Annotated in this window: 52 protein-coding genes (2 of these 52 running past the window's edge); 26 read left to right on the top strand and 26 right to left on the bottom strand. The window is 69.3% G+C overall.

Translation table 11 applies throughout. From position 1 onward, the window contains the following. From MMB17_RS12250 to MMB17_RS12235, 4 genes are all read right to left on the bottom strand, one after another. A protein-coding gene (locus tag MMB17_RS12250) for a thioredoxin family protein (RefSeq protein ID WP_241098940.1) crosses the window boundary here: on the bottom strand, positions 1 to 328 show its 5' end (the start). It extends 584 nt beyond the left edge of the window; 328 of the gene's 912 nt are visible here — the first part of the coding sequence; the start codon lies at positions 326 to 328; the stop codon falls past the left edge of the window. A 134-nt stretch (positions 329 to 462) separates the two neighbouring features. Continuing rightward, a complete protein-coding gene (locus MMB17_RS12245; protein ID WP_241098939.1) occupies positions 463 to 954 on the bottom strand; it encodes a hypothetical protein in 492 nt (163 codons plus the stop codon). Between the two features lie 33 nt (positions 955 to 987). Next, entirely contained in the window at positions 988 to 1980 is a 993-nt protein-coding gene (locus tag MMB17_RS12240) for a glutathione S-transferase family protein (protein WP_241098938.1), read from the bottom strand. A gap of 80 nt (positions 1981 to 2060) precedes the next feature. Next, entirely contained in the window at positions 2061 to 3020 is a 960-nt protein-coding gene (locus MMB17_RS12235) for an alginate O-acetyltransferase AlgX-related protein (RefSeq protein ID WP_241098937.1), read from the bottom strand. Between the two features lie 101 nt (positions 3021 to 3121). Here MMB17_RS12235 and MMB17_RS12230 point away from each other — a divergent pair, with 101 nt between their 5' ends. Both MMB17_RS12230 and MMB17_RS12225 read left to right on the top strand, forming a co-directional pair. Beyond that, entirely contained in the window at positions 3122 to 3640 is a 519-nt protein-coding gene (locus MMB17_RS12230) for a 2'-5' RNA ligase family protein (protein ID WP_241098936.1), read from the top strand. Next, positions 3637 to 4395 carry a phosphatase PAP2 family protein gene (locus tag MMB17_RS12225; protein ID WP_241098935.1) on the top strand — a complete coding sequence of 253 codons (759 nt, stop codon included), beginning with the start codon at positions 3637 to 3639 and terminating at the stop codon, positions 4393 to 4395. Before MMB17_RS12230 ends, MMB17_RS12225 begins: the two co-directional genes overlap by 4 nt. On the opposite strand, the gene MMB17_RS12220 is transcribed toward MMB17_RS12225, so the two are convergent. Further along, a complete protein-coding gene (locus tag MMB17_RS12220) occupies positions 4396 to 6531 on the bottom strand; it encodes a protein-disulfide reductase DsbD family protein (RefSeq protein ID WP_241098934.1) in 2136 nt (711 codons plus the stop codon). Between the two features lie 216 nt (positions 6532 to 6747). On the opposite strand from MMB17_RS12220, the gene MMB17_RS12215 reads away from it, so the two are divergent. Further along, on the top strand, positions 6748 to 7155 hold the full coding sequence (locus MMB17_RS12215; RefSeq protein ID WP_238311551.1) for a response regulator: 408 nt from the start codon (positions 6748 to 6750) through the stop codon (positions 7153 to 7155). Positions 7156 to 7184: 29 nt separating this feature from the next. Here the strand turns inward: MMB17_RS12215 and MMB17_RS12210 are convergent, their stop codons facing one another. From MMB17_RS12210 to MMB17_RS12200, 3 genes are all read right to left on the bottom strand, one after another. Beyond that, entirely contained in the window at positions 7185 to 7448 is a 264-nt protein-coding gene (locus MMB17_RS12210) for a hypothetical protein (protein ID WP_241098933.1), read from the bottom strand. A gap of 285 nt (positions 7449 to 7733) precedes the next feature. Beyond that, positions 7734 to 10217 (bottom strand): PAS domain-containing protein, encoded by a 2484-nt coding sequence (locus MMB17_RS12205; RefSeq protein ID WP_241098932.1) that lies wholly within the window; start codon positions 10215 to 10217, stop codon positions 7734 to 7736. A 182-nt stretch (positions 10218 to 10399) separates the two neighbouring features. Continuing rightward, entirely contained in the window at positions 10400 to 11857 is a 1458-nt protein-coding gene (locus tag MMB17_RS12200; protein ID WP_241098931.1) for a sensor histidine kinase, read from the bottom strand. A 222-nt stretch (positions 11858 to 12079) separates the two neighbouring features. On the opposite strand from MMB17_RS12200, the gene MMB17_RS12195 reads away from it, so the two are divergent. From MMB17_RS12195 to MMB17_RS12185, 3 genes are all read left to right on the top strand, one after another. Next, positions 12080 to 13711, top strand: a complete 1632-nt coding sequence (locus tag MMB17_RS12195) for an alpha-D-glucose phosphate-specific phosphoglucomutase (protein ID WP_241098930.1) — start codon at positions 12080 to 12082, stop codon at positions 13709 to 13711. An 88-nt stretch (positions 13712 to 13799) separates the two neighbouring features. Then, the gene (locus MMB17_RS12190) at positions 13800 to 15023 is read left to right on the top strand and encodes a GNAT family N-acetyltransferase (protein WP_241098929.1); all 1224 of its coding nucleotides are present in this window, start codon (positions 13800 to 13802) and stop codon (positions 15021 to 15023) included. Then, on the top strand, positions 15020 to 16177 hold the full coding sequence (locus MMB17_RS12185; RefSeq protein ID WP_241098928.1) for a M20 aminoacylase family protein: 1158 nt from the start codon (positions 15020 to 15022) through the stop codon (positions 16175 to 16177). Before MMB17_RS12190 ends, MMB17_RS12185 begins: the two co-directional genes overlap by 4 nt. 18 nt (positions 16178 to 16195) lie before the next feature. Here the strand turns inward: MMB17_RS12185 and MMB17_RS12180 are convergent, their stop codons facing one another. Together MMB17_RS12180 and MMB17_RS12175 are read right to left on the bottom strand one after the other, a co-directional pair. Further along, on the bottom strand, positions 16196 to 17152 hold the full coding sequence (locus MMB17_RS12180) for a cation diffusion facilitator family transporter (protein ID WP_238311558.1): 957 nt from the start codon (positions 17150 to 17152) through the stop codon (positions 16196 to 16198). Between the two features lie 94 nt (positions 17153 to 17246). Then, complete coding sequence (locus MMB17_RS12175; RefSeq protein WP_241098927.1) at positions 17247 to 18230, bottom strand: asparaginase; 984 nt, start codon at positions 18228 to 18230, stop codon at positions 17247 to 17249. A 192-nt stretch (positions 18231 to 18422) separates the two neighbouring features. Here MMB17_RS12175 and MMB17_RS12170 point away from each other — a divergent pair, with 192 nt between their 5' ends. Beyond that, entirely contained in the window at positions 18423 to 18851 is a 429-nt protein-coding gene (locus MMB17_RS12170; RefSeq protein ID WP_238311560.1) for an HIT family protein, read from the top strand. Positions 18852 to 18867: 16 nt separating this feature from the next. On the opposite strand, the gene MMB17_RS12165 is transcribed toward MMB17_RS12170, so the two are convergent. The 3 genes from MMB17_RS12165 to MMB17_RS12155 all read right to left on the bottom strand — a co-directional run bounded on the left by MMB17_RS12165 (position 18868) and on the right by MMB17_RS12155 (position 21752). Further along, complete coding sequence (locus MMB17_RS12165) at positions 18868 to 19275, bottom strand: PilZ domain-containing protein (protein ID WP_241098926.1); 408 nt, start codon at positions 19273 to 19275, stop codon at positions 18868 to 18870. A gap of 74 nt (positions 19276 to 19349) precedes the next feature. After that, positions 19350 to 19577: a hypothetical protein gene (locus MMB17_RS12160; RefSeq protein ID WP_241098925.1), complete on the bottom strand. Its 228-nt coding sequence runs from the start codon at positions 19575 to 19577 to the stop codon at positions 19350 to 19352. 117 nt (positions 19578 to 19694) lie between these two features. Beyond that, positions 19695 to 21752, bottom strand: coding sequence for an NAD(+) synthase (locus tag MMB17_RS12155; RefSeq protein WP_241098924.1), 2058 nt, complete (start codon positions 21750 to 21752; stop codon positions 19695 to 19697). Between the two features lie 348 nt (positions 21753 to 22100). Here MMB17_RS12155 and MMB17_RS12150 point away from each other — a divergent pair, with 348 nt between their 5' ends. Both MMB17_RS12150 and MMB17_RS12145 read left to right on the top strand, forming a co-directional pair. Beyond that, on the top strand, positions 22101 to 25244 hold the full coding sequence (locus MMB17_RS12150) for a DNA translocase FtsK (RefSeq protein WP_241102180.1): 3144 nt from the start codon (positions 22101 to 22103) through the stop codon (positions 25242 to 25244). Positions 25245 to 25389: 145 nt separating this feature from the next. Next, a complete protein-coding gene (locus tag MMB17_RS12145; protein ID WP_241102090.1) occupies positions 25390 to 26331 on the top strand; it encodes a LolA family protein in 942 nt (313 codons plus the stop codon). Between the two features lie 16 nt (positions 26332 to 26347). On the opposite strand, the gene MMB17_RS12140 is transcribed toward MMB17_RS12145, so the two are convergent. After that, the gene (locus MMB17_RS12140) at positions 26348 to 27007 is read right to left on the bottom strand and encodes a PAS domain-containing protein (RefSeq protein WP_241102089.1); all 660 of its coding nucleotides are present in this window, start codon (positions 27005 to 27007) and stop codon (positions 26348 to 26350) included. A 262-nt stretch (positions 27008 to 27269) separates the two neighbouring features. Here MMB17_RS12140 and xth point away from each other — a divergent pair, with 262 nt between their 5' ends. After that, on the top strand, positions 27270 to 28079 hold the full coding sequence (xth, locus tag MMB17_RS12135) for an exodeoxyribonuclease III (RefSeq protein ID WP_241102088.1): 810 nt from the start codon (positions 27270 to 27272) through the stop codon (positions 28077 to 28079). Between the two features lie 205 nt (positions 28080 to 28284). Here the strand turns inward: xth and MMB17_RS12130 are convergent, their stop codons facing one another. Beyond that, positions 28285 to 29727: an amino acid permease gene (locus MMB17_RS12130; protein WP_241102087.1), complete on the bottom strand. Its 1443-nt coding sequence runs from the start codon at positions 29725 to 29727 to the stop codon at positions 28285 to 28287. Positions 29728 to 30387: 660 nt separating this feature from the next. On the opposite strand from MMB17_RS12130, the gene rpsO reads away from it, so the two are divergent. Then, positions 30388 to 30657, top strand: a complete 270-nt coding sequence (gene rpsO / locus MMB17_RS12125) for a 30S ribosomal protein S15 (protein WP_238311570.1) — start codon at positions 30388 to 30390, stop codon at positions 30655 to 30657. A 209-nt stretch (positions 30658 to 30866) separates the two neighbouring features. Then, positions 30867 to 33095: a polyribonucleotide nucleotidyltransferase gene (gene pnp / locus MMB17_RS12120; protein ID WP_241102086.1), complete on the top strand. Its 2229-nt coding sequence runs from the start codon at positions 30867 to 30869 to the stop codon at positions 33093 to 33095. A 209-nt stretch (positions 33096 to 33304) separates the two neighbouring features. Here the strand turns inward: pnp and MMB17_RS12115 are convergent, their stop codons facing one another. Next, the gene (locus tag MMB17_RS12115; RefSeq protein WP_241102085.1) at positions 33305 to 33805 is read right to left on the bottom strand and encodes a hypothetical protein; all 501 of its coding nucleotides are present in this window, start codon (positions 33803 to 33805) and stop codon (positions 33305 to 33307) included. Between the two features lie 264 nt (positions 33806 to 34069). On the opposite strand from MMB17_RS12115, the gene MMB17_RS12110 reads away from it, so the two are divergent. The 4 genes from MMB17_RS12110 to MMB17_RS12095 all read left to right on the top strand — a co-directional run bounded on the left by MMB17_RS12110 (position 34070) and on the right by MMB17_RS12095 (position 37132). Further along, positions 34070 to 35575 (top strand): winged helix-turn-helix domain-containing protein, encoded by a 1506-nt coding sequence (locus MMB17_RS12110; protein WP_241102084.1) that lies wholly within the window; start codon positions 34070 to 34072, stop codon positions 35573 to 35575. A gap of 32 nt (positions 35576 to 35607) precedes the next feature. Continuing rightward, positions 35608 to 36258, top strand: a complete 651-nt coding sequence (locus MMB17_RS12105; RefSeq protein WP_241102083.1) for a glutathione S-transferase family protein — start codon at positions 35608 to 35610, stop codon at positions 36256 to 36258. A 107-nt stretch (positions 36259 to 36365) separates the two neighbouring features. Further along, positions 36366 to 36551, top strand: coding sequence for a YgaP-like transmembrane domain (locus MMB17_RS12100; RefSeq protein WP_373325015.1), 186 nt, complete (start codon positions 36366 to 36368; stop codon positions 36549 to 36551). A 107-nt stretch (positions 36552 to 36658) separates the two neighbouring features. Continuing rightward, complete coding sequence (locus tag MMB17_RS12095; protein ID WP_241102082.1) at positions 36659 to 37132, top strand: SRPBCC family protein; 474 nt, start codon at positions 36659 to 36661, stop codon at positions 37130 to 37132. Positions 37133 to 37198: 66 nt separating this feature from the next. Here the strand turns inward: MMB17_RS12095 and MMB17_RS12090 are convergent, their stop codons facing one another. Beyond that, the gene (locus MMB17_RS12090) at positions 37199 to 37468 is read right to left on the bottom strand and encodes a GlsB/YeaQ/YmgE family stress response membrane protein (RefSeq protein WP_241102081.1); all 270 of its coding nucleotides are present in this window, start codon (positions 37466 to 37468) and stop codon (positions 37199 to 37201) included. 235 nt (positions 37469 to 37703) lie between these two features. Here MMB17_RS12090 and MMB17_RS12085 point away from each other — a divergent pair, with 235 nt between their 5' ends. Next, a complete protein-coding gene (locus tag MMB17_RS12085) occupies positions 37704 to 38063 on the top strand; it encodes a RidA family protein (protein ID WP_238311578.1) in 360 nt (119 codons plus the stop codon). Then, positions 38060 to 39157, top strand: coding sequence for a polyamine ABC transporter substrate-binding protein (locus MMB17_RS12080; protein ID WP_241102080.1), 1098 nt, complete (start codon positions 38060 to 38062; stop codon positions 39155 to 39157). The genes MMB17_RS12085 and MMB17_RS12080 overlap by 4 nt, the downstream gene beginning before the upstream one ends. Positions 39158 to 39263: 106 nt before the next feature. Here MMB17_RS12080 and MMB17_RS12075 read toward each other — a convergent pair whose 3' ends face one another. The 3 genes from MMB17_RS12075 to fliI form a co-directional block, all read right to left on the bottom strand. Further along, the gene (locus MMB17_RS12075) at positions 39264 to 40316 is read right to left on the bottom strand and encodes a lysylphosphatidylglycerol synthase domain-containing protein (RefSeq protein ID WP_241102079.1); all 1053 of its coding nucleotides are present in this window, start codon (positions 40314 to 40316) and stop codon (positions 39264 to 39266) included. Positions 40317 to 40472: 156 nt separating this feature from the next. Next, the gene (gene fliJ / locus MMB17_RS12070) at positions 40473 to 40880 is read right to left on the bottom strand and encodes a flagellar export protein FliJ (RefSeq protein ID WP_238311581.1); all 408 of its coding nucleotides are present in this window, start codon (positions 40878 to 40880) and stop codon (positions 40473 to 40475) included. 88 nt (positions 40881 to 40968) lie between these two features. Continuing rightward, positions 40969 to 42333: a flagellar protein export ATPase FliI gene (fliI, locus tag MMB17_RS12065; RefSeq protein ID WP_241102078.1), complete on the bottom strand. Its 1365-nt coding sequence runs from the start codon at positions 42331 to 42333 to the stop codon at positions 40969 to 40971. Positions 42334 to 42790: 457 nt separating this feature from the next. Between fliI and ctrA the strand changes: the two genes are divergently transcribed. Next, positions 42791 to 43492: a response regulator transcription factor CtrA gene (ctrA, locus tag MMB17_RS12060; RefSeq protein ID WP_238311583.1), complete on the top strand. Its 702-nt coding sequence runs from the start codon at positions 42791 to 42793 to the stop codon at positions 43490 to 43492. A gap of 176 nt (positions 43493 to 43668) precedes the next feature. Here the strand turns inward: ctrA and MMB17_RS12055 are convergent, their stop codons facing one another. The 6 genes from MMB17_RS12055 to chpT form a co-directional block, all read right to left on the bottom strand. Next, a complete protein-coding gene (locus MMB17_RS12055) occupies positions 43669 to 44541 on the bottom strand; it encodes a CheR family methyltransferase (protein WP_238311584.1) in 873 nt (290 codons plus the stop codon). Continuing rightward, positions 44538 to 45704: a protein-glutamate methylesterase/protein-glutamine glutaminase gene (locus tag MMB17_RS12050; RefSeq protein WP_238311585.1), complete on the bottom strand. Its 1167-nt coding sequence runs from the start codon at positions 45702 to 45704 to the stop codon at positions 44538 to 44540. The genes MMB17_RS12055 and MMB17_RS12050 overlap by 4 nt, the downstream gene beginning before the upstream one ends. Positions 45705 to 45768: 64 nt before the next feature. Next, positions 45769 to 46152 carry a response regulator gene (locus MMB17_RS12045; RefSeq protein ID WP_238311759.1) on the bottom strand — a complete coding sequence of 128 codons (384 nt, stop codon included), beginning with the start codon at positions 46150 to 46152 and terminating at the stop codon, positions 45769 to 45771. A gap of 26 nt (positions 46153 to 46178) precedes the next feature. Beyond that, the gene (locus tag MMB17_RS12040) at positions 46179 to 46655 is read right to left on the bottom strand and encodes a chemotaxis protein CheW (protein WP_238311760.1); all 477 of its coding nucleotides are present in this window, start codon (positions 46653 to 46655) and stop codon (positions 46179 to 46181) included. A 34-nt stretch (positions 46656 to 46689) separates the two neighbouring features. Continuing rightward, positions 46690 to 49401 carry a hybrid sensor histidine kinase/response regulator gene (locus MMB17_RS12035; protein WP_241102077.1) on the bottom strand — a complete coding sequence of 904 codons (2712 nt, stop codon included), beginning with the start codon at positions 49399 to 49401 and terminating at the stop codon, positions 46690 to 46692. Between the two features lie 132 nt (positions 49402 to 49533). Continuing rightward, complete coding sequence (gene chpT / locus MMB17_RS12030) at positions 49534 to 50271, bottom strand: histidine phosphotransferase ChpT (protein WP_241102076.1); 738 nt, start codon at positions 50269 to 50271, stop codon at positions 49534 to 49536. Between the two features lie 183 nt (positions 50272 to 50454). On the opposite strand from chpT, the gene MMB17_RS12025 reads away from it, so the two are divergent. From MMB17_RS12025 to MMB17_RS11995, 7 genes are all read left to right on the top strand, one after another. Further along, positions 50455 to 51402: a 3'(2'),5'-bisphosphate nucleotidase CysQ family protein gene (locus MMB17_RS12025; RefSeq protein WP_241102075.1), complete on the top strand. Its 948-nt coding sequence runs from the start codon at positions 50455 to 50457 to the stop codon at positions 51400 to 51402. A 110-nt stretch (positions 51403 to 51512) separates the two neighbouring features. Continuing rightward, complete coding sequence (locus tag MMB17_RS12020; RefSeq protein WP_238311589.1) at positions 51513 to 52112, top strand: DUF1134 domain-containing protein; 600 nt, start codon at positions 51513 to 51515, stop codon at positions 52110 to 52112. Positions 52113 to 52256: 144 nt separating this feature from the next. Beyond that, a complete protein-coding gene (locus tag MMB17_RS12015; RefSeq protein ID WP_241102074.1) occupies positions 52257 to 52991 on the top strand; it encodes an Atg14 domain-containing protein in 735 nt (244 codons plus the stop codon). A gap of 178 nt (positions 52992 to 53169) precedes the next feature. Continuing rightward, on the top strand, positions 53170 to 53448 hold the full coding sequence (locus tag MMB17_RS12010; protein WP_238311591.1) for a 3',5'-cyclic-nucleotide phosphodiesterase: 279 nt from the start codon (positions 53170 to 53172) through the stop codon (positions 53446 to 53448). A gap of 81 nt (positions 53449 to 53529) precedes the next feature. Beyond that, positions 53530 to 53880, top strand: a complete 351-nt coding sequence (locus MMB17_RS12005) for a hypothetical protein (RefSeq protein WP_241102073.1) — start codon at positions 53530 to 53532, stop codon at positions 53878 to 53880. Between the two features lie 104 nt (positions 53881 to 53984). Then, on the top strand, positions 53985 to 55253 hold the full coding sequence (lysA, locus tag MMB17_RS12000) for a diaminopimelate decarboxylase (protein ID WP_241102072.1): 1269 nt from the start codon (positions 53985 to 53987) through the stop codon (positions 55251 to 55253). Between the two features lie 117 nt (positions 55254 to 55370). Beyond that, positions 55371 to 55495 carry the 5' portion of a TIGR02302 family protein gene (locus tag MMB17_RS11995; RefSeq protein WP_241102071.1) on the top strand. It continues 2560 nt past the right edge of the window, so the window shows 125 of its 2685 coding nt (coding positions 1-125); the start codon lies at positions 55371 to 55373; the stop codon falls past the right edge of the window.

The raw sequence follows: 55495 nt of genomic DNA, 5'->3' as shown, positions 1-55495 counted from the left end.
TGAAGGCGTCGACCGGACGGCCGCGGTCGATCGCGATCACGGCGGGGATCGATTGCAGGCCGAGCTGCTGGCCGATCTGCTGCCAGACCGCGGGATGCTCGTCGATGTTCAGCTTGACGAGCTTCACCTTGCCGCCGGCCGCCGTCACCACCTTCTCGAGGATGGGGGTGAGCTGCTTGCAGGGGCCGCACCAGGGCGCCCAGAAATCGACGAGCACCGGCTGATTCATCGATTCCGCGATCACGTCCTGGCGGAAGCCGGCGGTGCTGGTCTCCTTGATCAGGCCGGCAGCCGGCGTCGGGCCGGTCGCGGAGGCGTCGGTGAGCATGGAACCCTCAAGTCTCGTCGTCGGTTGGGCTCGCGCTGTGCGCGACGCCGCATAGATGGTGCCATCCGCCCAGGAAGGCTAGGGTTTTCGCGCAGGCCCCGGCCGCTTCTCCCCGGATCGGTTCAGCGATCGTTTCAGCGCTTGGGCGCATCCTCGGGCTTCTTGGCGTCCGAAGCCTTGGCCTCCGTCACGAACACGCCCTCGTAGGTCTTGCCGGCGGAATTGGCCGTGCAGGCGATCATGGTCTTGCCGGGCTCCGGCGTCGAGAACGTGCAGGAGCCGACCGCCGGGGCCGGGTTGCGCACGATGGTGTTGGCGTCCTTCTTGCCCGGGATGACGAGGCTGATCGGCTGGAGCGGATCGGTCTCCTCGGTCCGCTCCTGCTGGGCGCCGACCCCGCTGAAGCTCAGCGTCTGCCCGTCCCAGGCCGCGAAGTCGAAGCTCGTGCGCGTCCCGGAGACGGTGTTGACGAGCTTCTCCTTGCAATTCTGGGTGATGTCCTGGCCACCGATCACCAGCTTCTCGCAGCGGCCTTCCATGGTCACGCTGGCGGTCTGCTGCGCGAGGGCCGGGCCGGCCACCAGCACGGGAGCGACGAAGAGGAGCGTCTTCAAACCGATCTTCATGGCGTCGGGTCGTTTCCTCGAAGGGACCGGCTCTCAGGCGGAGAAGCGCAGGGCGCGGTCGTTGGGGGCATCGAAATGCAGGGCCGGCCCCGCGGGCACGATGCCCGTCGGGTTGATGTTGGCGTGGCTGCCGTAATAGTGCCGCTTGATGTGGTCGAGATCGACCGTGCCGGCCACGCCCGGCAGGGCGTAGAGGTCACGCAGGTAGTTCGACAGGTTTGGGTAATCGGCAATCCGCTGCCGGTTGCACTTGAAGTGCCCGACATAGACCGCGTCGAACCGCACCAGGGTCGTGAACAGGCGGATATCCGCTTCCGTCAGGTCCGAACCGCAGAGATAGCGGCTCCGGTCGAGGCGAGCCTCGAGGGCGTCGAGCTCGTCGAACAGGGCAGTGAAGGCCTCCTCGTAGGCCGCCTGCGTCGTGGCGAAACCGGCCTTGTAGACCCCGTTATTGACGCGGTCGTAGACGCGCTCGTTCACCGCATCGATCTCGGCCCGCAGGGCTTCCGGATAGAGATCGGGGCCGGAGGCGCCGAAGGCGCCGTTCAGCATGCGGAGGATCTCGGCGGATTCGTTCGAGACGATGGTGGCGCGCTGCCTGTCCCAGAGGGCCGGCACGGTGACGCGGCCGGTGTAGCGGGGTTCGGCCCTGAGATAGACCTCGTAGAGCCTGTCCGCGCCGTTGACGGCATCCGCGGTGGCGCCGGGGACGCCGCCCGTCTCCGCCGGCTGGAACACCCAGCCCTCCTCGCGCATGTAGGGCGAGACCACGGAGACCGAGATCGCCTCCTCCAGACCCTTCAGGGCGCGCGCGATCAGGGTGCGATGCGCCCAGGGGCAGGCGAGGGAGACGTAGAGGTGGTAGCGCCCCGCCTCGGCCTTGAAGCCGCCCTCGCCCGAAGGGCCGGGCGCTCCATCCACCGTCACCCAGTTGCGGAAGGCCGAGGCCTTCCGCTCGAAGCGGCCGCCCGTGCTCTTCGTGTCGTACCACTGGTCCTGCCAGACACCGTCGACGAGCAGCCCCACCGGACCCTCCTGTTCCCGCGTTTCACACATGGAGGCGGGGGCGCGCTTGGGAAGAGCGCCGCCATCCCCGAGCCGCCCCGTCAGACCACCGGCGCCAGGGCCGCCTGCCGCCGGGCGGCCGGCATGTCCGGCTTCTCGAAGGCGGCGACGTCGAAATCGTCTTCCGGCACCCGCACGAGGAAGCGCTCGGCGATCTCGAACATCAGCACGTCCGGGCGCACCTTTTCGACATAGCCCCAGTCGATGCTCGACGACCAGACGAAGTGCATCTCGCGGAAGCTCTCGGAGAGGAAGCCGGTGAGCAGGATCGGCGCGTAGTGGGAATAGGAATCCCCGAACAGCACCAGAATCCGGGGATCGGCATGAGGGGAGTCGTTCCGGTAGATCACATGCGCCCCGACATGCAGGTCGCCGGCCCGGCCCGCCTCCTCGTAAGCGAGGACCAGGGGACTCGCGTAGTCGCGCCGCGCATCCCGCTCCACCGCCCAGTTGGTCACCGTCTCCCGCGGCAGGTTCGGCAGCTTGTCGCCGAGGTCCCACAGCCCCTCGGTCTCGAAGCGGGGGCGCTCGCCGATCCCGGGCGGCGGCACGGCACCGCAGGCCCGCATCATCAGCCGGTAGCCGATCAGGCAGCCATCGTAGGTCCAGTGGGAATCCGTGCGCCGGAACAGCTCGACCGGGCCGTCGCGCATGGCCCGCAGGGGCGCGACCAGATCGACGACGCCCGGGATCTTCTCGAGCTTGCGGGCGAGGCGCCGGGCCGGGGACAGGGCGGGATCGTAGGCGAGCCCGTCGACCCGGTCGTCGTAGACGGAGAGCTTTTCCGGCACGATGGCATGGACGTAGCGGATGCCGAGCCGTTCCGCCCGCCGGGCGCGGGCCTCGACCAGCCGCTTCCAGCGTCGCAGGCACCACCACATCGCCAGCGAGCGCCGGTATTGCCGCAGGACGCCGTTGGTGCCGCCGATCAGGAAGAGCCAGCCGTCACGTCCGACATGGATGATCGCGCGGCGGGCCGCTCTCCGGGCAGGGTCAGACATCGCCGCCCTCTTAAACCAGCCCGGCCCGGCGTGAACAGACGGATGCTGGACGGAAGGGCCGACCGCGCCATGTCCGCCTCTCCCGCATCATGCCGAGCCCGATGCCCGCGCCCGATCCCCTGATCCTGACCCTGGCCTTCGACGAAGCGACCTTCGTGCACTTCGACGGCCTGCGCCGCCGGCACTTCCCGGAGGCGCTCAATTTCATCCCGGCGCATGCCACTCTGTTCCACCACCTGCCCGGCGAGGTAGAGGCCGGCATCGAGGAGACCCTCGCCGCGCTCGCGCGCACGCAGCCGCCTCCCGAGGTGTCGGTGACCGGCCTGCGCCTGCTCGGCCGCGGGGTCGCCTATGTCCTGGAAAGCCCCGCGCTGGAGGCCTTCCGGGCGCGCCTCGCCGCCGCCTTCTCGGAGCGGCTCACCGCCCAGGACCGGCAGGGCTGGCGGCCCCACGTCACAATCCAGAACAAGGTCACCCCCGAAGCCGCCAAGGCCCTGCATGCGGCGCTCGCGGAGGATTTCGTGCCCTTCCGCTTCAGGGCACCGGGCCTGCGGCTCTGGCGCTATCGCGGCGGGCCCTGGGAGCGTATTGCGGCGATCGGTTTCGGAGGCGTCCCGTGAAGTTTCCCGATCTGGCCCGGCGCGGACAGCCCCTGGTGCGTCCGGTCTCGGCCGTGTGGCTGCGCCTGCACCTCAACGAGGTCGGCCCTCTCCTCTCCCTGCTGACCCTGAGCGTGCTCGGCTACGGCTTCTTCGCCCTGGCCCACGAGGTGGGCGAGGGCTCGACCGAAGCGCTCGACCGCAAGATCCTGCTCGCCCTGCGCAATCCGGCCGACCTCGCCGACCCGATCGGGCCGCCCTGGCTCGAGGAGACCATGCGCGACATCACCGGCTGGGGGAGCGTCGTCACCATCGTCTTCCTGACCCTGAGCGTCGCCGCCTATCTGGCGCTGGCCCAGAAGCAGCGCGCCTCGGTCTTCGTCCTCGCCGCGGTGGTGGGGGGCGAGGCCGTCTCGACGCTCCTGAAGCTGTTCTACCACCGGCCGCGGCCGGACCTCGTGCCCCACGGTATGGAGACCTTCACGGCGAGCTTCCCGAGCGGGCACGCGATGATGTCGGCCATCGCCTACCTGACGCTCGCCACCCTGCTCGCCCGGATCGAGCCGCGGCGGCGGGTGAAGGTGCTGGCCCTGACGCTCGGCGTCACGATGACCGTGCTGGTGGGGATCAGCCGGCTCTATCTCGGGGTGCATTGGCCGAGCGACGTGCTCGCCGGCTGGTGCGTCGGCGCCGCCTGGGCGGCCCTGTGCTGGTTCGTCGCCCTGCAGCTGCAGCGCCGCGGCGAGGTGGAGGCTCCGGATCCGCCGCCGGCGTGATCAGCGCCCCGCCAGATCCGCCCGCTTGCCGATCTCCGCGAGCACGATGCCCTCGGTAAGGATCTGCGGCAGCACCCGGGCCTCGGATCTCCCGCGATAGACGAGGTAGAGCGGCACGCCGCTGCGGCCGTGGCGCTCCAGGAGAGCGGTGATCTCGGGATTCCGGTTGGTCCAGTCGCCGCGCAGATAGGCGACGTCGCCGGCCTTGAAGGCGGCGCGGACCCGCTGGCCGGCCAGCGCCGTGCGCTCGTTGACCTGGCAGGTGATGCACCAGGCCGCGGTCATGTCGACGAAGACGGTGCGGCCTTCCGCCCGCAGGGCGTCGAGACGGGCCTGGGTGAAGGGCTCGATCCCCTCCGCCGAGACGGTGGAGGCGGCGCGCGCCCGGTCGCCGTCGAGGACGGCGACGAGGCCGAGGGTGGCGGCCAGAGCCGCCAAGGCCGCCGCTCGGGCGAGGCCGGCGCCGGTGCGGCCCGAATGCCGCGCCCGCTCCCAGACCCAGGCGGAAAAGCCCACGAGCACCAGCCCGCACAAACCGGCCAGGAGCCCATTCGGGCCGACCTGCTGCGCCAGCACCCAGACGAGCCAGGCGACGGTGGCGTAGACCGGGAAGGCGAGCACGCCCTTGAGCGTATCCATCCAGGCGCCGGGCCGCGGCAGCACCCGCAGGGCGCCGGGGAACAGGGTGAGCAACAGGAACGGCAGGGCGAGGCCGAGACCGAGACTCGCGAAGACGGCGAGGCTCACCGCCGGGCTCTGGGTCAGCGCGAAACCGACCGCAGTGCCCATGAAGGGGGCGGTGCAGGGGGTCGCCACCAGGGTGGCGAGCACCCCGGTGAAGAACGAGCCCTGATAGCCCGCCCGCCGGGTCAGCCCGTCGCCGAGCCCGGCAATGCCGGCGCCGACATGGACGACGCCGGACAAGCTCAGGCCCATGGCGAAGAGCCCATAGGCGAGCAAAGCCACCACGATGGGGGACTGGAGCTGAAAGCCCCAGCCGATCCCCGCCCCGCCGGCCTTCAGCGCCAGCAGCAGGCCGGCCAGGCCCAGGAAGCTGACGAGCACGCCCGCGGTGTAGACAAGGCCGTGCCGACGCACGCGAGCGGCCGAGGCGCCGGACTGCTTCACCAAGCTCAGCACCTTGATCGACAGGACCGGGAAGACGCAGGGCATCAGGTTGAGGATGAGCCCACCGAAGAAGGCAAAGGCGACGGCGCTCCAGAACGTCAGCGCCTCGCCGTCGTCGCGCGGGAGCTCCGCGGAAGGGGCCGCGGGAGAGGCGGGCGCAGCCGGGACAGGCGCGGACTCCGGCTCCTTGCCGAGCGCATAAGCCTGGCGCTCGCCGTTCTCGGTGAAGACGAGCACCCCCGGCAGATCCTGCGGCGGATTGGCGGCGTCGGTCGGCTTCAAGGTCAGGTGAAGACCGGTTCCGTCGACGGAGAAATCCTGGGGCGCGGCATTGTCGAGGGCGGTCTCGGCATAGGGGAAGAAGGCCACCCCGGTCACGGTGCCCGCGGCGATCCCGGTCCGGTCGAGATCGAGCACCAGCCTCTCGCCCGTACGGGCCAGGCGGTAGGGCCAGGGCGAGGGCTCCGGCAAGGCGGCGCGGGCCTGGGCGAACAGGCCGGCCTGGGCGGGATCCTTCTCGGCCTCGGCGGCCACGGGCAGGTCGAGGCTCAGGTCGGCCTCGCCGGGAATGCAGATCTCCTCGCAGACGAGGTAGGTCAGATGGCCGCCGAGACGCACGCTGCCGCCTAAGGCGAGGGTTGCGGGCGCCGTCACGGGCACGAGCAGCACCACCTCGCCCTCGTAGCCGTAATTCATCAGCGTCTGGACCGGGATCCGCTCGGGCACCGGCCAGGCGGTCGGGCCCACGGAAAAACCCGCCGGATTGGCCCAGGCCATGTCCGGCGGCAGGCCGGAATCGCCCGGGTTGCGCCAGTAGACGTGCCAGCCCGGCTTCATCACCAGGCGCAGGCCGAGGGTGAGGCGGCGGCCCGGCACCAGCGCCGTCTCTTCCGAAACGAGGCTCGCCCGCACGAGGTCCTTCGGTTTCACGCTCTGCCCCGCCGCCCGCGCCGGCCCGAGGCCGAGGGCGGAGAGGAGCAGGCAGAGAACGAGGAGGAGGCGGATCATCGCGGAGGGTTGGCGGTGCAAGATGGCAGGCGAGAGGCGCCGTCCGTCGTTCTTAACAGGGGTGATCGGCCCGTGACAGCGGGAGCCCCTGGATCCCGAGCGCGTTCATGGGCTAGACGAAGTGGCGTCGTGCCCTTCGTAAGGATCGGGCCGGCGGTCCGGGATGCGGCATCGTCGCGCCTGATCCGCGGCCCCGGCTTTCAGGGAGAGCAAGGTGTGAGCGCACGGATCCTGATCGTCGAGGACGAGATGCTGGTCGCCGCCGACATGGAGGCGACGATCGAGGATCTCGGGCATGTCTGCACGGGCATCGCCCCCGATCTCCAGGCCGCCACGGCGCTCGCCGCCGCCGATCCCGACATCGCCCTCGTCGACCTGAACCTGCGCGACGGCGCCACCGGCGCCGAGATCGGCGCCATGCTGAGCCGGCGCGGCATCGCCGTGATCTTCGTCACCGCCAATCCGCGCATGTTGGGCAACGGCGTGCCGGGCACCCTCGGCGTCATCACCAAGCCCTGCGACGAGGCCGCGGTCGACCAGGTGATCGCCTATGCGATCGGCTGCCGGAAGGGCGAGCGCCTGGTTCCACCGGAGGGGTTCCGGACGTTCAGCCCGTCGGCCTGAGCAGTCCGTCCGGCTCTAAAGGCAGGCCCTCACGCCACCCGGCGGGTCGTCTTCTTGCTGATGCCCGAACCGGCATGCACGTCGCGGCGGCGCTTGCCCGCGACCTTGCGCTTGAAGGCGGCCCCCCAAATCAGCAGGCGGGTCGCCATCCTGTCGAGAAACCACATCACGGCGCTGATGATGATGGCGAGGGCGCAGACCGTCCCGATCAACAGGCCGAGCACGCCGGGTGCCGGGATGATGAGGAGGCAGAGCAGCCCGATGGAGGCCACGGCCGGAACCCACTTCCCCATCGAGGTGCCTTTCCAACAATGTCACCACCAAAATTAGACCGGCACCCGTGAGCGAATCCTTAAGTTCCGAGTTCTGATCGTTCGCAATGAAATTGAAAAAAATACAATTTCTCATCTAGCCCGCACCATGTGCAGAATATTTCTTCGACGCGCCGGGCGCTAAAAACAGACGGAGAATGATCCGAAAGTTTCCACCTCGCCTGAACGGGCCTCGTCTGCCCGCCTGGAGGCGACCGGGAATGTCCCTGGTCAGACCTGGTGATCCCGCCCGCCGAATGAGGCGGCTCAGAGGGCGTTCTCGGGGAGCGGCAGATCGATGGTGCAGAGCAGAGCGGTCTCGCCGAGCTCGTAGGTCGTGCGCGCCTGAAGCGCGTAGGGCAGCGCACGCTCGATCAGCTCGCGGCCGTATCCGCCCTGCTTGGTCACCGGGCTCCGTTCCTCGGGCCGGCGGTCGAGTCCCGTCTCCCGCCATTCGAGCGCGAGCCGCCGGCCCGTCCGGTCCGCATAGGTCCGCCACGTCACCTGCAGGGTCCCGCCCTCGCAGACGAGGGCGCCGTATTTGCGGGCATTCGTGGCCAGCTCGTGCAGCGCGAGCGCCAGCGTCTGCACCGTGCTCTTGCGCAGCCGGACTTCCGGCCCGCTGGCCTTGACGCGGTGCGACCGGTCCGAGACGCCCAGGGCGTCCAGCTCCGAGCGGATCAGGGCGCCCATGGTGATGGGCTCGTCCTCCGAGCGCGACAGCAGGCCCTGAACCCGGGAGAGCGCGTTCAGGCGATTGTTGAAGGCCCCTTCGAACGCCGACAGGGTCTCGCTCGCGCGCATGGTCTGCCCGGCGATCGAGCGGACTACGCCGAGGAGATTGCGGGTCCGGTGCTGCAACTCGGCGACGAGCACCTGCTGGCGTTCCTGCATCTGGCGCAGATCGTCCACATCCGTCGACGTGCCGAGCCATTCGACGATCCGCCCGGTCTCGTCGCGCACGGGGGTGGCGCGGCTCTGGAACCAGCGGTAGCGCTGCTCGGCCGCGTGCCGGATGCGCCCGTTCATCTCCAGCCGGCCGGAACCTTCGGCCGATTGCCAGAGGGCCATGGCCGCGTCGCGATCGTCGGCATGGAGGGCGGCGAGCCAGCCCCAGCCGCAGCTTTCCGCTTCGGAGAGACCGGTATAGGCGCTCCATTGCGGACTCGACCACGTCCATTCACCGCCGTCGACCGCCCTCCAGACCAGTTGCGGCACGCCCTCGACCAGGGTGCGGAAGCGCGCCTCGCTCTCGCGGAGCTTGGCCTCCGCCACCTCGTCGCGCAGACGGAGCACCTCGGCCTGGGCATCCTTCCAGGCCGTAATGTCCTTGGTGGTCGTCGCCACGCCGTCGCCGAGCCGCACGGCGGACTGGAAATACCAGCCGTCGAACTGCTCGTGGACGTAGTGCCGCTCCGCGATCGACGGCTCGCCCGTCACCGTGACGCGCTTGAAGGCGTCGAAGATTCCCTCCTGCACCACGCCGGGATTGCGTTCGAGCAGGCGCTGCCCGAGCACCTGGCCATAGAGGCGCTCGGAGGTGTGGTTGTTCAGGAGCCAGCGGAAATCGACGATCGCGCCCGCCCCGTCGCGCACGGCCTCGAACACCTGGATCATGTCCATGGAGCAGTCCATGGTGGCCTGGAGCAGATCGCGGCTGGACCTGAGTTCCGCCGTCCGGTCCTGCACCTGGCGCTCCAGCTCGTCGCGATGCGCCTCCGCGGCGAGCCGCACCTTCTCCTGGGCCTCCCGCCGCTCGGTCACGTCGCTGCCGACGCCGAACCACTCGCGGATCTCGCCAGCGTCGTCGAGGAGGGGCACGGCGCGCGAGAGCACCCAGCCGATGCCGCCACTTGCCTTGCGGACGCGGAGTTCAAGCTCGAAGAGGGATTTCGCGCGGATCGCATCCTCGATGGCGGCGAAGATCGTCGGCCGGTCTTCGGGGAGCAGGTAGATCTCCGCCCAATTGTCGATCGGCTCCGAGATGTTCGTGAGGAGGTCGCCTCCGGAGAGCTGACGCAGCTCCCGCCAATCGGGACTCATGCGGTACAGCATCTGGGCGCTAGCCATGGCGACGGCCCGGAAGCGCGCCTCGCTCTCCCGCAGGGCCATCTCCGCCCGGACACGCTCCGCGGCCTCCTGATGACGGGAGATGAGGATGGCGGCACTGGTCGTGAGTTCGTCCGCGAGGATGAAGTCGCTCTGTGCGGGCTCGCGCGGCTCGTCGAAATACATGGCGAAGGAGCCGACGAGCTTCCCGGATGCCGCCTCCACGGGAAAGGACCAGCAGGCGCGATAGCCATGTTCCCGGGCGAGCCACATCCAGGGCCGCCAGCGGGGGTCCTCGAGCACGTCCGACGTGATCACCGGCGCTCCCTTCGCCGCGGCCAATCCGCAGGCCACGGATTCCGGAGAAATCTTGAAACCGTCGACCTGCCGCGCATAGGTCTCGGACATGCCCACGACATGGTGCAGGCCGCCCTTGCCGTCGCTGATGTAGAAGGCGCACCGGCGGCCGTCGCCCATCTGCCTCACGACGGCGTCGGCCAGGAGGCCGAGGGACGCCTTCAGCGGAGCGTCGTTCATGGCCGCCTGGAACGCTTCCTTCTGGACGGCGAGCCAGGCCTCGTTGCCGAGGGAAGCCGATCCGTTCTTCCTTGAGGCTGCGCCTGCTCTGGGGCGGGCGCGCAAAGCAGCTTCGGCCGCGCTCAGGCGGCGCTGAAGCTCTTCGATGGTCGCGCGTTCGTTCATGGGTCACTAACCCACAGACGGGAATGATATCGAAGCAGAAATGTCAATTCGCGGACATTGTCGCGAAGAGCAGCTGATCGAGCGACCGTGCAGGAAACGATCGCGGAAAGTTTCCTGATCGCACGCCAAAGCTGGGCCGCGCTTGCTCGCACGCGGCCGCTCCCGTTCCGGCCAGGGACGTCTCAAGACCGGACCAACCGCGAGCATCGCAGGGCGACGCTCGCCCGCAATCCCTCCCGCCGCCACTCCCGCACCAGGAGGCCGCCGAGCTGCTGCTCGACGCTCATCGTGGCGAGCTGCGTACCGAAGCCCCGGCGGCTCGGCGGCCCCTCGATCGCGGGGCCGCCCTGTTCTTCCCAGACCAGAGTGAGGTCGTCGCCGGTGCGGGCCACCGAGACGCGGACCCGGCCGTCGGGCACGGAGAGTGCGCCGTATTTCGCCGCGTTGGTGGCGAGCTCGTGGAACAGGAGCGCGAGAGGGGTCGCCCCCTTGTCGTCGACGGGCACATCGTCCCCCTCCACCGCGACCCGCGGCACGCCGTCGATCCCGTAGGGCTCGAAGAGATCGCGCAGCATGCCCTGCAGCATCATCTCCGGCATCTCGGGCCGGGATTCCTCGCTGTGGGGACGCGCGAATTCATGCGCCCGGCCCAGGGCGGCGATGCGGTTCATCAGGTCGCGGGCGAAGTCCTTCACGGCGGGATCGCGCCGCGCCGAGAGGCGGATCAGCCCGGAGATGATCGCGAAGATGTTCTTGATGCGGTGGCTGAGTTCCCGGTTCAGGAGCTCGTTCTGCTCGGCCACGCGCTTGGCCGCGTCGATATCGGTGCAGGTGCCGATCCAGCGGATGATCCGCCCCTCCTCGTCACGCACGGGCAGAGCGCGGCCGAGCGTCCAGCGGTACTCGCCGCTGCGGTGGCGCAGGCGGTACTCGACCTCGTAGGGCTCTCCCGTCGCGAGGGAATGGCGCCAGCGCTTCCAGGCCCGCTCCTGATCCTCGGGGTGGAACATCCCGTTCCAGGCCTCGCCGTCGGTGGAGCCCACGGGCACGCCGGTGAACTCGTACCAGCGGTCGTTGTAGTAGTCGTGGTAGCCATCCGGCAGGGTCGACCAGACCATCTGCGGCATCGCGTCGGTCAGGACGTCGTACTGCGCCTGCGTCGCGTCCCGCGCCGCCTCGGCCCGCCTCTGCGCCCCGATCTCCATGTTGACGCCGAACCAGCGGATCACCCGGCCGGTGCCGTCGCGCAAGGGTACGATGCGGGTCAGGAAGGGGCGGAAGATGCCGTCCGCCCCGCGCAGGGGGCACACCATCTCGACGGGCTCGCCCGTGGCGATCGAGGTGGTCCAGGCCTTCATCACCCGGTCGAGCTCGGCCGGATCGTGGACCGCCTGCCAGCCCCAGCCCTCCATCGCCTCGGGGGTGGTGCCGCAGTACTCGTGCCAGCGCCGATTGTACCAGACGATGCAGCCGTCGCCCCGGGCCATCCAGCACAGGGTCGGGATGTTGTCCGCGAGCAGGCGAAGCTCGGAATCCGCGATCTGGGATCCCACGCCGGGCAGGATCGCATCGATATGCGCCTCTGCCCGCCAGAAATCGCGGTCGAAGGCGTGGCCGTCCGGCTTAGGCTCGGTCGTCACGCGGCGTCTGGTTCCGTGGTGATGAGCCGACACATCGCTCTTCAACTCCCACGGCCGCGATCCGATGCATCACAGTTAAGTTTTTCATCCAGACAGGCCCGGCCTGCGCCGATTTTCCGGAAGCCGGAGCGGCATGCGCGGTTTTTCGCAGCGCACAACCTTGCGGATCGGGCGGGATGGCTTACCGAGTCGGACGAAGTCAGCTCGAGAGGGTCCCGCCCCATGGCGTCGAAGCGCGTACCAACCACACCCTTCGCGGACCAGAAGCCGGGCACGTCGGGATTGCGGAAGAAGGTGCCGGTGTTCCGGCAACCGCACTACGTCGCGAATTTCGTGCAGTCGATCTTCGACACCATCGAGGACCGGGAGGGCGCCACCCTCGTCCTCGGCGGCGACGGGCGCTTCCTCAACCGCGAGGTGGTGCAGACCACCCTGAAGATCGCCGCGGCCAACGGCTTCGGCCGGGTCCTGGTCGGCCAAGGCGGGCTGCTCTCCACCCCCGCCGCCTCCTGCGTGATCCGCAAGCACGGCGCCATCGGCGGCATCGTCCTCTCGGCGAGCCACAATCCCGGCGGCCCGGAGGGCGATTTCGGCATCAAGTTCAACACCGCCAATGGCGGCCCTGCACCGGAGGCGGTCACCGCGGCAATCTACGAGCGCACGAAGGCGATCGAGGCCTACCGCATCGCCGAGGTGCCCGACATCGACCTCGACCGGATCGGGACGAGCCGGATCGAGGACATGCGCGTCGAGGTGATCGACCCCGTCGCCGACTACGCCGCGCTGATGCGCGAACTCGTCGATTTCGACGCGATCGCCGGGCTCTTCGCCTCGGGCTTCCGCATGCGCTTCGACGCGATGAGCGCGGTGACGGGCCCCTACGCCAAGGCGATCCTCGAAGGGGCGTTGGGCGCACCCGCCGGGACGGTAGTGAACGGCACACCGCAGGAGGATTTCGGCGGCCACCACCCGGACCCGAACCCGGTCCATTGCCATGACCTCGTCGCACTGATGAGCGGGCCGGAGGCACCGGATTTCGGCGCGGCCTCGGACGGCGACGGCGACCGCAACATGATCGTGGCCCCGGGCCTGTTCGTGACGCCGAGCGACAGCCTCGCGATCCTCGCCGCACAGGCGCATCGCGCGCCGGGCTATGCGGCGGGGCTTGCCGGAATCGCGCGGTCCATGCCGACGAGCCGGGCCGCCGACCGCGTCGCCGCCGCCCTCGGCATCCCCGCCTACGAGACGCCGACGGGCTGGAAGTTCTTCGGCAACCTGCTCGATGCCGGCAAGATCACCCTCTGCGGCGAGGAGAGTGCCGGCACCGGCTCCAACCACGTCCGCGAGAAGGACGGGCTCTGGGCCGTGCTGCTCTGGCTGAACGTGCTGGCCGCCACCGGCGAGCGTGCGGACGCGCTGGTGCGCGCGCATTGGGCGCGCTTCGGCCGCGACTACTACACCCGCCACGACTACGAGGAGATCGAGTCCGAGGCGGCCGCCAAGGTGATGGACCATTTGCGGGCGCAGTTGCCGGAGCTGCCCGGCCGCCGCGTCGGCGACTTCACCGTGAAGAGCGCCGACGAGTTCCGCTACGTCGACCCGGTGGACGGCTCCGTCTCGGACAAGCAGGGCATCCGCATCACCTTCGAGGAGGATGCCCGCATCGTCTACCGCCTGTCCGGGACGGGCACGGCAGGGGCGACGATCCGGGTCTATATCGAGCGCTACGTGAACGACCCGACCCGGCTCGAACGCCCGACCGCGGAGATTCTGGCCCCGGCGATCGCCGTCGCGGGGGCGCTGTCAGACATGGCGGCGCTGACCGGACGCGCCGAGCCGAGCGTCGTGACCTGAGAAAGAACTCCCCGTCCGTCACCCCTGCGACGGCGGATCCGGCCCGGCCCGCTTGCCGCGCCCGGCGGGCCGGCTAGAGTCGGGCGCCATGGAGACATCCGGACCTTCCGAGACCGGCAGCGCGCCCGAGCTTCAGGTGCGCGCCGTGCCGGGCCTCGCGCGCATTCCGGCAGCGGAATGGGATCGCTGCGCCACCTCGCCCGAGACGCTCTCGGCGGGGGACGAGACCTTCAACCCCTTCGTCTGCCACGCCTTCCTCTCGGCGCTGGAGGAGTCGGGCTGCGTCTCCCGGCGTACAGGCTGGCTGCCGCTCCATGTCTCGGTGGAGCGCGGCGACACCCTCGTCGCGGTGGCGCCCTGCTATCTGAAATCCCACAGCCAGGGCGAGTACGTGTTCGACCACGGCTGGGCCGACGCCTACGAGCGGGCCGGCGGCAGCTACTACCCGAAGCTCCAGGTCAGCGTGCCCTTCACCCCGGTGACCGGCCCGCGTTTCCTGATCGCCCCCGGCGAGGACGTGGACGCCGCCGCCGCCGCCCTCGTCGCCGGCCTGCGGGCGTTGCGGGCGGAAACGGAGGCCTCCTCGATCCACGTCACCTTCATGCGCGAGCGGGAATGGGCGCAGGCCGGCGCCCTCGGCCTGCTGCAGCGCACCGATCAGCAGTTCCATTTCGAGAACCCGGGCTACGGCCGCTTCGAGGACTTCCTGGAGGCGCTCAACGCCCGCAAGCGGAAGGCGATCCGCCGGGAGCGCCGCGAGGCGATGGCCGAGGGCATCGAGATCGACCGTCTCACCGGAGACGCGATCACGGAGGCGCATTGGGACGCCTTCTACGCGTTCTACATGGACACGGGCGCCCGCAAATGGGGCCGCCCCTATCTCAACCGGCGCTTCTTCTCGCTGATCGGCGAGCGGATGAAGGACCGGATCCTGCTGGTGATGGCCCGGCACGGGGAGCGCTACATCGCCGGCGCGATCAACTTCATCGGCGACGTCGCGCTCTACGGGCGCAACTGGGGCTGCATCGAGGACCGCCCCTTCCTGCATTTCGAGGTCTGCTACTATCAGGCGATCGAGTTCGCGATCGAGCGCGGCCTGAAGCGCGTGGAGGCCGGCGCCCAGGGGGAGCACAAGCTCGCCCGCGGCTACCGGCCGGTGGCCATGCGCTCCGCCCACGACATCGCCGACCCGTCCCTGCGCCGTGCCGTGGCGGAATACCTCACGCGCGAGCGCAGCTATGTGAACCAGGCGCTGGCCGAGTACGAGCGCATGACGCCGTTCCGGCAAGCTTGCGAGGGAATCCGAGAATGAGCCCGATCGACCGTATCCGCGGCTATGCGGAAGAGCTCACCGCGCTCCGGCGGGACCTCCACGCCCATCCCGAACTCGGCTTCGAGGAGGTCCGCACCTCCGGCATCGTGGCCGAGCATCTGGAGCGCTTCGGCATCGAGGTGCATCGGGGCATCGGCAAGACGGGCGTGGTCGGCGTGCTGCGGGGACGGCCCGGCTCGCGCCGCATCGGCCTGCGCGCGGACATGGACGCCCTGCCGATCGAGGAGGAGACCAACCTCCCCTATCGCTCCACCGTGCCGGGGAAGATGCATGCCTGCGGGCATGACGGGCACACCACCATGCTGATCGGCGCCGCGCGCTACCTGGCCGAGACCCGGGACTTCGACGGCACCGCCGTGTTCGTGTTCCAGCCGGCGGAGGAGGGACTGGGCGGCGCCCGGGCCATGATCGCCGACGGCTTGTTCGAGAAGTTCCCGGTCGACGAGATCTACGCGGTCCACAACGCCCCGCACGGGCCGCAGGGCCGCTTCTTCCTCAAGCCCGGCCCGGCCATGGCCGCGGCCGACTTCTTCGACATCCGCATCACCGGCCGCGGCGCCCATGCCGCCCAGCCGAACCAGGGGATCGACCCGATCGTGGTGGCGACCGCCCTCGCCCAGGCCATGCAGTCGATCGTCAGCCGCAACGCCGATCCGCTGAAGGCGGCCGTCGTCTCGATCACCCAGATCCATGCGGGTGCGGCCTACAACGTCATCCCGGAGAGCGCGCATCTGGCCGGGACGGTGCGGACCTTCGACGCCGAGCTGCGCAAGCTCGTCGCCGCCCGCATCCGCGAGGTCGCCGCCGGCATCGCCGCCGCCTTCGGGGCGACGATCGACGTCGAGATCCGCGACGTCTTCTCGGTGCTCGAGAATAGCGCGGCGCCGTCCGCCGCCGCGCTCGAGATTGCCCGGGAGGTGTTCGGAACGGAGAACGTGGAGCCGGAGGCCAAGCCCCGCATGGGCAGCGAGGATTTCGCGGACATGGTCGCCGCCGTGCCGGGCGCCTATGCCTGGATCGGCGCGGCCCCCGGCCCCGGCCTGCACAATGCGAAGTTCAACTTCGACGACGCGATCATCCCGCTCGGCGCGGCCTATCTCGCGCGGATCATCGAGCGGCGCTGCGCAGCCTGATCCGCGGCGGGCGGCGCCTCAGGCCATCGTGGTCCGATGGGTCGCCCGCGACTGGATCTCCACGAAGACCCGGGTGACGTCGGGCGCCTCGGCCTTGATGCGGGCCTCCAGGCGGCTGACCGCCTGCTCGATCTCGCCCGCCGGCACGGAATCCTCCACGTCCAGGCTCACATTCACCAGGATGTCGGAGGGGCCGAGATGCTGGGTGAGCACCTCGTTGACATGGCGCACCGCCCGCTCGCCCCGCACGGCGGAGCGGATCGCGGCGACCACCTCCGGGTCGGCGCCCTCGCCGATCAGGAGGCCGTGCGTCTCGATCATCAGGAAGATCGACATGCCGACGAGCACGAGCCCGATGCCGATCGAGGACCAGCCGTCGAGGACGGGCATGTCGAGGAGATGGCCCGCCACCACGCCGGCCATGGCGATGACGAGGCCGATCAGCGCCGCCACGTCCTCGACCAGGATCGTGTAGAGGGCCGGGTCCTTGCTGCGCCGGATCGCGGTGATGGCCGAACGCTGGCCCTTCTCCGCCCAGAACTGGCGGATCGCGACGAGGCAGGAATAGCCTTCCGCCAGGATCGCGAATCCGAGGATCGCGACGTTCACCCAGAAGCCGGAGAGATGGAAGCCGAGCAGCGTCGCATCGGCCGGCGGCTCGGGATGCTGGATCTTGTGGGCCCCCTCGTAGATCGCGAAGATGCCGCCGCCGAGGAAGATGAACAGCGCCACCACGAAGGCGTAGAAATAGACCTCCCGCCCGTAGCCGAACGGGTGCTTCGCATCCGCCGGCTTCTCGGCCCGCTTCAGCCCGACGAGGAGCAGGATCTGGTTGGCGGTATCGACCAGCGAATGCGCCCCCTCGGCCAGCATGGCCGTGGAGCCCGTGAGGAAAGCGCCGACGAACTTCGCGGCGGCGATCGCGAGGTTGGCGCCTGCCGCCGTGTAGATCGCAGCGGTGCTCTCATGCGCCATGCGCGTTCGTCCTTGTCGGTCGGTGGAGATGGAGAGGCCAAGCGTGGCCTTTTCGTGCGGGCCTAACGCGCGCACTGGCCAGGGGATCCTTGCGTCAGCCGGCGAGGCTCGCGAAGGCCTCGGCGAGATCTGCCCCCTCGGTGCCGAGCACGACCGCCGCCAGGATGCGGGCCTTCTGACCGGAGAGATCGCCGGCGAAGATCGCGCCCGCCCGCTCCAGATCCTTGCCGCCGCCATTGCCGTAGATCGGCTTCACGCGCCCCTCCGGACAGCGAGAGGCGACGATGACCGCCGTGCCGGCGGCCACGATCTCCGCCACGGCCGCGGCGACGGCGGGCGGCGCGTTTCCGCGGCCGAAGCATTCGAGGACGATCGCCTTCGCCCCGCTCCGGGCCGCAAAGCGGATGAGACGGTCGGAGGCGCCCAGCGCGAGGCGCAGGAGCTCGACCTCCGTCTCGATCCGGGTCGCCGGAAACTGGCGCCGCAGGATCGGGCGCCGATGGAGCGTCACCAGGGTCCCGTCGACCTCGCCGAGCTTGCCGTGCTCGCCGGAGCGGAAGGTGTCCGTGCGGGAGGCATGGGTCTTCGTCACGTCCCGCGCCGCGTGGAAATCGCCTTCGAAGCAGATCACCGCACCGAGGCCGCGGGCCAAGGGCGACGCGGCGAGGCGCACCGACTCGGCGATGTTGCGCGGGCCGTCCGTATCCGGCGCATCCGCGCTCCTCTGCGCCCCGGTGAAGACCACCGGCTTCTCGCCGGCCACGACGAGATCGGCGAGGAAGGCGCTCTCTTCCATCGTATCGGTGCCGTGCGTGACCACGACCCCGTCGCAGGCGGGATCGGCGAGGCGCTCGGCCACGCGCCGGGCGAGGGCGAAGGACAGGGGCAGATCCATCGCCGAGCTGCCGATACGGCAGAAATCGTCGATGACGAGATCGATCCCCGCGAGCCGGTCGTGCAGGCTCTCCCGCAGGGCGGCCCCGCTCACCGAAGCGACGACATCGGCCGGGGCGCCCTCCGTCTCCCGTGCCGTCGAGGCGATGGTGCCGCCGGTGGTGACGAGATCGATGCGGGGCATGATTCTCCTCGGCATGCGCGCGCGGCCTCATAGCCGAGACCACCGTTCGGCCGAAAGCCCGGGCGCGAGGGCCGGCGCGGATGTGGACGCGGGGCGGTCGCCTGTGCATCGTGCCGGCCCTTGAGAGCGCCCCCGGCGACCGCGAGACCGGTTCGACCCGGGAGGAGCCGGACAGAAGGCTTGGAGCCGCCGATGAGTACCGCCTACGACCCGAGCAACATCTTCGGAAAGATCCTGCGCGGCGAGATCCCGGCCCACAAGGTCTACGAGGACGAGCAGACCCTCGCCTTCATGGACGTGATGCCACAGGGCGAAGGCCACACCCTGGTGGTCCCGAAGGCGCCCGCGCGCGGGCTGCTCGACGCGGATCCGGAATCCCTCGCGGCGCTGATTCGCGTCGTCCAGAAGGTCGGCCGGGCGGTGAAGCAGGCCTTCCAGGCCGACGGCCTCACGCTGTTCCAGTACAACGAGCCGGCCGGCGGCCAGACGGTGTTCCATCTGCATTTCCACCTCGTGCCGCGGCACGAGGGCGTTCCGCTGAAGCGGCACGAGGGCGGCATGGCCGATCAGGCGGTGCTCGCCGAGCACGCGGCGCGCATCCGGGCCGCGCTGGAGGCCTGAGCGGCCGCAGCTCCGCTCAGGCCGGGCTGCGGGCCTGAGCGGGAGCGCCGAGCTTCGTCAGGAGCGTGCGCAGCGTCGCGTTCTCCGCTTCGAGTTCCGCCACACGCTTGAGCAGGGCGGTCACGGACGGGTCGACCGCTGCCGCGGCAGGTTCGACCCGTTTCTCGTTCTGGGCCGAACGAAAAGCCACACCGACGGCCTCGTTGCTCCGCCAGCACAGGGTCGCGCGATAGTTCTCGTCCCTGGCGGGGATGTGAATGTCGAAGACCTCGGGCAGGGTCGTGGTCTCGCTCAGCTCCAGGCGGGCACCGCGATCTGATATGTCGCGGATGAGGCAATCCATACTGGACGACCCATAATTGAAGCTGATCAGCCCCTTGAGAAAGGTCTTCTTGCGCGCGACTGCGCGCTGCTCCGCGCTCATCCCCTGTCTCCGCTGCGGGTCAACCTGATGGAGATCCAGCGTTGCGCTTCACCCCTTAAGGAATGCTCAGCGCATTATCCGAAACGTCGATCGACCGCCTGAAAAAGGTAGAAACCATTGAAGCGCACCCCGGTGGCGGCGGCCTTTCCGTCGAAGCCGCGGGGCACGCCCGCCGCCTCCTCCACACGGCCCTCGAAGGTCCAGCGGCCGCCGGTGACGAAACGGGGCACGGCGTGGCTCTCGGGAACGGCGCAGCAGAGGGACTCGCCGCCCTTGCGGCGGAACAGATTGTAGCTGCGCATCGGTGGTCCTCCGCTTCGCCGCACCCTCGCGGCCGGAGATAGGCCGACAATCAGACGGGTTTGTGTCTGGATGAGGCGGGCGACCCCGCCGCGTGCGTCACCGCACGAGGCGCCCGGTCACGATTCCGGGATGTTCCGCGCCCACTCGTCGAGCCAGGCTTTCGCGGACGCGTCGGAGGGTGCGCGCCAGTCGCCGCGGGGCGACAGCGAGCCGCCGGCGGAGACCTTCGGCCCGTTGGGCAGGGCCGAGCGCTTGAACTGGCTGAAGCGGAAGAAGCGGTCGAGGAACACGCCGAGCCAGCGACGGATCACCGGCAGGTCGTAGGCGACCCGCTTCGCCGGCGGGAAATCCGCCGGCCAGGATCCGGCCTCGACGTCACCCCAGGCATGGAGGGCAAGGAAGGCGATCTTCGAGGGCCGGAAGCCGTGCCGCAGCGTGAACCAAAGATTGAAGTCCTGAAGGGCGTAGGGGCCGATCTTGGCCTCCGTGCTCTGCGGGCCTTCCCCTTCCGCTGCCGGCACCAGCTCCGGCGAGATCTCGGTGTCGAGGATCGCCCGGAGGGTGCGGTTCTCCTCCGGCCCGAACTGGCCCGTGGCGATCACCCAGCGGATCAGGTGCTGGATCAGGGTCTTGGGCACGCCGGCATTGACGCCGTAATGGCTCATCTGATCGCCGACGCCGTAGGTGCTCCAGCCGAGCGCCAGCTCCGACAGATCGCCCGTGCCGATGACGATGCCGCCATTCTGGTTGGCGAGGCGGAACAGGTAGTCCGTGCGCAGGCCCGCCTGCACGTTCTCGAAGGTGACGTCGTAGACCGCCTCGCCCCGTCCGTAGGGGTGGCCCATGTCGGTGAGCATCTGCCGAGCGGCCGGGCGGATGTCGATCTCGGCCGCGCTGATGCCGAGCGCCTTCATCAGGGCGAGGGCGTTGGTCTTGGTCTCGTCCGAGGTGGCGAAGCCCGGCATGGTGTAGCCGAGGATGTCGGAGCGCGGGCGGCCGAGGCGGTCGAAGGCCTTGGCGAGCACGATCAGGGCATGGGTCGAATCGAGGCCGCCCGAGACGCCGATCACGGCCCTTTTGGTGCCTGTCGCCTCCAGCCGCTGCACGAGCCCGGCGACCTGGATGTTGTAGGCCTCGTAGCAATCCTGGGCGAGGCGGGCCGGATCGGACGGGACGAAGGGGAAGCGCTCCACGTTGCGGCGCAGGCCGAGATCGCCCGCCGGCGGATCGAGCCGGAAGCCGATCCGCCGGAACGGGCGGCCCCGATGGCGGGCATTGTCGTCGAAGCTGCCGTTGGAGAAGCGCTCCTGGGCGATCAGGTCGAGGTCGATATCCGCGATGGTGACGAGGGGCTGGGCGGGAAACCGCTCGCCTTCGGCAAGGCGCACGCCGTTCTCGTCGATACTGGTCTGGCCATCCCAGGACAGGTCGGTGGTGGATTCGCCCAAGCCCGCCGCGGCGTAGACATAGGCGCACAAGCCCCGCATCGAGGCCGCCCGCGAGAGCATGGCCCGCGACTCCGCCCGGCCGACCGTAATGGGGCTGCCCGACAGGTTGGCGAGCACGCTCGCCCCCGCCAACGCCGCCTCCATGCCGGGGGCCTGGGGCACCCACAGATCCTCGCAGACCTCGATGCCGAGGACGAAGCCCCGCAAGTCCTCGGCGGCAAACAGCAGGTCGATGCCGAAGGGCACCTCGCAGCCTGCGACCCGGATGGTCTCCCCGGCGATCCCGGCGCCAGAGGCGAAGTGCCTTTTCTCGTAGAATTCCCGGTAGTTCGGCAGGTAGCTCTTGGGCACCACGCCGAGCAGGCGGCCCCGGTGCAGGGCGAGGCCGCAATTGTAGATCCGGTTGCGCCAGCGCAGGGGCGCGCCGACCACGAGAACCGGCGTCAGCGCTTCGGAGGCCAGGCGGATCCGCTCCAGAGCGGCCTCGACGCCATCGAGCAGCGTGGCCTGGAGGAAGAGATCCTCGCTCGCATAGGCCGAGAGGTTCAATTCGGGAAAGACCGCCAGGGCGGCCCCCTCCGCGTGGCAGCTTTGCGCGAGCGCCACCGTCTGCTCGGCATTGGCGGCCGGATCGCCCGGATGGCTGCGGCCCGTGCAGGCGGCGACCCGGGCGAAGCCGTGGCGGTAGAGCGAGCGGAAGTCTTTCGCGGCCTCGGGTGTCGTCACGGCGCTCGGGCGCTCCCTGCCATCGCCGCTAGAACGCGGCACCGAGATGATTCTGGGGTCGGCAACGGCCTCTGTCGAGCGCCCGATCCGACAGGGCCGCCGTCGCGGCGGGCGCATGGCCGAGACGGGTTCAGAACAGCCCCGGCGGCAAGCCGGGCAAGCGTTCGTTAACGACGATCCTCCTAACTGGGGGAGAACCGCTCCAGGGGGAGCAGGACCTTGTTTCGAGTACTTTCACAGCTCATGCGCGCATCGGGACGGCCTCCGTATTCCCATCGTGATCCATCGCGTCCGGGCCGTGGCGGCGACCGCCTCGACCTCTCCATCGGGGCCATCGCCAACCGGCTGATGACCCTGCGCTCGAATTTCGGTCGCCGCGCCGGCGGGCCACAGGTCCCGGCCGGGCGCCGGCATGATCCCCATCTCGCGCCGCAGCCGCAGAGCTGGCTGACGCCGCCGCGGGCCATGCTCGGAGCGGAAGGGGGCTTCGAACCGCTGCCGCACGACGCCTATGCGCTCGTACCGCACCCTGCCGACGGGCTGTCGACCCAGGTGCCGGATCCCGCGCCCTGGAACGATCCGAGCCTGGCGCCCCAGGGCCGCCGGCCGATGCCGGAGATGCCCTACGAGAGCCGCATCGACACGCAGGCATCGAGCCCCGGCGTGCTGATCCGGACGCCCCGGCGCCCGGAAGCCATCGCCCCCGAGCACGGGCAGGCCATGCCGATGCCGCCCCAGCGCGCCACCGCGCCGGCCCTGAGCCCGGAGGCGGTGCGTTTCGTGCGCACCCCCGATTCCGTGCTGATGGAGCGGCGCCAGCGGGCGCTCGAAGCCGAGCGCGAGGCGCAGCGCCAGGCCGAAGCCCTGGCCGAGGCGCAAGCCGCGGCTCTGGCGGCGGCCGAGGCCGCCCGCGCGGCGGCGGAAGCCGAGGCGCTCCGCCTGGAGGAACTCGCCGCCGAGGCCGCGCTCGCCGCCGCGCAGGAAGCCACGCGCGAGACCGTCCCGCTCTGGCGCCAACCCTTCACGCCGCCGCCCGGCGTCCGCTACTTCCGCACCCCCGACCGGCCGCGCAAGATCGAGCCGGCCGCCGAGCCGATGGAGGCCGAGCTGTTCGTACCGGAGGCCGCGGCCTTCGCTGAGGCCGAGGTGCAGGAATTCGCCCACGAGGTGATCGCGCCGGCCGCGGCCGAACCCGCGCCGTCATTGGCCGCCGACTGGTCCGAGGTGCCGGATTGGTCCGATCTGCACGACGGCTTCGGCTTCGCCGATTCTGCGGCGATCGACACCTGGGCGTCCCTGCAAATGATGCCGGCCGTCGTTCAGCCGGAGGCCGTCATCGCCGCAGCGCCCGCCCCGCAGGCGCCCCGCATCTCCGCCATGGCGGCGCGCGCGGCGATCCGGCCGGTGCGGCGGGCGGTGCCCGTGGCCACGTCCGAGCTGGCTCAGGTCCCTGTGCCGGCGCCCCTCTCGGTCACGGCGCATCTGGCGCCCCTCGCACCCGGCTACCTCTCGCCCTTCGTGCTCTCCGCGCTCTCGGCGGTGGCGAGCCCCAAGGTCATGCAGGCCGAGCCGGCCGAGGCCGTCGTCGCGCAGGAAGCGGCCATCGCCGTGCCCTCCGTCGCCACGGTTGTGCCGACCGCGATCCCACCGCGCCCCGTTCTTCTGCGTTCGCCCAAGACCGCCTCGAACGACGAACCGATGGCGGAGGAGGCTTTCGACGAGGCACCCGCGGTCGAGGCGGAGATCGTGGTGGAGGCGGTTCCCGAGGAGTCCGCGCCCGCTCAGACTGTCCAGGCGCTACCCCGGGCCGTCCTGCCCGAGCGCACGGCCCTGATCCCAGCCAACCGCCACATCCCGATGTCCTTCGTCGGCAGCGAGGATTACGAGCTGCCCTCCCTCGAGCTGCTCGCCCTGCCGGCGCCGGTGGACGGCGAGGAGGTCGATGCCGACGAGCTGGAGCAGAACGCCCTCAACCTGCAGCAGACGGTCCAGGATTTCGGCGTGCGCGGGGATATCCTGGCCGTGCGGCCCGGCCCCGTCGTCACCCTCTACGAGCTCGAACCCGCCCCCGGCACCAAGTCCAGCCGCGTGATCGGTCTGTCGGACGACATCGCCCGCTCGATGTCCGCCGTCTCCGCCCGCGTCGCCGTGGTGCCCGGCCGCAACGTGATCGGCATCGAACTGCCGAATCCGGTGCGCGAGACCGTGTATCTGCGCGAACTCCTGTCCTCGGTCGATTTCGTCGAGACCAAGCACAAGCTCGCTCTGTGTCTGGGCAAGAACATCGGCGGCGAGCCGATCATCGCCGACCTCGCCCGCATGCCCCACCTGCTCGTCGCCGGCACCACCGGATCCGGCAAGTCGGTCGCCATCAACACCATGATCCTCTCGCTCCTCTACCGGCTCAAGCCCGAGGAGTGCCGCCTGATCATGGTCGATCCCAAGATGCTGGAACTCTCCGTCTACGACGGCATCCCGCACCTGCTCTCCCCCGTCGTCACCGACCCCAAGAAGGCGGTCATCGCCCTCAAATGGGCCGTGCGCGAGATGGAAGAGCGCTACAAGAAAATGGCCAAGATCAGCGTGCGCAACATCGACGGCTACAATGCCCGGATGAAGGAGGCGCGCGCCAACGACGAGATCATCACCCGCACCGTCCAGACCGGCTTCGACCGCAACACCGGCGAGGCAGTGTTCGAAGAGGAGGAGATGGACCGCTCGGCGCTGCCCTACATCGTGATCGTGGTCGACGAGATGGCCGACCTGATGATGGTGGCGGGCAAGGACATCGAGGGCGCGATCCAGCGGCTGGCGCAGATGGCGCGCGCGGCCGGCATCCACCTGATCATGGCCACGCAGCGTCCCTCGGTCGACGTGATCACCGGCACGATCAAGGCCAACTTCCCGACGCGGATCAGCTTCCAGGTCACCAGCAAGATCGACAGCCGCACGATCCTGGGCGAGATGGGCGCCGAGCAGCTGCTCGGTCAGGGCGACATGCTGTTCATGGCCGGCGGCGGCCGCACCACCCGCGTGCACGGACCGTTCTGCTCGGATGCCGAGGTCGAGAGCGTCGTCGCCCATCTCAAGCGCCAGGGCCGACCCGCCTATCTCGAGGCCGTCACCGCCGATGACGGCTCCTCGGAGCCCGAGACCGGCAAGAAGGGCAGCCGCACCTCGAAGGCCGACAAGGAGGAAGCCGCCGAGATCGAGGAGGCCGACCTGCCGGTCTTCGATGCGAGCGCCTTCACCGCCGCGGCGGGGGCCGATGCCGAGCTCTACGAGCAGGCCATCGCCGTGGTGCTGCGGGACAAGAAGGCCTCGACCTCGTACATCCAGCGCCGCCTGCAGATCGGCTACAACCGCGCCGCCTCGATCATGGAGCGGATGGAGATCGACGGGATCGTCGGCCCGGCCAACCATGCCGGCAAGCGCGAGATCCTGGTCGAGGGGATGGCCGCACCGTCCTCCGGCTACGACGACGACGAGTGAGAGGCGGCGCCCGCGTCGCATATTCGCCACAGCCGCAGGCTCTAACCCAGGCCTGCGGCTGCCTCCCGCCGGGACGACCCCTGTCGGACCGCGGAACCTTCCAGGGCCGCCTGACAAGCCCCGCACGCGACGGAGACCCCGCCCGATGACTGGCCGCCGAATCCTGCCCGCCGCCGGTCCCGTGCTTCTCGCCGCCACGCTCGCCCTGCAGCCCCTGCCGGCCACCGCGCAGGTCTCCTCCTTCCTCGACGGCCTGTTCGGCCGCAAGGAACAGCCTGCACCGGAGCCGGCGCCCGAGCCGGAGGCCGCCCCGGTGCCCCCGACCGCCAAGAAGGCTCCGCCGGCCAAGCAGGCGCAGGACAAGACGGCTCCCGACAAGGCCGGCAAGACGAAGAGCAGCGCCGACAAGGCGGCCAGCGATAAGCTCGGCAGCTCCAAGGCATCGCCAAAGACCGCCGCGCAGCCAGCAGAAGCGAAGGTCGCCGCCATCGGCGCGCCGAATGCCGGCGCCGCCATGGAGGATCTCGATCAGGCCACCGTGCTGGAGCGCGCCAACGCCTATTTCAACGGCTTCCAGACCCTGACCGGCAGCTTCATCCAGACCGGCGCGGACGGGCGCCGGATCGGCGGCAAGCTGACTCTGTCGAAGCCGGGCCGCCTGCGCTTCGAATACGACCAGCCCTCGCCCCTCGAAGTCGTCGCCGACGGCACCTCCGTGGCCATCCGCGACCGCAAGCTCGGCACGCAGGACCTCTACTTCATCTCGCAGACGCCGCTGAAATTCCTGCTCCGCGAGAAGATCGACCTCGCCCGCGACCTCACGGTCACCGAGGTCACGAACGATCCCAACGGCTACCGCGTGGCCCTCGAGGATCGCTCGACCCTCGGCGGCACGTCGCGGATCCAGCTGTTGTTCGATGCCGAGATGAAGACGCTGTCGCAGTGGCGGATCACCGACCCGCAGGGCTACCTGACCACCGTGCAGCTCTCGAATCTGCAGAAGGGCAAGGCGGTCGACATGTCCCTGTTCTTCATCAATTACGGGCGCGCCGAGGACAAGGCGATTCAGCAGCAGCTGCAGCGCTGACCCGCGCGGCGCCGCGTCAGTTCAGGGAACGGCGGCTTTCGAGGCGCAGGGCGCGGGCGATCTCGCGGCCCGTTTCCAAAAGGAGCGCGTCGACGAGACGGCGGAGCACCGGCATCCGCAGGCGCTCCGTGAGATCGCGCTGAGCGATGGCATGGTCGGCCAAGCGTTCCAGCAGGCGGCTGCGCTCATCCGGCGTCTCGCCGCTTGCGGCCCGGTTCTCGGACACGTCGATGAGGATGCCCCGGCTGGCGAGCGGCTGGCACTTCTCGTCGACCGTCATGCGCCCGCGGGCGAGGACCCAGCGGACGCGCCCCTCGCTATCGATCGTGCGATACTCGGCCTCGAAGGGACCGCCGCCATCCGCGTAAGCGGCCGAGACCGCCTTCGCGAGGAAGTCCCGATCCTCCGGATGGCAGCCGGCCAGGAAGGCTTCGAGCGGAACGCCCACACGCCCCGCCTCGACGGGGATGCCGAACGCCTCCGCGCAGCCCGGCGAACAGCGCACGAGATCGAGCCGTGCATCGGTGTCCCATACGCCCAGAAAGCCCGCTTCCGTCAGGATGGCCGTTTCGCTGGAACCGATCGACTTGGGCGGTAGCATCCTTGGAACAATCTGTTTGGCCGCAACCGATCTATGCGTGAACGACCGCCTATTGGGCATGTGCGGGAGCCTCATCGAAAGGTGCTGGGAGGACCGGCATCCCCGCCAAGCCGCGGATCATCTCTGGCCAGCATCGCATACATAATCACGAGCTAGGATCGCATATATAAATTGTACGCAAAAAGACAATTCAGGCATGAAAAAAGCATATAGAGACTACCACCTCAGGTTGCTGTATCCGGCGCGCCACGTTTCCGTCCCATCGCTTTCCTCACCCTTGCCTCTCCCAAGCGATCGACAAGACGGCTAAGGCTGCCCGAGCCCTGGGAGTGCTGCCTTGCGCCTGACCGTCACCACCTGGAACATCAATTCCGTCCGTCTTCGCATCGACTCGGTGTTGCGGTTCCTGGCGGAGACCAAGCCCGACATCCTCTGCCTGCAGGAGACGAAGTGCCCGGACGACGCCTTTCCCCTGAAGGCGCTGCGCGGGTCCGGTTACGAGCATGTCGAATTCGCGGGCCAGAAGGGCTATAACGGTGTCGCCATCCTGTCGCGCTTTCCCCTCCTGACCCGCTCGGTGATGGGCTTCTGCGAGAGGCAGGACGCGCGCCATATCTCCGCGGTTCTGGGGGCGGCGGCGGGCCCGGCGGCAGGCCTCGTACTCCACAATTTCTACGTTCCTGCCGGTGGCGACGTGGCCGACCGTACCCTCAACCCGAAGTTCGCGCACAAGCTCGACTTTCTGGCGGAGCTGCGGGCCTGGGGCGGCAAGCGCGTCTCCGGCCCCGCGATTCTTGTCGGCGACCTCAACGTGGCGCCGCTGGAGCACGACGTCTGGTCTCACAAGCAGCTTCTCGACGTGGTAAGCCACACCCCCGTCGAAACCGAGACGCTGGAGACCCTGCGCGGCGAGGCGGAGTGGGTCGACACGGCGCGGCTGCTCACCCCGGAGCCCGAGAAGATCTACACGTGGTGGAGCTACCGCTCCCCCGACTGGGCCGCGGCCAACAAGGGCCGGCGTCTCGACCATGCCTGGGTCTCGCCGGACCTCGCGGGCACGGTGCGCAACGTCGAGGTCGCCCGGCACGTGAGGGGATGGGAGAGGCCCTCCGATCACGTTCCCGTCACGCTGACCCTGGAGCTGTGAAAGGGGAACAGCGCCGCGCGCTCCCGCATTGGGTTCACGAAACCGTGTCCCGATCGGAGTTTGAGACCCTATGCGCACGATCCTGCGCCAGATCCTCGTCGTGTTCCTGCTGCCCAAGGCCATCGGCTGGCTGCGCCGCCGCTACGGCGGCGGCCGGGCCGCGGGCCCTCACCGCGGCTACTGATCCCGCCTTCGCAGCCTCTCCCTATTCGGCCCGGATCCCACGATCCGGGCCGTTGCCGATGCGGTGGCGCCCGTAGCCGAACCAGATCGCGAGGCCGAGGACGAGCCACGCGAAGAGCCGGATCCAGGTGTCACCCGGCAAGCCCGCCATCAGGGCAAGGCAGGCCAGGATGCCCAGGACGGGCACCAGCGGGCCGCCGGGCACACGGAAGGGCCTCGGCCGATCCGGCTCGGTGCGACGCAGGATCAATACGCTCAGGCAGACCAGGATGAAGGCGAACAGGGTGCCGATGCTGACGAGCTCGCCGAGCAGGTCGATCGGCACCAGGGCCGCCACGAGGGCGGTGGCGAAACCGATGGCGGCCTGGCTCATCCATGGGGTGCGGCGGTGGGCATGGACCTGCGCGAACAGGTCGGGCAGCATCCGGTCCCGGGCCATGGCATAGAAGATCCGCGCCTGCCCGTAGAGGGCGGTCAGCGTCGAGGTGGTGAGCCCGACGAGCGCGCCCACCTTGATCAGGACGGCGAAGGCGCCAAACCCGATCGTGTCGATCGCCCTGGCGATCGGATCGGTCACCCCGAGGTCCCGGTAGGGCACGAGCCCCGTCAGAACGGCCGCCACCGCGACGTAGAGAAGCGTGCTGACGACGAGCGCTCCGATCAACCCGATCGGAGCGTCGCGCTGCGGATCGCGAGTCTCGCCCGCGGCTGCGGAGACGGTCTCGAAGCCGATATAGGCGAAGAACACCACGCCGGCTCCGCGGAGGACGCCGCTCCAGCCGAAGGCGCCGAAGCTGCCCTCGTTGGGCGGAACCAGGGGCGACCACAGCGCCGGGCGCAGATGCGCCGCCCCGACCAGCACGAAGGCGAGGATGATGGCGACCTTCAAGGCCACCATGGCCGCGTTGACCTTCGCCGCCTCCCGGCTGCCGAGGATCAGGAGCGCGCTCAGAGCCAATACGATGCCGCCGGCCGGCAGATTGAGACGACCGCCCTCCCCCGGCGCCGCCGCCAGCGCCGCGGGCAGATGCAACCCCGCATCGGCCATCAGGCTCTGGGCATAGCCTGACCAGCCCACCGCCACGGTCGCGGCGGCGAAGGCGAATTCGAGCACGAGGTCCCAGCCGATGATCCAGGCGGCGAGCGCCCCGAGCGTCGCGTAGGTGTAGCTGTAGGTCGAGCCCGAGGCCGGGATCATCGCGGCCAGCTCGGCGTAGCACAGGCCGACGAGGCCGCTCGCGATTCCTCCGAGCAGGAAGGACAGCATCAGCCCGGGCCCGGCATAATGCGCCGCCGCCGTCCCGGTGAGCACGAAGATCCCCGCCCCGATCGTGGCTCCGACGCCGATGCAGACGAGGCTGAAGGCGGACAGGTTCCGGGCAAGTCCCGGCCCGTCCCCGCCGCCAGCTTCCGCCTGGAGAATATCCGCAACCGGTCTGCGGGCGATGGAGGTGCTGTCGACCATGGCTCTCCCTCTGGCGCCCAAGGGACGCAAATCCCGGGCGGGGATGACGGTTCGGTATCGTGCGGGAGAACCGACGGCCCGCAGCCGACGGGTCATCGGATTTGAAACGCAGGACACCCTATATCGGATAGGCCGTCACCAGCAGGCAGACGACGTCGACGGTCGCCTTGTGCCGAATCGATCGTACGCGTGGGTTCGTCCCGACCGGGGCTTCGAGAGGCCCCTCATAGACACGCTTTACACCGAACGCGCCGACTCTCTCGCGGACGAGCTCGACCCGCCCAGCTCGGCAAGAAGCGCATGGCTGGCGCCGGAATCACGAAATTGATGCAGCGTCACGAAGGAGATGCCTTCAATGTGACTCTCGAACGCGGCTCCTGCAAACAGCGGGCAAGATCGACCTTGCTATACCATCCGCGTCATTAATGTCGGCGGAGACCCGTCTGCCCCGATCGGGCCAGCAGGCGCGAACCCCGCCTCTGGCGTTCCCCCCGCTTTCGTGTATGTATCCGCCCGCCTCGACCCGGCTGACGGGCGGGGCTTGCGTTGCTTGTGCGATGACCGTGCTGGACGACATCCCGGCACCGGCCGATCCGCAGGCTGATGGCGCCCTTCGATGAGGGCGCCGGGAAGACCCACCATCGAACCGAAAGGCCAGCGATGTCGATCACGGCAGAGCGCAAGACCGCGCTCATCAAGGAATACGCCAAGGGCAACAAGGACACCGGTTCGCCGGAGGTGCAGATCGCCCTTCTCTCCGAGCGGATCACCAACCTGACCGCCCACTTCAAGACCCACGGCAAGGACAACCACTCCCGCCGCGGCCTCCTGAAGCTGGTCTCGCAGCGCCGCTCGCTGCTCGACTACCTGAAGCGCAAGGACGAGCCGCGCTACCGCGCCCTCATCGAGCGCCTCGGCATCCGCCGCTAAGGCGAAGACGACTCGCGCGGCCCCTCCGAGGGGCCGCGCTTTCCATATGGACCCTCCGGGCATGGGGCTCGGGGATGTCCAACCCGGGCGGCTTCGAGGCACGAGGCGCCAGGGCAGGATCGCCGGACGCTCGGCGCGAAGTCGAGCGTCCCGCCGTCTTGCCACTGGCGGTGCCGGGCTCGCCCGATCCGTATGAAGGCAAGAGACATATGTTCGACGTTCAACGCGAAGAGCTGATCTGGGGCGACCGCAAGCTCGTCCTCGAGACCGGCAAGGTCGCCCGCCAGGCCGACGGGGCCGTGGTCGCCACCTACGGCGAGACCACCGTGCTCGCCACCGTCGTGTCGGCCAAGGAGCCGAAGCCCGGCATCGACTTCCTGCCGCTCACCGTGAACTACCAGGAACGCGCCTACGCCGCCGGCCGCATCCCGGGCGGCTACTTCAAGCGCGAGGGCCGTCCCTCCGAGAAGGAGACCCTGGTCTCCCGCCTGATCGACCGCCCGATCCGTCCGCTCTTCATCGAGGGCTGGCGCAACGACACCCAGGTCGTCGTCACCGTTCTGTCCCACGATCTCGAGAACGACCCGGACGTCGTCTCGATGGTCGCGGCCTCCGCCGCTCTCACCCTGTCGGGCGTCCCCTTCATGGGTCCGATCGGTGCGGCCCGCGTCGGCTACATCAACGGCGGCTACAAGCTGAACCCGCTCGTGACCGAGATGGACGAGTCGAGCCTCGACCTCGTCGTCGCCGGCACGCAGGACGCGGTGCTGATGGTCGAGTCGGAGGCCAAGGAGCTCTCCGAGGAGGTCATGCTCGGCGCCGTGATGTTCGGCCACAAGCATTTCCAGCCGGTCATCGAGGCGATCATCCGGCTGGCCGAGAAGGCCGCCAAGGAGCCGCGCGACTTCTCCCCGCCGGAGAACGCCGACGTCGAGACCGCCGTGCTGGAGATCGCCGAGGCCGATCTGCGCGAGGCCTACAAGAAGACCGTCAAGCAGGAGCGCTACGCCGCCGTCGACGCCGTGAAGGCGAAGGTCGTGGCCGCCCTCTGCCCGGCCGAGGGCGAGCAGAAGTTCAACCCCGAGAAGGTCAAGGCGGCCTTCAAGGAGGCGCAGTCCAAGGTCGTCCGGTGGAACATCCTCGACACGGGCTCGCGCATCGACGGTCGCGACGTGAAGACGGTCCGCCCGATCCTCTCCGAGGTCGGCGTGCTGCCCCGCGCCCACGGCTCGGCGATCTTCACCCGCGGCGAGACGCAGGCCCTGGTCGTCGCCACGCTCGGCACCGGTGAGGACGAGCAGTTCATCGACGCCCTGGAAGGCACCTACAAGGAGACCTTCCTGCTGCACTACAACTTCCCGCCCTATTCGGTGGGTGAGACCGGCCGTATGGGCTCCCCCGGCCGCCGCGAGATCGGCCACGGCAAGCTCGCCTGGCGCGCGATCCACCCGGTGCTGCCGCCGGCCCACGAGTTCCCCTACACGATCCGCGTGGTCTCCGAGATCACCGAGTCGAACGGCTCGTCCTCGATGGCCTCGGTCTGCGGCGGCTCGCTGTCGCTGATGGATGCGGGCGTGCCCCTGCGCCGTCCGGTCGCCGGCATCGCCATGGGCCTCATCCTCGAAGGTGAGCGCTTCGCGGTGCTGTCCGACATCCTCGGCGACGAGGATCATCTCGGCGACATGGACTTCAAGGTGGCCGGCACCGAGGAGGGCATCACCTCCCTCCAGATGGACATCAAGATCGCCGGCATCACCGAGGAGATCATGAAGGTCGCCCTCGCCCAGGCGAAGGACGGCCGCGCCCACATCCTCGGCGAGATGGCCCAGGCCCTGACCGCGGCCCGTCCCGAGCTCGGCGAGTACGCGCCGCGTATCGAGACGATGCAGATCCCCACCGACAAGATCCGCGACGTGATCGGCACCGGCGGCAAGATCATCCGCGAGATCGTCGAGAAGACCGGCGCCAAGATCAACATCGAGGATACTGGCGTCGTGAAGATCGCCTCCTCGGACGGCAAGGCGATCAAGGCGGCCTATAACTGGATCCGCTCCATCGTCGCCGAGCCGGAGGCCGGCACGATCTATGACGGCACCATCGTCAAGATCATGGAGTTCGGCGCCTTCGTGAACTTCTTCGGCGCCAAGGACGGCCTGGTCCACATCTCCGAGCTGGCGCCGCAGCGCGTCGCCAAGGTCGGCGACGTGGTCAAGGAAGGCCAGAAGGTGAAGGTGAAGTTCCTCGGCCAGGACGAGCGCGGCAAGATCCGCCTGTCCATGAAGGTCGTCGATCAGGAGACCGGCGAGGACATCACGGAGAAGCTCAAGGCCGAGCGCGCCGCCCGCGGCGAGCCCGAGCAGGAGGAGCGCGGCGACCGTGGCGATCGCGGCCCGCGCCGCGACCGCGGCGAGCGCCGCCGCGAGAGCGCCGGGGAGTAAGCTCCTCTTCGCTCCGTCTCATCGGATGATCCGAGAAGCGCGGCCCCCGGGCCGCGCTTTTTTCATGTCCGCTCGCCCTCGCTGGCGCGGCGCTTGGAGCAGACCAGCCATCTCAACCAAGCGCACAGCTTCGCCGCCTCCGACAACGCCGTGCGCCTGCCGAGCTAGTCGCGCTTCGATCTGGGGCTGCCTGCGGCGGGGCGTATTCTCTAACGCCGCGAGGTCTTCTGCATCGGCATCTGGAAGTCGCCCTGCCACTGGCCGGTGAAGTCCGTGGGCGAGCTGAAGGCGACGGAGAACGAACCGTTGCCCTTGAGGCCGGCGAACTCGCCGGTGCCCTTCTTCGTCCGGAACTGGCCCTCGGCGGTCACGCGGCCCATCGGATCCGTGGCGATCGTGCCGGTATAGGGACTCGAGGTGGTGCCGCCGGGCGTCACGAAGACGATCGTGCCCTTCACCGTGCCCTGGCCATCCTTGAGCAGGCTGACGTCGTTGAAGCGCACCGTCGCGCCGTCGAGGGGGGTTCCGGGACCGGCATTGGTGCCCGAGGCCGTCTTGGCGATCCGGACCTGCCCGGCCTTGCCGATCGGTTGGGCGGACTGACTGTCGACATGCGCGTTGAAGGTGCCGCCGAGCGGCATGGCCTGCGTGACGGGGGCCAGCGCGGCGAGGGTGATGGCGGCGAGCGCCGTGCGGATCGTGCGAGTCATCGGGTGTGCCTCCCTCTCGGATTTGTCCCGTACGGGACGGCGGCGGCCGAAGCCGCCGATGCCGGACCCTAGATCGCGGCTCGAAGCCGGATCCCGAAGCATTCCTGAGGGCGGCTGAAGATTCTCCGAAATTTTCTGATATCGTCGCCGCAACCGGGTTCGAAACAAGACATATTCCGGACAATGGATCGCATCGACCTCGTCGACGTCGTTCTGGATCTGCAGCGAGAGCAAGTCGTCGCGCGAGACGGAAGGCGCCTGGACTTGAGGCCGCGCGCTTTCGACGTGCTCCGTCATCTCGCGAGCCGGGCGGGCGAACTCGTCAGCAAGGACGATCTGCTCTCGATCTGCTGGCCGAACGTGGTGGTGACGGAGGATTCCCTCACCCAGTGCATCTGCGAGATCCGGCGCGTGCTCGGCACGCAGGGGCGCGACCTCATCCGCACGGTCCCGCGTCGCGGCTACCTGCTGGTGCTCCCGGAAGCCGAAGCGCCGTCCGCCCCAGCGTCGGCGCAAACGGCCCGGATCCAGGGCTCGTTCTGGCAACCGATCGCGGTGCTGCCCTTCGACGAGTTCGGGAGCCCGCAGCCGGGCTTCGCCGGCCTCGGCGCAGGTTTCGCCGAGGATCTGACCACGGAGCTCGCCCGCAATCGCCACATCACCGTGATCGCCCGGCAGAGCGCCTTCGCGGCGCGGGCGAGCGCCAGCACCTCGTCCGAGATCGCCCAACGGCTCGGCGTGCGCTACGTCCTCGAAGGCAGCGTACGGCATGCGGGGACGAATCTCATCGTCAACGCGCAGTTGATCGACGGGCGGGACAGCCGGCACATCTGGGCGCAGCGCTACGCCGTGCCCCGCGAAGCCTTCTTCGCGATGCAGGACGACCTGATCGCCCGCATCGTCACCGCCCTCTTCGCCGGGCTCTGCGAAGCGGAGCAGATCGCGCATCTCGCCTGTGCGGCCTCCCCGTCGAGCGCTCACGACCTCACGATGCAGGCCATCGCGCATCTCAATCAATTCAGCCGGCGCGATCTGCTGCTGACGCACGCGGCCCTGGACCGCGCCCTCGAACTCGATCCCACGCTCTCGACCGCCTACAGCCTGAAGGGCCTCGCCGCGGCCACCGACGCGGCGCTCGCGCTCTCGGGAACCTATGGCCCCGAGGCGCTGCCCCAGGCCGAGGCCATGATCCGCAGAGGGCTGGACCTGAACCCCGCGAGCCCGATCGGCCATCGCGCCCTGAGCTATCTTCTGGTCCTGCGCGAGCGCTACGAAGAAGGTCTCGCCGCCGCGGAACGCAGCCTCGCCCTCGCCCCGCACGATACCGGCGGTCTCGCCTTCCTCGCGATGGCGCAGACCGCCTCCGGACTCTCTGCGCCGGCCCTCACGAATGCCGAGCGGGCGCTCGCCGAGAGCTCCGTGCCCCCCGCAACCTACGCCGCCGCCGCAGCCGCCGCGCATTACGCCCTGGGCCAGTCCGAGGAGGCACGGCGCCTCGCGACCCTCGCCCTCGACCGGAGCCCAGGCTATACGATCGCATACGCCCTCGCCGCCGCCGCGGAGATCGCCTGCGGGCGCCTGGAGGAAGCCGGGACCCGCATCGAGACGCTCCTGCGGCACAGCCCGAAATTCTGTACCGGGTCGCTGCGCGTCCGCACGATCTACGGCAGCGACCACGCGCTCGGTCGCCGTTTCGTCGAAGCCCTCGGGCGAAGCGGTCTTCCGGACCAGGCCGAACCCGCTGCCGTGCTCGTCCTCGGCGGGGTATGAGCCCCGGGCACAGCAAGCAGCAGGAGCGTGCGATGAGCGAGGACCTCGTCTTCTATACCCATCCGATGTCCCGCGGCCGGATCGTCCGCTGGATGCTGGAGGAGGTCGGCCAGCCCTACCGGACGGAGCTCCTCGGCTTCGGCACCTCGATGAAGTCGCAGGATTACCGGGCGATCAATCCGATGGGGAAGGTGCCGGCGATCCGGCACGGCGACACGGTCGTGACCGAATGCGCGGCGATCCTCGCCTACCTCGCCGACGCCTTCCCGCAGGCCGGTCTCGCCCCCGCGCCCGAGAGCCGGGCCCGCGGCCCCTATTACCGCTGGCTGTTCTTCTGTGCGGGGCCGGTGGAGGCGGCGGCAACCAACAAGGCCCTCTCCGTGGTCGTACCCGACGATCCGCGGATGCAGGGCATGGTCGGCTATGGCAGCCTGGGCGCCGTGCTGGACGCTCTGGAGGGCGCGGTCGCGAACAGGGGGCACGTGGCAGGCGAGCACTTCAGCGCCGCCGATCTCTATCTCGCCGCCCATCTCGGCTGGGGCATGCAGTTCGGAACCATCGAGAAGCGCCCGGCCTTCCAGACTTACGTGGGGCGCCATTTCGACCGCCCCGCCGCCCGGCGCGCCCGGGAAATCGACGACGCCCTGCTCGCGGAGCAACAGGGGTCCGCTTCGGCAAGCTGAAGCGGAACAGGTTGCGCCGGGCGGCGTTCGTCCGGCGCAACAACAGGAGTGCTTTCGTGGCCGACGACCTGATCCCAAGCGTGTTCAAGGGAGAGCAGAACCTCTCCATGACCGAGCGTGCCGTGTCCGTGGCGTTGGGACTCGGGCTCGCGGCCGCCGCCGCGCAGCCGCGCCCGAACAAGTTCCTGAGCCTCGCCGCCCTGGTGGCAGGTGCGGCGATCGCCATCCGGGGGGCGACCGGGCATTGCCCCGTCAAGGCGTTGACCGAAGGCGGGCACGACTACGCCGCCTGAGGCGAGGCGTCCTCGACCTTTGGGCAGGTTGCCGCCTGCCGCGCCTGATCCATGTTAGCTCCCGCCGAGCCGCCCGAACCAACAGGCTCGGCTGGAGGAAACGAAAAATGATCAAGCACGTCCTGTGGGCCGCGACCCTCGTCGCGGCTCCGTTCGCGTCCGCCCAGGCCCTCGAAGTCACCAAGACGGCGGAGGTCGCCGCGCCGCCCGCCAAGGTCTGGAAGACGATCGGCACCTTCTGCGGAATCGGCGATTGGCACCCGGCCGTCGAGAAATGCACGCTGGCCGAGAAGGGTGGCAAGACGGTGCGCACGCTGAGCCTGAAGGGCGGCGGCGAGATCGTCGAGGAGCAGGTCTCCCGCGACGAGAAGAAGATGGATTACACCTACACCATCCTGCAGAGCCCGCTGCCGGTCTCCGACTATAAGTCGACGCTCTCGGTGGCGCCCAACGGCGCCGGCTCGAAGCTGACTTGGACCGGCTCGTTCAAGGCCAAGGGGGCCCCCGACGCCAAGGCCCAGGAGGTGATCGGCGGGATCTACGAGGCCGGGTTCAATGGCATCGCCGACAAGGCGAAGTGATCCCCGAAAATAACGAGGGGCGCCCGATCCGGGCGCCCCTTCCATGCGGAACGGTGTCCCCCGCGGTCAGAGCGAGTTGCTGCTCGTGCGGCTGGCGACGAAACCGTAGATCCCCAGCACGATGCAGGCGCCCACGATCGAGGCGATGAAGCCGGCGCCCTGGTTCGGCCCGTACCAGCCGACCGCCTGCCCGATGAAGGTCGCCACGAAGGCGCCGACGATGCCCAGGATGGTCGTCAGGATGAAGCCCGACGGCTCGTAGCGGTCGCCCGGCATGAGAAACTTCGCGATGACGCCGGCCACGAAGCCGATGATGATGGTCCAGATGATACCCATGGTGAAGGCTCCCTCAGCCTTGGCCGTAATCCTCTCTTGAACGCGCGAGGCGACGGGCCGGTTGCTCGAAACCAGGGCCCCGAGCCAGGATTCTTTAGCGAAGCTGCCGCCCGGCGCCGGCATTCTGCGCGCACTTCGCCCCGAGCCGATCTTTCCAGCCCCTTTACGGCCCCACCCCGTGGCGGCAGAAGGCGTCGCGGTACCTTTTTCACCGCGCAAGGATCCTTCAGCCACCATGACCATCGAGCGTTTCGAGACCGGCCCCCGCATGAGCCAGGCCGTGGCCTATGGCGACATGGTGTATCTCGCGGGCCAGGTCGCCGCGGACACGGTCGGCACCGGCGTCACCGCGCAAACGCAGCAGGTGCTGGAGCAGATCGACCGGCTGCTCAAGGCCGCCGGCACCGACAAGTCGCGCATCCTCACCGCGACGATCTACCTGCCCGACATCGCGACCTTCGCCGAGATGAACGCAGCCTGGGACGCCTGGGTCGACAAGCAGAACCCGCCGGCTCGCGCCACCGTGGAAGCGCGCCTGGCCGGGCCCGAATATCTCGTGGAGATCGTGATCGTCGCCGTGAGGTCCGCGAAATGATGCGCCGCGCCCTCGCCGCCGGGCTTGCCGCCCTTCTTGTCGGCCTGTCCGGCGCCGCGGGGGCGCAGGAGCGGGTCGTCAACATCTACAACTGGTCGGACTATATCGACCCGAAGGTGCTGGAGAGCTTCACGAAGGAGACCGGCATCAAGGTCGTCTACGACACCTACGACAACAACGAGATCGTCGAGACAAAGCTGCTCGCCGGCAAGTCCGGCTACGACATCGTGGTGCCCTCGGGGCCGTTCCTGCAGCGGCTGATCAAGGCCGGGGTCTTCCTGCCCCTCGACAAGGCCAAGATCCCGAACCTGAAAAACGCGTGGCCTGAGATCACGGCGCGTCTGCAGGCCTACGATCCCGGCAACGCCTACGCCGTCGACTACATGTGGGGCACCACGGGCATCGGCCTGAACATGGCGGCAATCCGCGAACGGCTCGGGCCGAATCAAGCGCTGAACACCTGGAGCCTCGTCCTCAATCCGAGCCTCATCAACAAGCTCAAGGATTGCGGGGTGATGCTCCTCGATTCCCCCGAGGACCTGATCCCGAGCATGCTGCCGTTCTACGGCCTCAAGTCGGACACCAAGCGCTGGGACGACATCACCCAGGTCACCGATGCGCTCTACAAGGTGCGCGGTGCCGTGCGGAAGTTCCACTCCTCGGAATACATCAACGGGCTCGCCAACGGCGATCTCTGCCTGGCGGTCGGCTATTCCGGGGACGTGATCCAGGCCCGGCGCCGGGCCGAAGAATCCAAGAACGGCGTGCAGGTCACCTACGAGATCCCGAAGGAAGGAACGCTGATGTGGTTCGATTCCTTCGCGATCCCGAAGGACGCGCCACATGCCGCCGAGGCCCACGCCTTCATCGACTACATGATGCGCCCCGAGGTCGCCGCGGCCAACACGAACTTCGTGTCCTACGCGAGCGGCAACCTCCCGGCGAAGCAGTTCGTGAAGCCCGAGATCCTGTCCAATCCCGGCATCTATCCCGACGATGCGACGATGCAGCGCCTGTCCACGAACACCGCCTGGACCGACTCGACCCAGCGCTTCGTCACCCGCGCCTGGACCAAGGTGCGCACGGGACGATAGGCGAGACGCTTTCCGGTCCCCGACAGGATCCCGGGCAGGCCCGGGATCCGAGGCCCCCTCCCCCCCGACGGAGGGGGGAGTCGCGGCGTGCCGCAAAGGCCGCCCGTCAGACCGGGTTCTTCTCCAGCCGCCGCTCGATCTCGTGGGCATCGAGGCCCGGAGCGGCGAGGGGGGCTTCCGGCACCTCCGCGGGGCCCTGGCCGCGCCCCTTCAAGGCGGCGGCGAGTCGGCCGCGCTCGAACAGCAGCACCACGACGACCGAGGCGAGGAAGGGCAGCCAGAAATAGAACAGGCGGAACACCAGCAGCGCCGCGATGATCGAGGGGCGCGGCATGTCCGGCATGGCCAGCACGAAGACCAGCTCGAACACCCCGAGGCCGCCCGGCGCATTCGAGACCAGCGCCGCGGAGAAGGAGGCGAGGAACACCGCGAGGACCACCAGGAAGCCCGGATTCCCGGCCTCCGGCAGGGCGAAATAGATGATGCCGGCCGCGCCCAGCAGCTCCAGCGGCGCCGCGATCAGCTGGCGCACCATGATGTTGGGGCGCGGATATTCGAGCTTGAAGGAGCGGATGACGAGCGGCTTCAGGTGCAGCAGCGAGCCGATCACATAGAGGGCGACGCCGCCGAGCAGCAGGCCGCCGAGGAGGCGGGACGTCGCCGGATTGGTGATGACGCTCGGCACGTAGCCTTCGAGGCGGGCGAGGACCTCGGGCACCGCCACGAGGGAAAGGCCGCCGAGCAGCACCGTGCCCAGGCCAAAGGTGAAGGAGCAGAGCGCCACCAGCACCGCCACCTGCGCCGCCGACAGCCCCTTGGAGGTGTAGGCGCGGTAGCGCACCACGGCGCCGGAAAAGACCGAGGCACCGATGTTGTGGGACAGGGCGTAGGTGGTGAAGGAGCAGAGCGAGACGAACAGCCACGAGATGTGGCGCACGCCGAGATGCAGGAGCGCGATCCGGTCGTACCAGGCGAGCGCCGCGTAGGCGACGAGGGTCGAGAGCGCGGCGAGGAGGAAGCGGTGGAGCGGAATCGCCGCCAGGCTGTCGCGGATCTCCGCGACCGAGATGCCTCGCAGTTCGCGGTAGAGCAGGTAGCCCGAGACCACGACCGCCAGCAGCCCGATGATGGGCCAGATGAATTCGCTGATCTTCTTCATGGAAACCGGTCGCATCCCCTCTCGACCGGTCTCTCCTGCGCCACGGCGCCCCGTATCGCAAGCGGGACCGGTGCGGTCTCGTCGTGCCGGGGCTCTTGCCGGGCGATCATGACGGTTTCGTGCCGGCTGCGACACCGGCGACGACATGGAAAGGTGTCAGGCGCGGGCGCGGCTCAGGCCCACGGCATCCATCTCGGCCTGCTCGCGGGCATTGGCCGAGGCGCGCTCGGCGGAGCGCTCGCGATCCTCGAGGATCTCGACCTTCTTCAGCTCCTCGAAGGCCTCGCCGAGCTCGGCCTTCGCCTCGGCGAGCTGGCCCTCCAGGGCAGCGGCCGACTGGCGCATGTTGTCCCGGCGCACGGCGGCGGCGCGGGCATAGGTCGGATAGGCGAAATGGGCCGGATCGGAGATGCCGGCACGGCTCTCCTCATGGGCGACCTCGCGGTCGAGCTCGGCGGCCATCCGGTTGAAGTCCGCCATCATCATCTCGATCTGCGTCACCCGGCGGCGCTTCTCGTCGACCTGAAAACGCCGAAGGCGGATCAGCGTGTCACGCGATTTCATGAGCCATCCACTCCACGCAACGCATCGGACGGGCCGCTGCGATACGCGGGGACGTTTTTACCCGGCGCCACGCGCAACCTCTCATCATTCAGCCCTGGCCGACGATCGCGGCGAGCCTGGAGTAACCCTCGCCGATGGAGGTTGCTTCTTCCTTACCCTGCCCCATAAAAGCCTCAAGATCGGGCATCAGCGCGATGGCCTCGTCCACCTCCTGTGACGAGCCCTGCCGGTAGGCACCGAGCCGGATCAGCTCCTCCATATCCGCGTAGGTCGAGAGGACGCGCCGGGCCCGGCGGACGGTCGGCAGATAGGCCGGATCGCAGGACCGCGGCATGGTGCGCGAGACCGAGCGCAGCACATTGATCGCCGGATAGCGGCCGCGCTCGGCGATGGAGCGCTCCATGACGATATGACCGTCGAGGATGCCGCGCACAGCATCCGCCACCGGCTCGTTGTGATCGTCGCCCTCGACCAGCACCGTGAACAGGCCGGAGATCGCGCCCTCCCCGACACCCGGCCCGGCCCGCTCGAGCAGCCGCGGCAGCTCGGAGAAGACGGTGGGCGTGTAGCCCTTGGCGGTGGGCGGCTCGCCAGCGGCGAGGCCGATGTCGCGTTGGGCCATGGCGAATCGGGTGATCGAATCGATCATGCAGAGCACCTGCGCGCCCTGATCGCGGAAGTACTCGGAAACGGCGAGCGCCACATAGGCCGCGTTGCGGCGCATCAGCACGGGCTCGTCCGAGGTCGCCACCACCACGACCGACCGGGCGAGCCCCGCCGGCCCGAGATCGTCCTGCAGGAATTCCTGCACCTCGCGGCCGCGCTCGCCGACGAGACCGATCACCGCCACGTCGGCTCTGGTGTAGCGTGCGAGCATGGAGAGCAGCACCGACTTGCCCACGCCCGAGCCCGCGAAGATGCCCATGCGCTGGCCGCGACACATGGTCAGGAAGGTGTTGATGCAGCGCACCCCCAGATCGAGGGGCGGCCCCACCCGGGTGCGGGCATGGGCCGGCGGCGGGTCGCCCCGCAGGGGATAGATCGCCGGGCCGCTCGGCAGGGGACCGAGACCATCGATGGGGCGGCCGAGGGCATCGATGGTGCGGCCGAGCCAGCCGGAACTCGGGCGGATCGCACCGGCGGCCTCGTCCCGCACATAGGCGGGGCAGCCGCGGCGCACCCCGTCGAGGGCGCCGAAGGGCATGGCGAGCGCCTTGTCGCCGGCGAAGCCGATGACCTCGCAGGGGACGAGCCCGGAGCCGCCACCCCGCGGATCGATGGCGATGTCGATGCGGCCGCCGAGCCGCATCGCGGCGATCGGCCCGGCCACTTCGACGAGCAGGCCACGCACGCCGCTGACTCGGCCATAGGTCTCAAGGGGCTCGACGCGCGACAGGGCCGCCATCGCCGCGGCAAGGGGTCCTCCGCCCGATCCCATCGAATCCTGCGCCATGCGTTTACGTGTCGAGCCTTCTGTCCGGGGGTCGGCCCCCAGAGCAACCTTTCGTTTACCCCCCTCCTTAACACTGGCGAAGCCGGTCGGGCAGCGGCGGATCGGGAAGGGATGGTAGCGTGGAGGGCGACCTTCATGCAGCCGTCACAACGCGAGCCGGCGTTGCGCACCAGCAACATGGCGAAGCAATGTGTTTTGGACGAAGCACTTAAGGCACGAGAGAGCGTTCCGTGCGGCGGCGGGAGATCGATTTGCCCGCTGCCTCGGAGAGCGACTCGAACCATGCCGGAGCGGACTCGTTTTAAGCGTGCTTGCAACCGGGATTCGTGTTTTGTTAACGGTTAAAGAATAGCGTTTCGAAATAGGAACGAGGGAGCGTCCGCCGGGGCCGTCGGCGGGCGAGCGGCGGGGGCGTGCCCGAACGCACGACACGGCCGGGCCGGGCGGGGAACCGACGATGCGCGTACTTCTGATCGAGGACGACAGCGCCACGGCGCAGAGCATCGAGTTGATGCTGAAGTCCGAAAACTTCAACACGTATACGACGGACCTCGGTGAAGAGGGCGTCGATCTCGGCAAGCTCTATGACTACGACATCATTCTCCTCGACCTGAACCTGCCCGACATGTCGGGCTACGAGGTGCTTCGCTCGCTGCGCGTCGCCAAGGTGAAGACGCCGATCCTGATCCTGTCGGGCATGGCGGGCATCGAGGACAAGGTGAAGGGTCTCGGTTTCGGCGCCGACGACTATCTCACCAAGCCCTTCCACAAGGACGAGCTGGTCGCACGCATCCACGCCATCGTGCGCCGCTCGAAGGGTCACGCCCAGTCGGTGATCACCACCGGCGACCTCATCGTGAACCTCGACCAGAAGACCGTCGAGGTCTCCGGCAGCCGGGTGCATCTCACCGGCAAGGAATATCAGATGCTGGAGCTGCTCTCGCTCCGGAAGGGCACGACACTCACCAAGGAGATGTTCCTCAACCATCTCTACGGCGGCATGGACGAGCCCGAGCTCAAGATCATCGACGTGTTCATTTGCAAGCTCCGCAAGAAGCTCGCCAATGCCAGCCAGGGCAAGAACTACATCGAGACGGTCTGGGGCCGCGGCTACGTGCTGCGCGAGCCCATGGAAGGCGAGGAACGCATCGCGGTCTGACGCGGCGCCCGAAGGCCCCCTCCCCTCGCGACCGAAGAGCCCCGCCCCGGCGGGGTTTTTTGCGTTCCGGGAGCCTCCGCCGGAAGCGCGGCCCGGAGACGCGAAAAAGGCCGGATGCCCGAGGCGATCCGGCCCGTTCGCCGTAAGTGAAAAACCGGACGCGTCCCGGGAGCCGGTCAGAAGCCGGCGGCGAGCCTGAGAGGCGTGACGGTCGCCGGGCGCGGGGTCGCCGAAGACGCCCCCGACTGCCGATAGAGGCCGCGATGATCGGGGTCCGGCACCAGGGCGTCAGTGAGCCCGATCACCGTCTCGGCCGCGCCAAGCAGCACCGCCCCGTCCGGCGCCAGGGCCCGGGACAGGCGCCGCAGCACGTCGCCCTTGGTCGCCGCATCGAAATAGATCAGCACGTTGCGGCAGTAGATGACGTCGAACTGCCCGAGTTGCTCGAAGGGCTGCAGCAGGTTGAGCGGCCGGAAATCGATCATCCGGGCCAGGCTCGGGGTGATCTGCCACTGGTCGCCGACCTGCGAGAAGTACTTCACGAGAAGCTGCACCGGCAGACCGCGCTGCACCTCGAAATGGCTGTAGAGGCCGAGCTTGGCCCGCTCCAGCATCTCGGTCGAAAGGTCGGTGGCGACGATCTCGACGGACCAACCGGCAAGCGCGGCAGAGGCCTGGTCGATGAGCATGGCCAGCGAGTAGGGCTCCTGCCCGCTGGAAGCCGCCGCCGACCAGATCCGCAGTCGGCGCGTCGCGGCACGCGCCGCGATAGCACGGGGCAGCAGCACGTCCTTGAACAGGTCGAAGGGCACGCGGTCCCGGAAAAAGAACGTCTCGTTGGTGGTCATCGCCTCCACGACGGCGCGCTCGATGGCGCTGTCGCGGGAGATACGCAGAGCACCGACGAGGTTGCTCAGGGAGGCAAGGCCGAAACGCCGGCAGACCGGCGTGAGACGGCTGTCGATCAGGTAGCGCTTCTCCGCCCCGAGAGCCAGGCCGGAGCGCTGCTTGAGGTAGTCCCTCAGGAAATCGAATTCGGCATCGGTCACTGGCCCTGCCCCCCCAATGCGGCGCGAAGGGCCGGCCCGATCTCAGGGAGCGGCAGGACGGAATGGGCGAGGCCAGCCTTGGCGACGCTGCCGGGCATGCCCCACACGGTGCTCGTCGCCTCGTCCTGGGCCAGCACGAGGCCGCCGGCATTGCCGAGGGCGCGCACGCCCGCCGTGCCGTCGGCACCCATGCCGGTGAGGATGACGCTCACGGTGGCGCCGCCGAACACGTTCACGGCGTCGAGGAACAGCACGTCGACGGCGGGCCGGCAGAAATTCACTGGGGGACCGTCATCGAGGCGCAGCACCGGCTCGCCCACGCTGCCGGAGATCCGCATGTGGCGGCCGCCCGGGGCAACGTAGATCCGGCCGGGCACGACACGCTCGTCGGCTTTCCCTTCCGCCGCCGGCAGCCCGGTGCGGGCGCCGAGATGCTCGGCGAAAACGGCGGTGAAGACCGGCGGCATGTGCTGCACGATCAACACGGGCACGGTGCGGAGCGTGGCCGCGCCGATCCGCTCCAGGGTCTCGCCCACGGCCTTGGGGCCGCCGGTGGAGGAGCCGATCAGCAGGCAGCGCGGCTGGGTGAAGGCCCGAGGCTTCTGGCGCAGCGCGATCGGAGCCGACGGCTTGGCCGCCGCGGGGACCGGCACCGCGACGGGCTGGTGGGCGGAGAGTGCGGGCGACGGGCCGGTCCCGACGCGCCGCCGGGCCCTACGGGCGCCGAAGATCTTGATTCGCTCGATCAGGTCCGCGCGGAACGCATCCGAAGTGGTGACGCCCCGGTTGCTCTCCGGCTTCGGGATGTAGTCCACGGCGCCGAGCGACAGGCAGCGCAGGGAGATGTCCGCGTTGCGCTGCGTCAGCGTCGACATCATCACGACCTGCAGCCCGGGGGCGCGGGCGAGCATCAGCGGCAGCGCCTGGGTGCCGTCGAGCTCCGGCATGTCGATGTCGAGGAGCACGATGTCGGGGTCGTGACGGGTGAGCCCGTCCAGGGCGAGGCGGCCGTTGGAGGCCGTGGCCACCACCTCGAACCCGGCCTCGCCGAGCCAGCGGGACACCAAGCCCCGCACCACCGCGGAATCGTCCGCGATCATCACACGGATCGCATGGCCTGCCGAAGTGGACGTCGGATGGGACGCTGCGACAGCTGCGGCCATGAGGATGTGCGCCCCGATTTACACAAGAAAGGCCGGCGTGAGCCCGCCGGCGGGACACGTCAGGTCAGGCGGCTTCCGCAGTGGCGCCGAAGCCGACCTGTTCGAGCTTCGCCACGACGATGTCGCGGTCGAAGGGCTTCATGATGTACTCGTCGGCGCCGGCGCGCAGCGCGCGGGCGATCGCGCCGACATCGTTCTCCGTGGTGCAGAACAGCACCTTCGGCAGATGGCCACCCTCCGTCAGGCGCAGGGCGCGCAGGAACTCGTAGCCGTCCATCTTCGGCATGTTCCAGTCGAGCAGGATCAGCTCGGGCATGGTGGCCGCGCAGAGTTCCAGCGCCCGCTCGCCGTCCTCCGCGTCGCTCACCTTGAAGTTCTGCATCTCCAGGATGCGGCGCGCGACCTTCCGGATCACGGCGGAATCGTCGACGACGAGGGCGGTTCTCATCATTCCACTCCGATCGCGTGCGTCCTTCAGGCAGCCCCGGCCTTCGCGGTCTCGCCGAAGGCGAGCAGAGCGACAACATCGAGGATTACGAGCAGGCGGCCGTCGAGGCGGTGCACGCCGGTGGCGAGGCTGCGCCAGCGGGCATCGAGGTTGATCGGCACGGGCTCGAAGGTGTCTTGCCCGAGCTTCAGCACCTCGCCGACACCGTCGACGATGAGCGCGAAGGTCTCGCCCGCCTGCTCCAGGCCGATCGCCATCGAGGCGGCCCCCGGCTCGCGGTCGGGCATGCGCAGGCGGCGGCGCAGGCAGAGCGCCGTCACCACGCGGCCGCGCAGGTTGAGCAGGCCGACGATCTCCGGCGGGCTCAGCGGCACCGGCGTCACGCCCGCCGGCACGAAGACGTCGTGGACCCGGTCGATCGGCAGACCGAACATCGTCTCGCCGACGAAGACGGTGACGAAATCCGAGGTCTCGGACGAGACGTTGGTGTTGGCGGCCTGCATGGCGTCGTGTCTCCGGTCGGTCGTCTCGGACATCTCAGGCAGCCTTCGAGAGTTCGGCGGCGTCGATCTCCGACAGGGCCGCGACGAGGCCGCTGCGGTCGAACTTCGCCACGAGGTCGCTGATGGACAGGCGACGGGCCTGCTCCACCGTGTCCTGGCCGATGGTGCCGGCGAGCGCCACGACGGGCAGCGCCGCGATCCGGCCGCCGAGATCGCGCATCTCGGCCACGAGTTCGAAGCCGCCGCGGCCCGGCATCTCCAGGTCGCTGACCACCAGGTCGATCCGCTCGTTCGCCTTGAGCTGGGCGAGGGCGTCGTCGGCGCCGGTAGCCGTGATCACCGCGTAGCCCGCGGCCTTGAGCACCGGCGTGAGCATGTCGCGGAAGAAGGCGGAATCGTCGACGAGGAGCAGGGTCGGCGTCTTGCGAGCGGCCGGCCGCTGCGGGCCGCGGGCCCAGTCGTCGTAGGCCAGCGGCAGGAAGTGGGCGATGTTGATGATGTCCGTCGCCCGGCCCCGCAGCACCGCCGAGCCGATGAGGTCGGAGCGCTCGGCGGAGATCTCGATGTCGAGGCGCTCCTCGACGATATCGACGATCTCGTCGACCACGAGGCCCATGGCCCGGTCGCCATCCGAGAACACCACCAGCGCCTGCATGCCCTCCGAGCGGATCGCGATGCTGTCGTCGGCAGGCACCAGCGGCATCAGGCGGCCGCGGTACTGGATGAGCGGACGCCCGCCCAGCCACTCGACCTTGGAGGCGTCGATCTCCTCCAGGCGCGTGACCAGGGAGAGCGGCACCGCCTTGAAGCCGTTCGAGCCCGCCTTGAACACCAGCAGCGTCGCCTTGGCGTCGGCGGTATCGATCTCCTCGATCTCGGCATCCGTCGTCATGGCGCCGGACTGGGCGCTCTGGCTGACCTGACGGGCAACGCCATTCGGGTCGATGATGAGCACGACGGCGCCGTCGCCGAGGATGGTGTTGCCGGCGAAGAGCGGCAGGTGGCGCAGCTTCGAGGACATCGGCTTCACGACGATCTCTTCCGTATGGAAGACCTCGTCGACGAGGATGCCGAAGCGCTGGCGGCCGACCTGGGCCACCACCACGAAGCCCAATTCGTCCCCGGTCGCCTCGTCGGCGCTCTGGCCGTTGAGCAGACCGGTCAGGGTCACGATCGGCAGCAGGCGCTCACGCAGGCGCAGCACGGGCGCGCCGTTGATGCGCTCCACCATGTTGGCGCCGCTGGTGCCTGATGTCTTGGCGTCGACCCGCACCAGTTCCAGCACCGCCACCTGCGGCAGGGCGAAGCGGTGGTCGCCGGCCTTCACGATGAGGGCCGCCACGATCGCCAGGGTGAGGGGGATCTTGATGGTGAAGGTGGTGCCCTTGCCGAATTCGGTGGCGATGTCGATGACGCCGCCGATGGTCTCGATGTTGGTCTTGACCACGTCCATGCCGACGCCACGGCCGGAGACGGAGGTCACCGCCTTGGCGGTCGAGAAGCCGGCGTGGAAGATGAACTTCGCGACCTGCGCGTCGGTCATCTTCTCGACCTCGGCGTGGCTCGCGATGCCGCGCTCCACCGCCTTGCGCCGGATGGCGGCGAGATCCAGGCCCTTGCCGTCGTCGGCGATCTCGATCGTGATCGTGCCGCCCTCGTGATAGGCGGAGAGGCGGATCGAGCCGCGCGGCGGCTTGCCGGCCTTGATGCGCTCGTTGGTGGACTCGATGCCGTGGTCGGCCGAGTTGCGCACCATGTGGGTCAGCGGGTCCTTGATGACCTCGAGCACCTGCCGGTCGAGCTCGGTCTCGGCGCCCTGCATCACCAGGTCGATGCCCTTGGACAATTCGGCCGAGAGATCGCGCACGACGCGGGGCAGCTTCTGCCAGGCGTTGCCGATCGGCTGCATGCGCGTCTTCATGACGCCTTCCTGCAGCTCGGCCGTGACATGGGACAGGCGCTGCAGCGGGACCTTGTAGCTCGAATCCTCGTGGCGGCGGGCGATCTCGAGGAGCTGGTTGCGGGTCAGCACCAGTTCCGAGACCATCGTCATCAGATGCTCGATGGTGTCGACGTTCACGCGGATCGTCTGCACCTTCGAGACGGCGGTCTCGCCTTCCGAGGACGGGGCCTCGGCCCGCTCGGTCTTCTCAGGCCGGGGAGCAGGCGCGTGGACGGGTTCCGGGGCCGGCGCGCTGGCAGCGACAGGCGGCGGGGCCAGTTCCTCGGCGGCGGGGAACTCGTCCGGGCCGGGCGCTTCCATGAAGGCGCGCTCCAGCTCTTCCAGCGAGACCTCGCCGGGCTTCATCTCGCGGGCGGGCTCCGGCGGCGGAGGCGGCGGCGCGACAGGGGCGGCAGCGACCGGGGGCTCCTCCTCGCCGGCCATCTTCTCCAGGGCGCCGATCAGATCCTGATCGCTGCCGGCGGGCTCGGAGCCGCTGGCCTCCAGATCCGCGAGAATGGCCTTGAGGCGATCCAGGGTCGCCAGGATCAGCGTCACCGAGGCGCCGCTCACTGGATAGCCGTCGCGGAAGCGGCCCATCAGGGTTTCGGCGGCATGAGCCAGGGCTTCCAGGCGCGGGAGCCCGAGGAAGCCGCAGGTTCCCTTGATGGTATGGACCAACCTAAAGATGTTTCGCAGAATTTGCTGGTTGTTGGGGTCCTGCTCGAACCGAACCAGTTCCGCGTCAACCGTATCGAGGTGTTCCGCGCTCTCCGTGAGGAACTCTCGCAGAAGGTCGTCCATTGCCGGGTACTCGTCACGCACACGAAGAGCCGTGCAAGGGGGACGATGACGCAAAGGCGTTAGTGAAGCGTTGCTGCTACGTCTCGATTTGCGAGCGGATAGCCTCTTCCTCGGTGATGTTTTTCAGTCATTTCACGCCAGCAGCGTGTCCGGCGGAGAACTGTCAGACGGGCGGGCGTCCTCGCTGCTCGCCGGAGCCGACGACGCGGCAGGCTCGGCCGAGGCGGCGAGCGGCTGCGAGCGAATGATGACCTCGCCGTCCTCGAGGGTGAAGGTGACGCCCATGCCGGCGGCCCGGGCCACGAGACCGGAATAATAAGGGACGATCCCGTGGGAATCGACGGTGCCGCCCTCCGGCGTACCGGCGATCAGTTCCTCGACATGAGGCGGGATGCGGGCATGGCTGCCCTTGGAGCGCAGCACGAACGCGGGCGCGTCGCCGTCGCCGCTCACCTTCACGTCGATGGTGCCGCCGCGGGGGATCGAGGTGGCGGCGATGACGACGAGATTTAAGAGAAGCTTGACCTTGTTCTTGGGGAACAAGGCCTGCGGCGCGCTCCAGCTCAGTTGCGTCTTCTCGTCGGCATACATCGCCCGGGAGACCTTCTCCGCATCGGCGAGATCGATCGAGGCGCCGGCCGAGCCGGCGGCACCGAAGGCGATGCGCACGAACTGCACCCGGGCCGAGGCGGTGCGCGCGCTCTTGCGGATCAGGTCGAGGGCAAAATCCCGCATGCTCGGATCGTTGTCGTCCTCCAGCACCTCGAGACCGTTCACGATCGCGCCGATGGGGCTGATCACGTCGTGGCAGATGCGCGAGCAGAGAAGCGCGGAGAGATCGAGGGCGTCGAGATTCACGGTCGTGGTCATGGCGCGCTCCGCCGAGATGCGGTGTCGGTCGAACCCGAAGGCCCCGGACGGCCCGATGACGGGCCGGCGGGACGGGAGGGGCACCGATAGACACCGATCGGTGGTTTGAAAAGCCATCGCTCTACCAGGATGACGGGCAAGAAGACGGTCGACAGCCCGGAGTGATCGGGGCATGACAGAGATATGTCTCCTCCAGCGCCACCGGCAGTCAGCGCCCAACCATCCCCTGTCTCCCTCGGTTACGAGACCTGCGACGCGATTGCGGAGCGGCTTGCGGCCATCGCCTGCGAGGCCGGGGAGATCCTGCGCAGCTACCACGGCGGCGACTGCCCGCATCAGCTCAAGCCGGACGGCTCCCCCGCGAGCCTGGCGGATGCCCGCTCGGAGGCCTGCATCCTCGAACGCCTGCGCAATGCCTGGCCCGGCATCCCGGTCGTGGCGGAGGAGACCTGCTGCGACGCCGCCTGCGCGCCCCTGTTCTTCCTGGTCGATCCCCTCGACGGCACCCGCGACTTCCTGGCGGGCAGCCAGCAATATTGCGTGAACATCTGCCTCGTCCGGGACAAGCGCCCGATCGCCTCGGCCGTCGCCGCGCCGGGCCTGTTCCGGGTCTGGTGCGCGGGGGATACGGCGCGCGAGGCGCCGATCCGCGAGGGGCGCCCGGCCGAATGGCATGCGGTCTCCGTCCGCGCCGCGCCGGGCGGGGGGCTCGTCGCCCTGGTGAGCCGCCGCCACGGCGACAGCGACACCGATGCCTGCCTCGAACGGCTGCCCATCGCGGAGCGGCGCGTCGCCTCCTCGGCCCTGAAGTTCTGCCTGATCGCGGCCGGCGAGGCCGACATCTATGTCCGCTGCGCCCCCACCATGGAATGGGACACCGCGGCGGGCGACCATGTGCTCACCGTCGCCGGCGGCCGGGTGCTGGGGCCGGAGGGGGCGGAGGTCACCTACGGCCACCGTGCCCGCTTCTACCGGAACGGCCCCTTCGCGGCACTCGGCGACACGGCCTACGCGCTGCGCCTCGGCCTGCCCCGTGAGAGCGCGGTGAGCTATTTCGACCGGCGCCGCGCCGGCGAGGTCGAACCGCACGGGCCTGTCGCCGAACAGGTTCCGAGCGTCACGTCAGCGTGAGCGTGACCGTCCGTTAACCATCTCTTGCACCGATCCGACCCATAATGCGGCGAATCGGACGCGTTCCGCTCGCGGCACGCGGCCTGCCGCTGCAGCCGAGGAGGACCGAGATGCAGGACGAACCGATCACCCGCCGCCGCCTGGCGACGACGCTGGCCGCCACCGTGGCAGGGCTCGCCCTCTCCCGCGTTCCGGCCCTGGCGGTCGGCGAGGACATGTCGCGGCCCGATTCCTTCCGTGTTTCCGAGGTCGTCGACAACGGCCACCGCTTCTTCGGCAGCGTCTCCCGCGGCCTCGCCCTCACCGTCGAGGAAGCCACGCGCCGCTGGGGCGAGCCCAACGGCTACATCCTCGGACAGGAGGCCTCCGGGGCCTTCGTCGGCGGCCTGCGCTACGGCGAGGGCACGCTCTATACCCGCAATGCCGGTCAGCGCCGGGTCTACTGGCAGGGCCCCTCCCTCGGCTTCGACGTGGGCGGCGACGGCGCGCGGACCATGATGCTCGTCTACAACCTGCCCTCGGTGCGCGATCTCTACCGCCGCTTCGGCGGGGTGAACGGCTCCGCCTATTTCATCGGCGGCTTCGGCATGACCGCCGTGACCAATGACGGCGTGGTCGTGGTGCCGATCCGCACCGGCGTCGGCGCCCGGCTCGGCATCAATGTGGGCTATCTGAAATTCACAGCGAACCCGACCTGGAATCCCTTCTGATTGTATCGGCGCCCCGGACGATACGGGGAAGGCTTGCCTCGGGATCGGGATCGCGGGCACAACGGGCCCGCAACCTCGCGCGAGTGACCGCCCGCCGGGCGTCGCGTGTGAGCCTATCGCGAAGCCGGTGAAGAGCGAGCCCGCGTGATCGAGACCGTGATGAGCTTCGCGCTCGGGTTCCTGCTCGCGAGCCTGTGCGCCCTCCTCGTGCTGCCCGCCGTCAGCGCCCGCGCCGCCCGGCTGACCCGCCGCCGCATGGAGGCGGCGCTGCCGCTCTCCACCAGCGAGATCGCCGCCGAGCGCGACGCCCTGCGGGCCGAGTTCGCGGTGCTGCAGCGCCGGCTCGAGCGCAAGGTCGACGAAACCCGCGCGAAACGGCAGGCCGACATGGCCGCGATCGGCGCGCGCACCCTGGAGACCGCCGCCATGGCCCGACGGGTGGAGGAGCGCGAGGCCGAGTTGCAGGCCCGCAAGGCCGAGATCGAAGCGGCTCTCGCCCGCATCGACGGACTCGACAAGGACCTCGCCGCCCTGCGGAGCGACCATGATGTCGGCCTCGCCGCCCTGCAGGCGCTGGAAGCGGCCCATCGCGAGCTCCTCGACGATCTGCGCAGCGCCCGGCGCGAGCGCGAGAGCGCCCGCCGCGACCTTGCGGCGCAGCTCGGCGGGGACGGGACAGGCACCGCAGTGCCCCTCTCCGAGCACGAGGCCCTACTGGCCCGCCTCGACGCCACCGAGCGGATGCTCTCCGAGGTGCGGGACGCCGATGCCGACCACGATCACGCCGCGCTACGCGCGCGGATCACCGAGGTCGCCGACGCCCTCGCCCACCGCGACAGGCTGCCCGTGGCCACCCCCTTCGCCGCGGCGCGCGGGTAGCCGCTCCTTCCGCTCCCGCTTTCGTGAGCTTACTTGCAGTCGGGCACGGGGACCCGTAAGCAGCGCATCCTCACGGATCGTCTTGCCACGACCCCGCGTGCGCCTTGTTTCGAACACGCCCCGGCATCATCGGGGATCTTCCTTCCCCGTTCGCAGAGAAGAACGATCGAGACTGCCCATGGCCTTGAAGCTGACGCCGCTCACTGCCGCCCTCGCCGGCACCGCCCTGCTCTTCGCGGGGTCCGCCCTGGCCGAGCCGCAGTCCAAGCGCGGCAACGAGACCCTCAAGAAATACTGCACGGGGGATTACCTGTCCTATTGCGGCAATCTCGATCCGGACGATCCGGCGACGGATGCCTGCTTCAAGACCAACTGGGCGAAGCTCTCCGAGAACTGCCGCCGGGCCATCGACGCCTATCACCCCCAGGGCGCCACCACCCCGCGCAAGAAGAGCTGAGACGGCGGCGTTGCATCCGCGGGCTCGCCTCGGCGAGCGGCAACGGCTAAGCTCATGCCCGTCGAGAAGCCGGACCCTCTGATGCCCGCCTGCCTGCACCGCCTGACGCTCCTGACCGCCGCCGGCCTCGCGCTGCTCGCCTGCACGGCCTGCGGCCGGCGCGGCTCGCTCCAGCCGCCGGACGCGACCGCCTCCGCACGGCCGGAGGGGTCGGGGACGACGACGCCGGCTTCGCCGCGCAGCCTGCCCAACAGCGTCGGGATCGGCGGCGGCTCGGCCTCGGCGGATCCGGACGCGGTGCGCGAGGGCGACGAGCTCGGCCCCTCCGCCACCGCACCCGGCGGCGACGGCCCGCCCGTGCGCACCAGCAAGGGCGCCAAACGCGGCTACACCATCCCGAAGCAGCCCTTCATCCTCGACCCGATCCTTTAGCCACAGCGCGTTTTTGCGTGAGGCAGCCCTGGCCCCGCGGCCAGGATATGCTTTAGGCATCTCGCCGCCGCCGCAGCCGCGGCGGAAGCGAGTTCGGACGCCGGATGCACCATTTCCACTATCGCAACGGCCGCCTCCAGGCCGAGGAGGTCGACCTCACCGCGCTCGCCGCCCAGGTCGGCACGCCCTTCTACTGCTACAGCACGGCAACGCTGGAGCGGCATTACCGCGTGTTCGCGGAGGCGTTCTCGGGCGACGACGCCCTGGTCTGCTTCGCGATGAAGGCGAATTCCAATCAGGCGGTGCTCGCCACCCTCGCCCGCCAGGGCGCGGGCATGGACATCGTATCCGAGGGCGAGTTGCACCGGGCTTTGGCGGCCGGGGTCGACCCCAAGAAGATCGTCTTCTCCGGCGTCGGCAAGACCCGCAACGAGATGGCTGCGGCCCTCCAGGCCGGCATCTACTGCTTCAACGTGGAGAGCGAGCCCGAGCTCGACGTGCTCTCCGAGGTCGCCCTGTCCCTCGGCAAGCGCGCGCCGGTCTCGATCCGGGTGAACCCGGACGTGGATGCCGGCACCCACGCCAAGATCTCCACGGGCAAGTACGAGAACAAGTTCGGCATCCCAATCACCCGGGCGCCCACGGTCTATGCCCATGCCGCCACCCTGAAGGGCATCGCCGTCACCGGCGTCGACATGCATATCGGCAGTCAGATCACAGACCTGACGCCCTTCGACAACGCGGCGCGGCTCCTCGCCGAACTCGCCCGCGCACTGATGGCCCAGGGGCACACGCTCGACCATATCGATTTCGGCGGGGGCCTCGGCATCCCCTATCGCGAGGACAACGCGCCCCCGCCGGACCCGGCGGCGCTGGCCAGGATCCTGCGCCCGCATTTCCAGCCGCTCGGCCTGCGCCCGGTCTTCGAGATCGGCCGGATGATCGCAGGCAATGCGGGCATCCTGCTCACCCACGTGATCTACGTGAAAAAGAGCGAGGGCCGCACCTTCGTCATCGTCGATGCGGCGATGAACGACCTGATCCGCCCGACCCTCTACGAGGCCTTCCACGCTCTGCGCCCGGTGGCAGAGCCCGCCTCCGACACGCCCCGGATCGTCGCCGACGTGGTCGGCCCGGTCTGCGAGAGCGGCGATTACCTCGCCCTGTCCCGGGACATGCCCGAGGTCGCCCCGGGCGACCTGCTCGCGGTGATGACGGCGGGCGCCTATGGCGCGGTCCAGTCCGGCACCTACAACACCCGCCGCCTCGTGCCCGAGGTGCTGGTGCGCGCCGACAAGGCCGCCATCGTGCGCCCGCGCCCGACCTACCAGGACCTGATCGGCCTCGACCATCTGCCGGACTGGCTGACCTGAGCGGACACCGCGCGGACCGGGCTGATTTGACCCGGCGGAAGCCGCCCGGCACCATGCTAGCCTGGATGACCGGGCAGGCTGCGCGAGGCGTGCGGCCCCGGTGGGAGCCACGGACGGATGGCAGGGGTCTTTCGGAAGCGGCCTGAGACCGAGAACGGGGCGACGCCCGCGGCGCGCCTCGACCGGCTCGTCGCCCGGGCACGGGCGGCGGGGCTTATCGAGCGGGTCTGGCCGGTCCTCTG

The sequence above is a fragment of the Methylobacterium organophilum genome (genome assembly GCF_022533465.1).
Lineage (GTDB): Bacteria > Pseudomonadota > Alphaproteobacteria > Rhizobiales > Beijerinckiaceae > Methylobacterium > Methylobacterium organophilum.
Note: the sequence above shows the minus strand (reverse complement) of the source record. Positions and strands in the feature narration are given on the sequence as shown.

Excerpts from the sequence above, each read along its gene's own strand:
- MMB17_RS12210 (WP_241098933.1), bottom strand. The coding sequence starts at position 7,448 with ATGGGGAAGTGGGTTCCGGCCGTGGCCTCCATCGGGCTGCTCTGCCTC.
- MMB17_RS12040 (WP_238311760.1), bottom strand. The coding sequence starts at position 46,655 with ATGCAGGCCGCCAACACCAACGTCTCGTCCGAGACCTCGGATTTCGTC.
- MMB17_RS12205 (WP_241098932.1), bottom strand. The coding sequence starts at position 10,217 with ATGAACGAACGCGCGACCATCGAAGAGCTTCAGCGCCGCCTGAGCGCG.
- MMB17_RS12160 (WP_241098925.1), bottom strand. The coding sequence starts at position 19,577 with ATGCGCAGCTACAATCTGTTCCGCCGCAAGGGCGGCGAGTCCCTCTGC.
- MMB17_RS12035 (WP_241102077.1), bottom strand. The coding sequence starts at position 49,401 with ATGGACGACCTTCTGCGAGAGTTCCTCACGGAGAGCGCGGAACACCTC.
- MMB17_RS12020 (WP_238311589.1), top strand. The coding sequence starts at position 51,513 with ATGCAGGACGAACCGATCACCCGCCGCCGCCTGGCGACGACGCTGGCC.
- fliI (WP_241102078.1), bottom strand. The coding sequence starts at position 42,333 with ATGGCGCAGGATTCGATGGGATCGGGCGGAGGACCCCTTGCCGCGGCG.
- MMB17_RS12115 (WP_241102085.1), bottom strand. The coding sequence starts at position 33,805 with ATGACTCGCACGATCCGCACGGCGCTCGCCGCCATCACCCTCGCCGCG.
- MMB17_RS12165 (WP_241098926.1), bottom strand. The coding sequence starts at position 19,275 with ATGAGCGCGGAGCAGCGCGCAGTCGCGCGCAAGAAGACCTTTCTCAAG.
- MMB17_RS12230 (WP_241098936.1), top strand. The coding sequence starts at position 3,122 with ATGCCCGCGCCCGATCCCCTGATCCTGACCCTGGCCTTCGACGAAGCG.
- MMB17_RS12235 (WP_241098937.1), bottom strand. The coding sequence starts at position 3,020 with ATGTCTGACCCTGCCCGGAGAGCGGCCCGCCGCGCGATCATCCATGTC.
- pnp (WP_241102086.1), top strand. The coding sequence starts at position 30,867 with ATGTTCGACGTTCAACGCGAAGAGCTGATCTGGGGCGACCGCAAGCTC.
- lysA (WP_241102072.1), top strand. The coding sequence starts at position 53,985 with ATGCACCATTTCCACTATCGCAACGGCCGCCTCCAGGCCGAGGAGGTC.
- fliJ (WP_238311581.1), bottom strand. The coding sequence starts at position 40,880 with ATGAAATCGCGTGACACGCTGATCCGCCTTCGGCGTTTTCAGGTCGAC.
- MMB17_RS12130 (WP_241102087.1), bottom strand. The coding sequence starts at position 29,727 with ATGGTCGACAGCACCTCCATCGCCCGCAGACCGGTTGCGGATATTCTC.
- MMB17_RS12100 (WP_373325015.1), top strand. The coding sequence starts at position 36,366 with ATGACCGAGCGTGCCGTGTCCGTGGCGTTGGGACTCGGGCTCGCGGCC.
- MMB17_RS12175 (WP_241098927.1), bottom strand. The coding sequence starts at position 18,230 with ATGCCCCGCATCGATCTCGTCACCACCGGCGGCACCATCGCCTCGACG.
- MMB17_RS12080 (WP_241102080.1), top strand. The coding sequence starts at position 38,060 with ATGATGCGCCGCGCCCTCGCCGCCGGGCTTGCCGCCCTTCTTGTCGGC.
- MMB17_RS12195 (WP_241098930.1), top strand. The coding sequence starts at position 12,080 with ATGGCGTCGAAGCGCGTACCAACCACACCCTTCGCGGACCAGAAGCCG.
- MMB17_RS12090 (WP_241102081.1), bottom strand. The coding sequence starts at position 37,468 with ATGGGTATCATCTGGACCATCATCATCGGCTTCGTGGCCGGCGTCATC.
- MMB17_RS12010 (WP_238311591.1), top strand. The coding sequence starts at position 53,170 with ATGGCCTTGAAGCTGACGCCGCTCACTGCCGCCCTCGCCGGCACCGCC.
- MMB17_RS12095 (WP_241102082.1), top strand. The coding sequence starts at position 36,659 with ATGATCAAGCACGTCCTGTGGGCCGCGACCCTCGTCGCGGCTCCGTTC.
- MMB17_RS12170 (WP_238311560.1), top strand. The coding sequence starts at position 18,423 with ATGAGTACCGCCTACGACCCGAGCAACATCTTCGGAAAGATCCTGCGC.
- MMB17_RS12190 (WP_241098929.1), top strand. The coding sequence starts at position 13,800 with ATGGAGACATCCGGACCTTCCGAGACCGGCAGCGCGCCCGAGCTTCAG.
- chpT (WP_241102076.1), bottom strand. The coding sequence starts at position 50,271 with ATGACCACGACCGTGAATCTCGACGCCCTCGATCTCTCCGCGCTTCTC.
- MMB17_RS12075 (WP_241102079.1), bottom strand. The coding sequence starts at position 40,316 with ATGAAGAAGATCAGCGAATTCATCTGGCCCATCATCGGGCTGCTGGCG.
- MMB17_RS12140 (WP_241102089.1), bottom strand. The coding sequence starts at position 27,007 with ATGAGGCTCCCGCACATGCCCAATAGGCGGTCGTTCACGCATAGATCG.
- MMB17_RS12145 (WP_241102090.1), top strand. The coding sequence starts at position 25,390 with ATGACTGGCCGCCGAATCCTGCCCGCCGCCGGTCCCGTGCTTCTCGCC.
- MMB17_RS12085 (WP_238311578.1), top strand. The coding sequence starts at position 37,704 with ATGACCATCGAGCGTTTCGAGACCGGCCCCCGCATGAGCCAGGCCGTG.
- rpsO (WP_238311570.1), top strand. The coding sequence starts at position 30,388 with ATGTCGATCACGGCAGAGCGCAAGACCGCGCTCATCAAGGAATACGCC.
- MMB17_RS12185 (WP_241098928.1), top strand. The coding sequence starts at position 15,020 with ATGAGCCCGATCGACCGTATCCGCGGCTATGCGGAAGAGCTCACCGCG.
- MMB17_RS12180 (WP_238311558.1), bottom strand. The coding sequence starts at position 17,152 with ATGGCGCATGAGAGCACCGCTGCGATCTACACGGCGGCAGGCGCCAAC.
- MMB17_RS12245 (WP_241098939.1), bottom strand. The coding sequence starts at position 954 with ATGAAGATCGGTTTGAAGACGCTCCTCTTCGTCGCTCCCGTGCTGGTG.
- MMB17_RS12050 (WP_238311585.1), bottom strand. The coding sequence starts at position 45,704 with ATGGCCGCAGCTGTCGCAGCGTCCCATCCGACGTCCACTTCGGCAGGC.
- MMB17_RS12025 (WP_241102075.1), top strand. The coding sequence starts at position 50,455 with ATGTCTCCTCCAGCGCCACCGGCAGTCAGCGCCCAACCATCCCCTGTC.
- ctrA (WP_238311583.1), top strand. The coding sequence starts at position 42,791 with ATGCGCGTACTTCTGATCGAGGACGACAGCGCCACGGCGCAGAGCATC.
- MMB17_RS12150 (WP_241102180.1), top strand. The coding sequence starts at position 22,101 with ATGACCCTGCGCTCGAATTTCGGTCGCCGCGCCGGCGGGCCACAGGTC.
- MMB17_RS12220 (WP_241098934.1), bottom strand. The coding sequence starts at position 6,531 with ATGATCCGCCTCCTCCTCGTTCTCTGCCTGCTCCTCTCCGCCCTCGGC.
- MMB17_RS12045 (WP_238311759.1), bottom strand. The coding sequence starts at position 46,152 with ATGAGAACCGCCCTCGTCGTCGACGATTCCGCCGTGATCCGGAAGGTC.
- MMB17_RS12005 (WP_241102073.1), top strand. The coding sequence starts at position 53,530 with ATGCCCGCCTGCCTGCACCGCCTGACGCTCCTGACCGCCGCCGGCCTC.
- MMB17_RS12105 (WP_241102083.1), top strand. The coding sequence starts at position 35,608 with ATGAGCGAGGACCTCGTCTTCTATACCCATCCGATGTCCCGCGGCCGG.